Source organism: Methylobacterium sp. ARG-1 (assembly GCF_001262595.1).
GTDB classification, from domain to species: Bacteria; Pseudomonadota; Alphaproteobacteria; order Rhizobiales; family Beijerinckiaceae; genus Methylobacterium; species Methylobacterium brachiatum.
Genome location: NZ_LHCD01000018.1, coordinates 1 through 56712 on the forward strand (window position 1 = coordinate 1; position 56712 = coordinate 56712).

Annotated in this window: 51 protein-coding genes; 27 read left to right on the forward strand and 24 right to left on the reverse strand. The window is 68.8% G+C overall.

What is annotated here, in order from left to right; translation table 11 throughout:
- From AKJ13_RS17350 to ureG, 6 genes are all read left to right on the forward strand, one after another.
- Nucleotides 1-822, forward strand: an 822-nt coding sequence (locus AKJ13_RS17350; protein ID WP_050734475.1) for a LysR substrate-binding domain-containing protein, incomplete at its 5' end; no start/stop codon positions are given.
- A gap of 75 nt (nt 823-897) precedes the next feature.
- Nucleotides 898-1518 carry an urease subunit gamma gene (locus AKJ13_RS17355; protein ID WP_050734476.1) on the forward strand — a complete coding sequence of 207 codons (621 nt, stop codon included), beginning with the start codon at nt 898-900 and terminating at the stop codon, nt 1516-1518.
- 2 nt (nt 1519-1520) lie between these two features.
- Nucleotides 1521-3248, forward strand: coding sequence for an urease subunit alpha (ureC, locus tag AKJ13_RS17360; protein WP_050734477.1), 1728 nt, complete (start codon nt 1521-1523; stop codon nt 3246-3248).
- Between the two features lie 124 nt (nt 3249-3372).
- A complete protein-coding gene (locus tag AKJ13_RS17365; RefSeq protein WP_050734478.1) occupies nt 3373-3861 on the forward strand; it encodes an urease accessory protein UreE in 489 nt (162 codons plus the stop codon).
- Nucleotides 3815-4537: an urease accessory UreF family protein gene (locus AKJ13_RS17370; RefSeq protein WP_050734479.1), complete on the forward strand. Its 723-nt coding sequence runs from the start codon at nt 3815-3817 to the stop codon at nt 4535-4537. The genes AKJ13_RS17365 and AKJ13_RS17370 overlap by 47 nt, the downstream gene beginning before the upstream one ends.
- Nucleotides 4538-4543: 6 nt before the next feature.
- A complete protein-coding gene (gene ureG, locus AKJ13_RS17375) occupies nt 4544-5164 on the forward strand; it encodes an urease accessory protein UreG (RefSeq protein ID WP_200905658.1) in 621 nt (206 codons plus the stop codon).
- Nucleotides 5165-5196: 32 nt separating this feature from the next.
- On the opposite strand, the gene AKJ13_RS30540 is transcribed toward ureG, so the two are convergent.
- The 5 genes from AKJ13_RS30540 to AKJ13_RS17395 all read right to left on the reverse strand — a co-directional run bounded on the left by AKJ13_RS30540 (nt 5197) and on the right by AKJ13_RS17395 (nt 9032).
- Nucleotides 5197-5421 (reverse strand): hypothetical protein, encoded by a 225-nt coding sequence (locus AKJ13_RS30540; RefSeq protein WP_082317001.1) that lies wholly within the window; start codon nt 5419-5421, stop codon nt 5197-5199.
- 133 nt (nt 5422-5554) lie between these two features.
- Entirely contained in the window at nt 5555-6328 is a 774-nt protein-coding gene (locus AKJ13_RS17380) for an ABC transporter permease subunit (RefSeq protein ID WP_050734481.1), read from the reverse strand.
- Nucleotides 6325-7239 (reverse strand): ABC transporter permease subunit, encoded by a 915-nt coding sequence (locus AKJ13_RS17385; protein WP_050734482.1) that lies wholly within the window; start codon nt 7237-7239, stop codon nt 6325-6327. Before AKJ13_RS17385 ends, AKJ13_RS17380 begins: the two co-directional genes overlap by 4 nt.
- A 52-nt stretch (nt 7240-7291) precedes the next feature.
- Complete coding sequence (locus tag AKJ13_RS17390) at nt 7292-8341, reverse strand: ABC transporter ATP-binding protein (RefSeq protein WP_050734483.1); 1050 nt, start codon at nt 8339-8341, stop codon at nt 7292-7294.
- A gap of 4 nt (nt 8342-8345) precedes the next feature.
- Nucleotides 8346-9032 (reverse strand): Crp/Fnr family transcriptional regulator, encoded by a 687-nt coding sequence (locus tag AKJ13_RS17395; RefSeq protein ID WP_007562140.1) that lies wholly within the window; start codon nt 9030-9032, stop codon nt 8346-8348.
- 246 nt (nt 9033-9278) lie between these two features.
- On the opposite strand from AKJ13_RS17395, the gene AKJ13_RS17400 reads away from it, so the two are divergent.
- Nucleotides 9279-10190: a UDP-3-O-acyl-N-acetylglucosamine deacetylase gene (locus AKJ13_RS17400; protein ID WP_050734484.1), complete on the forward strand. Its 912-nt coding sequence runs from the start codon at nt 9279-9281 to the stop codon at nt 10188-10190.
- A 10-nt stretch (nt 10191-10200) separates the two neighbouring features.
- Here the strand turns inward: AKJ13_RS17400 and AKJ13_RS17405 are convergent, their stop codons facing one another.
- Entirely contained in the window at nt 10201-11268 is a 1068-nt protein-coding gene (locus tag AKJ13_RS17405) for an HD domain-containing phosphohydrolase (RefSeq protein ID WP_050734485.1), read from the reverse strand.
- 320 nt (nt 11269-11588) lie between these two features.
- On the opposite strand from AKJ13_RS17405, the gene AKJ13_RS17410 reads away from it, so the two are divergent.
- On the forward strand, nt 11589-13454 hold the full coding sequence (locus AKJ13_RS17410) for an ABC-F family ATP-binding cassette domain-containing protein (RefSeq protein ID WP_050734486.1): 1866 nt from the start codon (nt 11589-11591) through the stop codon (nt 13452-13454).
- 279 nt (nt 13455-13733) lie between these two features.
- On the opposite strand, the gene AKJ13_RS17415 is transcribed toward AKJ13_RS17410, so the two are convergent.
- Both AKJ13_RS17415 and AKJ13_RS17420 read right to left on the reverse strand, forming a co-directional pair.
- A complete protein-coding gene (locus AKJ13_RS17415) occupies nt 13734-14369 on the reverse strand; it encodes a hypothetical protein (RefSeq protein WP_050734487.1) in 636 nt (211 codons plus the stop codon).
- A 766-nt stretch (nt 14370-15135) separates the two neighbouring features.
- On the reverse strand, nt 15136-16467 hold the full coding sequence (locus tag AKJ13_RS17420; protein ID WP_082317002.1) for an MFS transporter: 1332 nt from the start codon (nt 16465-16467) through the stop codon (nt 15136-15138).
- Between the two features lie 195 nt (nt 16468-16662).
- Here AKJ13_RS17420 and AKJ13_RS17425 point away from each other — a divergent pair, with 195 nt between their 5' ends.
- Nucleotides 16663-17727 carry a WcbI family polysaccharide biosynthesis putative acetyltransferase gene (locus tag AKJ13_RS17425; protein WP_050734488.1) on the forward strand — a complete coding sequence of 355 codons (1065 nt, stop codon included), beginning with the start codon at nt 16663-16665 and terminating at the stop codon, nt 17725-17727.
- A 72-nt stretch (nt 17728-17799) separates the two neighbouring features.
- Nucleotides 17800-18834, forward strand: coding sequence for an alpha/beta hydrolase (locus AKJ13_RS17430; protein ID WP_050734489.1), 1035 nt, complete (start codon nt 17800-17802; stop codon nt 18832-18834).
- A 361-nt stretch (nt 18835-19195) separates the two neighbouring features.
- On the opposite strand, the gene AKJ13_RS17435 is transcribed toward AKJ13_RS17430, so the two are convergent.
- Complete coding sequence (locus tag AKJ13_RS17435) at nt 19196-20164, reverse strand: hypothetical protein (RefSeq protein ID WP_064774642.1); 969 nt, start codon at nt 20162-20164, stop codon at nt 19196-19198.
- Between the two features lie 142 nt (nt 20165-20306).
- Nucleotides 20307-21230, reverse strand: coding sequence for a hypothetical protein (locus tag AKJ13_RS17440; protein WP_144426286.1), 924 nt, complete (start codon nt 21228-21230; stop codon nt 20307-20309).
- A 417-nt stretch (nt 21231-21647) separates the two neighbouring features.
- On the opposite strand from AKJ13_RS17440, the gene AKJ13_RS17445 reads away from it, so the two are divergent.
- The 4 genes from AKJ13_RS17445 to AKJ13_RS17460 are packed head-to-tail and all read left to right on the forward strand — an operon-like array spanning nt 21648 to nt 25697.
- Nucleotides 21648-22085 carry a heme-binding protein gene (locus AKJ13_RS17445; RefSeq protein ID WP_050734492.1) on the forward strand — a complete coding sequence of 146 codons (438 nt, stop codon included), beginning with the start codon at nt 21648-21650 and terminating at the stop codon, nt 22083-22085.
- 2 nt (nt 22086-22087) lie between these two features.
- Nucleotides 22088-23677, forward strand: a complete 1590-nt coding sequence (locus AKJ13_RS17450; RefSeq protein WP_050734493.1) for a peptide ABC transporter substrate-binding protein — start codon at nt 22088-22090, stop codon at nt 23675-23677.
- Nucleotides 23674-24597, forward strand: coding sequence for an ABC transporter permease subunit (locus AKJ13_RS17455; protein ID WP_050734494.1), 924 nt, complete (start codon nt 23674-23676; stop codon nt 24595-24597). The genes AKJ13_RS17450 and AKJ13_RS17455 overlap by 4 nt, the downstream gene beginning before the upstream one ends.
- Entirely contained in the window at nt 24594-25697 is a 1104-nt protein-coding gene (locus AKJ13_RS17460) for an ABC transporter permease (protein ID WP_244471641.1), read from the forward strand. Before AKJ13_RS17455 ends, AKJ13_RS17460 begins: the two co-directional genes overlap by 4 nt.
- Nucleotides 25698-25699: 2 nt before the next feature.
- Here the strand turns inward: AKJ13_RS17460 and AKJ13_RS17465 are convergent, their stop codons facing one another.
- From AKJ13_RS17465 to ugpC, 6 genes are all read right to left on the reverse strand, one after another.
- Complete coding sequence (locus AKJ13_RS17465) at nt 25700-26647, reverse strand: D-2-hydroxyacid dehydrogenase family protein (protein WP_200905656.1); 948 nt, start codon at nt 26645-26647, stop codon at nt 25700-25702.
- Between the two features lie 145 nt (nt 26648-26792).
- Nucleotides 26793-28412, reverse strand: a complete 1620-nt coding sequence (locus tag AKJ13_RS17470) for a dihydroxyacetone kinase subunit DhaK (RefSeq protein ID WP_050734496.1) — start codon at nt 28410-28412, stop codon at nt 26793-26795.
- Nucleotides 28413-28538: 126 nt separating this feature from the next.
- Complete coding sequence (locus AKJ13_RS17475; protein WP_050734497.1) at nt 28539-29477, reverse strand: carbohydrate ABC transporter permease; 939 nt, start codon at nt 29475-29477, stop codon at nt 28539-28541.
- Entirely contained in the window at nt 29474-30430 is a 957-nt protein-coding gene (locus tag AKJ13_RS17480; protein ID WP_050734498.1) for a sugar ABC transporter permease, read from the reverse strand. Before AKJ13_RS17480 ends, AKJ13_RS17475 begins: the two co-directional genes overlap by 4 nt.
- A gap of 50 nt (nt 30431-30480) precedes the next feature.
- A complete protein-coding gene (locus AKJ13_RS17485; protein ID WP_007562102.1) occupies nt 30481-31791 on the reverse strand; it encodes an ABC transporter substrate-binding protein in 1311 nt (436 codons plus the stop codon).
- A gap of 76 nt (nt 31792-31867) precedes the next feature.
- Nucleotides 31868-32929, reverse strand: a complete 1062-nt coding sequence (gene ugpC, locus AKJ13_RS17490; RefSeq protein ID WP_050734499.1) for a sn-glycerol-3-phosphate ABC transporter ATP-binding protein UgpC — start codon at nt 32927-32929, stop codon at nt 31868-31870.
- Between the two features lie 305 nt (nt 32930-33234).
- On the opposite strand from ugpC, the gene AKJ13_RS17495 reads away from it, so the two are divergent.
- Genes AKJ13_RS17495 through AKJ13_RS17505 form a run of 3 tightly spaced genes read left to right on the forward strand, consistent with a single transcriptional unit; the run spans nt 33235 to nt 36156 of the window.
- Nucleotides 33235-34428: a fumarylacetoacetate hydrolase family protein gene (locus AKJ13_RS17495; RefSeq protein ID WP_050734500.1), complete on the forward strand. Its 1194-nt coding sequence runs from the start codon at nt 33235-33237 to the stop codon at nt 34426-34428.
- Nucleotides 34429-34486: 58 nt separating this feature from the next.
- Entirely contained in the window at nt 34487-35857 is a 1371-nt protein-coding gene (locus AKJ13_RS17500) for an FAD-binding oxidoreductase (protein ID WP_050734560.1), read from the forward strand.
- A gap of 11 nt (nt 35858-35868) precedes the next feature.
- The gene (locus AKJ13_RS17505; protein WP_050734501.1) at nt 35869-36156 is read left to right on the forward strand and encodes a DUF167 family protein; all 288 of its coding nucleotides are present in this window, start codon (nt 35869-35871) and stop codon (nt 36154-36156) included.
- 39 nt (nt 36157-36195) lie between these two features.
- Here the strand turns inward: AKJ13_RS17505 and AKJ13_RS17510 are convergent, their stop codons facing one another.
- Genes AKJ13_RS17510 through AKJ13_RS17530 form a run of 5 tightly spaced genes read right to left on the reverse strand, consistent with a single transcriptional unit; the run spans nt 36196 to nt 42763 of the window.
- Nucleotides 36196-37125, reverse strand: a complete 930-nt coding sequence (locus AKJ13_RS17510) for a 3-keto-5-aminohexanoate cleavage protein (RefSeq protein ID WP_050734502.1) — start codon at nt 37123-37125, stop codon at nt 36196-36198.
- A 2-nt stretch (nt 37126-37127) separates the two neighbouring features.
- Entirely contained in the window at nt 37128-38051 is a 924-nt protein-coding gene (locus AKJ13_RS17515; RefSeq protein WP_050734503.1) for a 3-hydroxyacyl-CoA dehydrogenase, read from the reverse strand.
- Nucleotides 38048-40606 (reverse strand): branched-chain amino acid ABC transporter ATP-binding protein/permease, encoded by a 2559-nt coding sequence (locus AKJ13_RS17520; RefSeq protein WP_050734504.1) that lies wholly within the window; start codon nt 40604-40606, stop codon nt 38048-38050. Before AKJ13_RS17520 ends, AKJ13_RS17515 begins: the two co-directional genes overlap by 4 nt.
- A 14-nt stretch (nt 40607-40620) precedes the next feature.
- A complete protein-coding gene (locus tag AKJ13_RS17525; RefSeq protein WP_050734505.1) occupies nt 40621-41496 on the reverse strand; it encodes a branched-chain amino acid ABC transporter permease in 876 nt (291 codons plus the stop codon).
- A 7-nt stretch (nt 41497-41503) separates the two neighbouring features.
- Nucleotides 41504-42763, reverse strand: coding sequence for an ABC transporter substrate-binding protein (locus AKJ13_RS17530; RefSeq protein ID WP_050734506.1), 1260 nt, complete (start codon nt 42761-42763; stop codon nt 41504-41506).
- Nucleotides 42764-42882: 119 nt separating this feature from the next.
- Here AKJ13_RS17530 and AKJ13_RS17535 point away from each other — a divergent pair, with 119 nt between their 5' ends.
- The 6 genes from AKJ13_RS17535 (at nt 42883) to AKJ13_RS17560 (ending at nt 51090) form a co-directional block, all read left to right on the forward strand.
- Nucleotides 42883-43584 carry a GntR family transcriptional regulator gene (locus AKJ13_RS17535; protein ID WP_050734507.1) on the forward strand — a complete coding sequence of 234 codons (702 nt, stop codon included), beginning with the start codon at nt 42883-42885 and terminating at the stop codon, nt 43582-43584.
- Between the two features lie 69 nt (nt 43585-43653).
- Nucleotides 43654-44421, forward strand: a complete 768-nt coding sequence (locus AKJ13_RS17540) for an SDR family oxidoreductase (protein ID WP_050734508.1) — start codon at nt 43654-43656, stop codon at nt 44419-44421.
- A gap of 90 nt (nt 44422-44511) precedes the next feature.
- Entirely contained in the window at nt 44512-45246 is a 735-nt protein-coding gene (locus tag AKJ13_RS17545; RefSeq protein WP_050734509.1) for an SDR family oxidoreductase, read from the forward strand.
- 11 nt (nt 45247-45257) lie between these two features.
- Entirely contained in the window at nt 45258-47063 is a 1806-nt protein-coding gene (locus AKJ13_RS17550; RefSeq protein ID WP_050734510.1) for an IlvD/Edd family dehydratase, read from the forward strand.
- A 322-nt stretch (nt 47064-47385) separates the two neighbouring features.
- Nucleotides 47386-50349 (forward strand): FAD-binding and (Fe-S)-binding domain-containing protein, encoded by a 2964-nt coding sequence (locus tag AKJ13_RS17555; protein WP_050734511.1) that lies wholly within the window; start codon nt 47386-47388, stop codon nt 50347-50349.
- A 60-nt stretch (nt 50350-50409) separates the two neighbouring features.
- Nucleotides 50410-51090 carry a GntR family transcriptional regulator gene (locus AKJ13_RS17560; protein WP_050734512.1) on the forward strand — a complete coding sequence of 227 codons (681 nt, stop codon included), beginning with the start codon at nt 50410-50412 and terminating at the stop codon, nt 51088-51090.
- Here the strand turns inward: AKJ13_RS17560 and AKJ13_RS17565 are convergent.
- Both AKJ13_RS17565 and AKJ13_RS17570 read right to left on the reverse strand, forming a co-directional pair.
- Entirely contained in the window at nt 51066-52007 is a 942-nt protein-coding gene (locus AKJ13_RS17565) for a class I SAM-dependent methyltransferase (protein WP_050734513.1), read from the reverse strand. The two genes, AKJ13_RS17560 and AKJ13_RS17565, sit on opposite strands and share 25 nt — an antisense overlap.
- 112 nt (nt 52008-52119) lie before the next feature.
- Nucleotides 52120-52773 carry a GntR family transcriptional regulator gene (locus AKJ13_RS17570; RefSeq protein ID WP_050734514.1) on the reverse strand — a complete coding sequence of 218 codons (654 nt, stop codon included), beginning with the start codon at nt 52771-52773 and terminating at the stop codon, nt 52120-52122.
- A gap of 196 nt (nt 52774-52969) precedes the next feature.
- Here AKJ13_RS17570 and dctP point away from each other — a divergent pair, with 196 nt between their 5' ends.
- The 4 genes from dctP to AKJ13_RS17590 all read left to right on the forward strand — a co-directional run bounded on the left by dctP (nt 52970) and on the right by AKJ13_RS17590 (nt 56365).
- A complete protein-coding gene (gene dctP / locus AKJ13_RS17575; protein ID WP_050734515.1) occupies nt 52970-53992 on the forward strand; it encodes a TRAP transporter substrate-binding protein DctP in 1023 nt (340 codons plus the stop codon).
- The gene (locus tag AKJ13_RS17580; RefSeq protein ID WP_050734516.1) at nt 53989-54678 is read left to right on the forward strand and encodes a TRAP transporter small permease; all 690 of its coding nucleotides are present in this window, start codon (nt 53989-53991) and stop codon (nt 54676-54678) included. The genes dctP and AKJ13_RS17580 overlap by 4 nt, the downstream gene beginning before the upstream one ends.
- The gene (locus tag AKJ13_RS17585; protein ID WP_050734517.1) at nt 54678-56030 is read left to right on the forward strand and encodes a TRAP transporter large permease; all 1353 of its coding nucleotides are present in this window, start codon (nt 54678-54680) and stop codon (nt 56028-56030) included. The genes AKJ13_RS17580 and AKJ13_RS17585 overlap by 1 nt, the downstream gene beginning before the upstream one ends.
- A gap of 95 nt (nt 56031-56125) precedes the next feature.
- Nucleotides 56126-56365, forward strand: a complete 240-nt coding sequence (locus AKJ13_RS17590) for a hypothetical protein (protein ID WP_244471642.1) — start codon at nt 56126-56128, stop codon at nt 56363-56365.
- Nucleotides 56366-56553: 188 nt separating this feature from the next.
- Here AKJ13_RS17590 and AKJ13_RS33115 read toward each other — a convergent pair whose 3' ends face one another.
- Entirely contained in the window at nt 56554-56685 is a 132-nt protein-coding gene (locus AKJ13_RS33115) for a hypothetical protein (protein WP_280137117.1), read from the reverse strand.
- Nucleotides 56686-56712 lie beyond the last annotated feature (27 nt).

A 56712-nucleotide genomic window follows, 5' to 3' on the forward strand; every position in this document is an offset into this window, starting at 1 on the left:
GGAATCCGCCTGACTGCGGAAGGCGAGAAGATCCTGTCGGCGACACGAACGATGGAGAGTGCGGCCTACTCGGTCCTGCGCGCGCGGGACGCGGCTTCGGCGACACCGGATGGCGAGGTGCGCATCGCGGTCACCGAAGGTCTCGGGACGTTCTGGCTGGCCCCGCGGCTCGTCGAGTTCCAGCGCTCGAATCCGCGCCTCGTCGTGGACTTACGCTGCACCATGGACCCGGCGGACGTCGCCCGCCTGGAAGCCGATGTGGCGGTCCAGCTGGTGCGGCCGGTCAATCCGGATCTCAAGTTGGTGAAGCTCGGGCGGCTGCATGTGATGGCCTTCGCAGCACGCAGCTACATCGACATCTACGGGATGCCTGGCGGCGTCGAAGACGCGATCCGTCATCGGCTGGTCCTCCAAGTCTCCAGTCAGACGGTCAGCATGGCCGAGTATGCCCGCCACACGCCCGGGCTCCCGCAATCCGGCTATGTGACGCTCAAGACCAACGTGAGCAGCGCCCATTACTGGGCGGTGGCCAACGGTGCCGGCATCGGCTGGCTCCCGACCTATGCGAGCGCGATCGGCGCCCGCGTCGTTCCGATCGACGGCCTCGTCCAAATCGGCCTCGACATCTGGCTGACCTATCATCCCGATGCCGAGCGGATCGAGCGGGTTCGACGGTCGATCGACTGGATCCGCGCCAGCTTCGATCCCGGACGATATCCCTGGTTTCGGGACGACTTCATCCATCCCCGCGACCTCCCAGCCAAGCTGAAGGGCTCGACGGTGCCGGAAATGTTCGCGGGGTTCGCCGGGATGGAGCGGTAGAGGGCACCACGGATCCGTCTTGACCCCACGCCGAGCATGATCCTTGCTCCCGTCGCCGCGACGACGAGGTATCCCGTGCTGCTGACGCCCCGCGAGAAGGACAAGCTGCTGATCGCCATGGCGGCGCAGGTGGCTCGCAACCGCCTGGCGCGCGGGGTCAAGCTCAACCATCCCGAGGCTGTGGCGCTGATCACCGATTTCGTGGTCGAGGGGGCTCGCGACGGGCGCAGCGTCGCCGAACTGATGCAGGCGGGGGCCAACGTGCTCACGGCCGACCAGGTGATGCCCGGCATCGCCGAGCTGATCCCCGATATTCAGGTGGAGGCGACGTTCCCGGATGGGACCAAGCTCGTGACCGTGCATCACCCAATCCGGGGAGCAGCGTCCGCGGACGTGCCAGGCACGGTCACCACTTTGCCGGGCGAGATCGTGTTCAATGCCGGTGCAGACCGGACTGTGATCGAGGTTGCCAATACGGGCGATCGTCCGATCCAGGTCGGTTCCCACTACCACTTCTTCGAGGTCAATCCCGGCCTCGTCTTCGAGCGCGAGAAGGCGCGCGGCCGGCGCCTCGACATCGCGCCCGGCACGGCGGTGCGGTTCGAGCCGGGCTCGACCCGGGAGGTCGTGCTCGTGCCGCTCTCGGGCGGACGCACGGTGTACGGGTTCCGGGGTGACGTGATGGGCAAGCTTTGACGATGGCCAACATGCCCAAGCCCGCCGCCCTCCCCCGCGCCGCCTATGCCGACATGTTCGGCCCGACCACCGGCGACCGAATCCGGCTCGCGGATACGTGCCTCGAGATCACGGTGGAGCGCGACTTCACCAGCTACGGCGAGGAGGTGAAGTTCGGCGGCGGCAAGGTCATCCGCGACGGGATGGGCCAGAGCCAGGTCACCAACGCGGCCGGCGCCGTCGACACGGTGATCACCAACGCGGTGGTGCTCGATCATTGGGGCATCGTGAAATGCGATGTCGGCATCGTGCGCGGGCGGATCTTCAGGCTCGGCAAAGCCGGCAACCCCGACGTGCAGCCCGGTGTCGACATCGTGGTCGGCCCCGGCACCGAGGTGATCGCCGGCGAGGGCAAGATCCTCACGGCCGGCGGGTTCGACAGCCACATCCACTTCATCTGCCCGCAGCAGATCGAGGAGGCCCTGTGCTCCGGCGTCACCACGATGCTGGGCGGCGGCACCGGGCCGGCGCACGGCACCTTCGCCACCACCTGCACGCCCGGCCCCTGGCACATCGCCCGGATGATCGAGGCGGCCGACAGCTTCCCGATGAACCTGGCATTCGCCGGCAAGGGCAACGCCTCGCGCCCGGACAGCCTCATCGAGATGGTCCGGGCGGGGGCCTGCGCCCTGAAGCTCCACGAGGATTGGGGCACGACGCCGGCGGCGATCGATACCTGCCTGTCGGTGGCGGATGACCACGACATCCAGGTCATGATCCACACCGACACGCTCAACGAGTCGGGCTTCGTCGAGGACACGATCGCGGCCTTCAAGGGTCGGACGATCCACGCCTTCCACACCGAGGGGGCAGGCGGCGGCCACGCGCCGGACATCATCAAGGTTGCCGGGCTGCCGAACGTGCTCCCGTCCTCGACGAACCCAACCCGCCCCTACACGAAGAACACGATCGACGAGCATCTCGACATGCTCATGGTCTGCCATCACCTCGACCCGTCGATTCCCGAGGATCTCGCCTTCGCGGAGAGCCGAATCCGGCGCGAGACGATCGCGGCCGAGGACATCCTGCACGATATCGGCGCGCTCTCGATGATGTCGTCGGACAGCCAGGCCATGGGCCGGGTCGGCGAGGTCGTGATCCGCACCTGGCAGACCGCCGACAAGATGAAGCGCCAGCGCGGCGCTCTGGCGGGCGACACCTCCGGAACCGACAACCTGCGCGCTAGGCGCTACGTCGCCAAATACACGATCAACCCGGCCATCGCGCACGGCGTGTCGAAGCACATCGGCTCGGTGGAGCCCGGCAAGCTCGCCGACCTCGTGCTCTGGACCCCGGCCTTCTTCGGGGTGAAGCCCGATCTCGTGCTGAAGGGCGGCAGCATCGCGGCCGCCCCGATGGGCGACCCGAACGCCTCGATCCCGACGCCGCAGCCGGTCCATTACCGCCCGATGTTCGGCGCGTACGGGCGCGTGCCCTACGCCACGGCCCTGACCTTCGTGTCCCGGGCAGCGGTGGAGGACGGGTTGCGGGAGCGGCTCGGCGTGCAGAAGCAGCTGGTGGCGGTGGAGAATGTCCGCGGCGGAATCTCGAAGAAGGACATGGTGCTCAACGACGCCACGCCGGTGATCGAGGTCGATCCCGAGACCTACGACGTCCGGGCCGACGGCGAACTCTTGGTCTGCGAGCCCGCCGAGGTGCTGCCGATGGCGCAGCGCTATTTCCTGTTCTGAGCGATCGTGGCGCGTATAAAGCCGATGTCGGTCTTTCCTTCGATCCGTCTCCTCGCAAGCGAATACGCGCCCGACGAAGCTTCACCGTCGGGAAGGCCCGGCCTGATCGAGCAGCGTTGAATTCATGATCCGCGCCACCCGCATCCTGCGCCGCGAGCACCTGTCCGGCGGCGAGATCGTCGACCGGGTCGTGCTGGAATCCGGCGAGCGCCATCGCCGCCGCATTGCCCTGCGCGGCGCCGGGGGCTTGGGCTTCCTGCTGGATCTGCCGGAGGCGGCCGTGCTGGACGACGGCGACGCCCTGGTGCTGGAGGATGGCCGGCTGATCTGGGTCGAGGCGGCGCCCGAGCGGCTGCTTGAGATTCGCGCCACGAGCGACCATGCCCTCAAGCGGCTGATCTGGCATATCGGCAACCGGCACATCCCGGCCGAGATCGGCGCGGAGGCGGTCTGGATCGCCGACGATCATGTGCTCGCCGACATGATCCGGGGGCTGGGCGGCAGCGCCGAGCCGGTGGAGCGCCCGTTCCGGCCGGAGGGCGGGGCCTATTCCGGCGGTCACGGTCATGATCACCCGCAAAGCGGGCACCATCACCATCACGCCGATGTGTGAGAGCCTTGAGGCGTTGCGGCTGATGGCATGGCTGTCGCCGGGCTATCCGGTGGGCGCCTACGCCTATTCCCACGGGCTGGAATGGGCGGCCGAGTCCGGGGACGTGCGCGACGAGGCGAGCCTCGCCGCCTGGCTCGCCGATGTCTGCGCGCATGGCGCCCTGCGCAACGACCTGATCCTGGCCGCCCACGCGCATCGAGCGGTGTCGTCCGGCGAACCGGCGCGGATCGCCGCGATCAACGACCTTGCGCTGGCCCTGGCGCCGTCGCGCGAACTGCATCTGGAGACTAGTCAGCAGGGGCGCAGCTTCCTCGACGCGACGCTCGGCGCTTGGCCCTGCGACGCCCTGACGGCTTTGGCCGTGCAGCTTTCAGGACCGGTCGCGTATCCCGTGGCGGTCGGTGCGGCAGCGGGCGCGCACGGGATGGCATTGCCGCCCCTGCTCGCCGCCTACGGCCTCGCCTTCGTCCAGAACCTCGTCTCGGCAGCGTTGCGGGCGGCTCCCGTGGGACAGGCCGCTGGGACGCGGGTGATCGCCGCCCTGATACCCCGGCTGACCCGGGTCGCCGAGGCGGCCGGCGCGGCCGATCTCGACGCGATCGGCTCGGCCACCGTCCGCCTTGATCTCGGATCCTTCCGGCACGAGACGCAATATTCCCGCATCTTCCGATCCTGAGGCTGCATCATGACCTCCTCGAACGGTCCGCTCCGCGTCGGCATCGGCGGCCCTGTCGGCTCCGGCAAGACGGCGCTCATGGAGCAGCTCTGCAAGCGCTTCCGTGAACGCTACGAGATCTGCGCGATCACCAACGACATCTACACGAAGGAGGACGCCCGGATCCTGACGGTGGCCGGTGCCCTGCCGGAGGAGCGCATCCTCGGCGTCGAGACCGGTGGCTGCCCGCACACGGCGATCCGCGAGGATGCCTCGATCAACCTCGCCGCGGTGGCCGAGATGAGTCGGCGCTTCCCGAAGCTCGACCTCGTGCTGATCGAATCCGGCGGGGACAATCTTGCGGCAACGTTCTCACCGGAACTCGCTGACATCACGCTGTACGTCATCGACGTGGCCGGCGGCGAGAAGATCCCCCGCAAGGGCGGCCCCGGCATCACGCGGTCGGACCTGCTGATCGTCAACAAGACCGATCTGGCACCATTGGTCGGCGCCGACCTGTCGGTCATGGAGGCCGATACGCAGCGGATGCGCGGAACGCGGCCCTACGTGTTCGCGTCCCTCCGGGGCGGCGACGGCGCCGATGCCGTCGCCCGCTTCATCGAGGAAGCCGGCGGCCTGGGCCGCTGACTTCCACCGTCCACTCGTCGATCAGAACCGGCCTAGCGCCCAGCTTCGGCCGAGCGCGACCGCGGGGATGCTTTCGGTGATAGGCCCATCAACGCATCGAGGCGGCTCATCCGGGCGTCGAAATCCCTCAGCACCGATTCGCGTGCCTTGATGCCGGGGTTGGGTTGCGGTTTGGCGTGGATTCGGGCCGAGCGGGCCTCCGCCGCAGACGCGCTGAGGAAAGCGGCCAGGGATAGCAATGTCAGAGCACGAATCATGACGAGACTCCCTCACGACGTCGCTGCGCTGGGCAGCGGGTTCCTCACGAGGGTATGATCACCCGGAGCGTGTCTGCGTGCGCGAGCGCACGTCGCGTGTGCAGGATCACGGTGCCGGCCGGATGAACGGCGCTCAGGCGCGGGAACGCCGGGCTGTGAGCCACGAGGCCAGCAGCACGAAGACGCTCACCAGCGCCACGAGCAGCGTCGAGGCGGCGTTGATCTCCGGATTCACCCCGAGCCGAACCTGACCGTAGAGCCGCATCGGCAGGGTGGTGGAGCCCGGCCCCGAGACGAAGCTCGCGATGACGAGGTCGTCCAGCGACAGCGTGAAGGCCAGGAGCGCCCCGGCCAGAACGGCGGGCGCCAGCAGCGGCAGCGTGATGGTCAGGAAGACCCGCATCGGCCCCGCGCCGAGATCGGCGGCCGCCTCTTCCAGGCCGCGGTCGAGCCCGCGCAGGCGCGCCGCCACGACCACGGCGACGAAGCCGGTGCAGAAGGTCGCGTGCGCGATCACGAGGGTGACGATGCCCCGGTCAACGCCGATGCCGATGAACATCAGGAGAAGCGACAGGCCGATCATCACCTCGGGCATCACCATCGGCCCGAAGACCAGACCGGTGAAGAGTGATCGTCCGCGGAAACGGCCGTGGCGCTCCAGGATGAGCGCCGCGAGCGTGCCGAGAATCGTGGCGATCAGGCTCGCGAGCAGCGCAACCTGCAGGGAGACCCAGGCCGCCGCCATCAACGGCGCGTCGGCCAGGAGGGCGCCGTACCATCTGGTGGAGAAGCCGCCCCAGACGGTGACGAGCGCCGAGGCGTTGAACGAGTAGGCGATCAGCACCAGGATCGGCGCGTAGAGGAAGCCGAGCCCGAGCATCAGGGCGGCACGGGTCACCCAGGTCACGGGCGGCCCTCCTCGCCGGCACGCAGGCTGTCGCGGAACAGCACGACCGGGCCGATGATGATGGCAAGGATCAGCACCGCCACCGCGGAAGCGAGCGGCCAGTCGCGGTTCGAGAAGAACTCGCTCCACAGCACGCGGCCGAGCATCAGGGTCTCGGAACCGCCGAGCAGGTCCGGGATGACGAACTCGCCGACCATCGGGATGAAGCAGAGGCCTGCGCCCGCCGCGATCCCGGGCAGGCTGAGCGGCAGCGTGACGGTCCAGAACACCCGGGTCGGCGAGGCGCCGAGATCCGCCGCGGCCTCGCGCAGCGCCGGGTCGAGGCGGTTCATCACCGCGTAGAGCGGCAGGACCATGAAGGGCAGGTAGGCGTAGACCAGCCCGACGATCACCGCCGCGTCGGTGTTCAGGAGGATCAGCGGCTTCACGATCACGCCCGACCGGAGCAGGATGAAGTTCAGCAGGCCCTCCGGTTTGAGGATCGCGATCCAGGCGTAGACCCGGATCAGGAAGCTCGTCCAGAACGGGACGACCACAAGGGCGACGAGGAGCGGCTGCCAGCGGGCCGGGGCCCGGGCCAGCGCGTAGGCGAGTGGCGTACCGAGGACCACCAAGATCAGACTGGCGGCCGCCGCGTAGGCGAGCGAGCCGAGGGCCGCATCGCGGTAGAGCGCGTCGGAGGCCAGTGTCGCGTAGTTATCGAAGTTCAGCGCCTCGAGAAAGGCCGACCAGCCCTCGAGGCCGCCCTGCCAATCGAGCACCGGCAGGTAGGGCGGGATCGCCGTGGCCGGTTCCGACAGGCTGATCTTCAAGGTGATCGCGAAGGGCAGCAGGAAGAAGGCCGCCAGCCAGAGCAGCGGCGGCAGGCGCACGAGCCGGTCGAACAGGCGCCCCGGCGCCCCTGCCCTCATGGCTGCCGCCCATCCGAGGCGGCCATGCCGCGATCCGTGCGTGCCGGCCGCGTCATGCCGGCAGGATCACGGCGTCGGCGGGGGCGAAGCCGAAGCGGATTTCCGAGCCCACGGGATCCTGCGCGTCACCCGGTCGTCCGCTCGACCGCAGCACGGTGCCGTCGGGCAGGCGCAGGGTCCGACGCAAACGGTCCCCGAGGAACACCGTATCGGCGATCGTGACCAAAAAGCCTTCGGTGCCGAGGACGATGTCGTCCGGGCGCACCGCGACGACGACCGCGGTGCCCTCCGGCAGCCCCGTCACGGAACCGCGGACGATCCCGTATGCCGTCTGCACCGCACGGGTGTCGCCGGCCTCAAGCGGCCCTAGGCGGCCTGCAATGAGGTTCACGTCGCCGAGCAGACCAGCCACGAACCGGCTGGCCGGGCGGCGGTACAGGTCGGCGGGCGTCCCGACCTGCGCGAGGCGGCCGCCCTCCATTACGCCGATGCGGTCGGCCAGCATCATCGCCTCTTCGGGGTCATGGGTCACGACCACGAAGGCGGTACCGAGGCGGCGCTGCACGGCGCGCAGCTCGGCCTGAGTCTCCTCGCGCAGGCCGCGGTCAAGGGCGCCGAGGGGCTCGTCCAGCAGGAGCAGCTTCGGCTCGCGGGCGAGCGCCCGGGCCAGTGCCACCCGCTGGCGCTGACCACCCGAAAGGGTGTCGGGCCGACGATCCCCGAAGCCCGCGAGCTGGACGAGGCGCAGAAGCTCGGTCACCCGGGCGGATGCGGCGGCTCGGCCCAGACCCTTCAGGCCGTAGCCGACATTCCCGGCCACGCTCATATGCGGGAACAAGGCGTAGGACTGGAACATCATGTTCACCGGCCGCCGATGGGGCGGCAGGGCGGTGAGGTCCAACTCACCGAGGCGGACATGGCCCGAGCTCGGCGTCTCGAAGCCGGCGATCATGCGCAGCAGCGTGCTCTTCCCGCAGCCGGACGGCCCGAGCAGGCAGAAGAACTCCCCGGGCTCCAGCGCGAGCGTCACCGCATCGACGGCGACATGGGTGCCGAAGCGTTTGGTGAGGTTGTCCAGGCGCAGCGCGGGTGCGTCCGGCAAGACGTCAGGAATCCTCGCGCAGTGCCTCGGCCACGCGGGCCTCGAGCAGGTCGGGCCGGCGCAGGACCAGGGCACCGCGGGTGCGGTCGACCAGCCCCTCGGCCGCCATGGCGGTGAATTCGCGGGTGACCTGCTCGCGGCGGCAGCCGATCCGGGCGGCCAAGACGTGGTGATAGGGCGGCGGCGACACGACCCGCTCGCCGGACGTGCCCGATCGCGGCACCGAGAGGCGCAGCAACTCGGCGTAAAGCCGATGCTTCAGGTCGAGGAGCGCATGCTCCATGAGCCGGGTGTTGAGTTCGCGCACGCGCTTGGCGAGCAGCCGGAACAGCCGGTCGGCGATCGCCTCGGAGGCGAACACCATCTGGCGGAACACCGCGGCCGGCACCACGCAGACCTCGCCGCGGGTCAGGGCCGTGACGTTGGCCGAACGGCCGATCCCGTCGATGGCGGCGAGCTCGCCGAAGAACGCCCCGCCGCGCATCTCGCCGAGGATCACCTCCTTGCCGGACTGGGTCCGGTTGAGGATGCGCACTTCGCCGGAAGCGATGAAGTAGACGTCCGTGGAGATGTCGTCGAAGTCGACCAGCACCTCGTTCTCGTCGAAGCGGCGCCAATGGCAGCGGGTCTCGAACGGACCGAGCTCAATGCCCGGATCCTTGAAGAAGGGTATCGTCCCCAACCGCGCCATCGATCCTGTCCCTTCGGCCCCGGCCTCCGTCCCTGCCCTGACGGGGGCCGACCAGCAACTCTGGGGACGGGAGTCACCCACATCTCAGAGCAGCGCACCGATCCGGCCGCGCTCGATCGATGAGGCGGATTTGATCGTGACGGCCACGCGCGGGCCGGTCAAGCCGCGCTTGGCTGAACAGGAGTTTATTAGCGTGGATCGGTGAAGAGGGATAATTTCCCGCGCTGCGGCGCCCGACGATTCCCGATGCACCAAGACTTCACCATCGCAGGTTTGAACTTCGGCACGGTCACGCCGATCGGCCGGTGCCAGGCGACATTGGCCGATGCGTTCGAGCGCTCAGGCCACAGCCTGCACTCGGGCCGCTATGCCACCGTTCGGGTCTGCCCGGCGCCGGCTGGCCATGGCATTGTCTTTCGCCGCCGCCTGAAGACTGGCCAAACGATCGACGTGCCGGCCCTCTGGCCCTATCGGGTCTCGCAGCCGCTCTCCGCCGCAATCCAGCGCGAGGGGGCGCTGGTCCGCACGATCGAGCACCTGATGGCGTCCCTGCACGCGCTGAAGGTCGACAACGTGCTCGCCGAGATCGACGCCGACGAGCTGCCGATCTTCGACGGCAGCGCGATCCCCTGGTGCGACGCGATCCGAGGGGTCGGCTGCGTCGAGCAACCCGCCCCCTGTCGGGTTCTGCGGATGCGCCGAACGGTGGCGGTCGAGGACGGGCGGCGCCGGCTCCAGATCGAACCGGGCACGGGCCTGCACGTCACCGGGCATATCTCACTCGCCCATTTCGGCTCGCTCGACTGGTCCGGTGCGATCACGCCCGAGAGCTTCGCGCGGGAGATCGCGCCCTCGCGCAGCTTCGGCCGGTATGTCCGCGCCATGGCCGGTCGCGCCTACGGCTGCGCCACGGGACGGGACTTCCTGCAAGGGGTCTCGCCGCGCTCGGCGGCGCTCCTCTGGCGCGGGCACGTCCTCGGCGGGATGCGCGTACCGGAAGAGCCCGTCCGTCACCGGATCCTCGACCTGGTCGGCGATCTGCTGCTGGCGGGGTATCCGGTCGAAGGCCGCGTGGCCGCTTTCCACACCGGGCACGAGCTGAATCACGCGCTGGTCGGGGCGCTGATGCGCGAGCGCAGCGCGTGGGAGCTGGTCTGACGGCGCCGGTTCAGGCCAGGACGCGAGAGTTCGGCTGCTCGCACGCGACGGCGACCTGCCGGAAGGCACGGACGAGATCGGCATCGAGCTTGGGGCCCATCTTCTCCAGGATCGCGTAGGCCTCGCGGATCGGCTTCGGCGCCTTGTAGGGGCGGGCCTCGATCAGCGCCGCGAAGATATCGCAGATCGTGATCAACCGGACGAGGTCCGGGATCTCGGCGCCCCGCAGCCCGTCAGGGTAGCCGGACCCATCGAGATATTCGTGGTGCGAGCGCACGACGGCGAGGGTTCCGGCCTCGTAGCCGCCGTCGAGCAGCATGGCGTGGCCGATCGCCGGATGTCGGTCCATCTCCACGCGCTCCGCGGGGGTGAGCGGCGCCGGCTTATTCAGGATCGCGAGCGGGATCCGCGCCTTGCCGATGTCGTGCAGGAGCGCGCCCTTGGTGAGGTGATGGGCGTCGGCGTCGTTGAGGCCGAGGCTCCGGGCGAAGGCCGCGGCCAAGCCGGCGACCGCCAAACAATGCCGATGCGTCACGTCGTCGAAGCCCGCAACGACATTCAGCCAGTCGCGGACCTTCGACTCGCGGATCGCCCGGTTGACGATGGTGGTGCCGGCATCGACGATCCCGGGCGGCGGCGGCGCGTCGGCACGAAAGATCGCCGCGAAGGCGGACCGGGCCTCGTCGGCGCAGCGTCGCAGGTCGACGGATTCGTCGGGTTCGCGGAGGGGCGTGCTCATTGCTGCGATCGCTTTGGCGAGCATCGCGGTCGCCGTCGCAGCCGGCATCACGCGCGTGGCCCCGAGGGCGGTTGCCTGGATCTCGCCGCGGCCCAGATTTCCGTGGATCAGCGCGAGGAACGGCGTCGCGCTCTTGCGCGTGACGGCCAGCGTCCGGCGCAGACGGAGCATGGCGTCGGAGGTCAGCGCGCCGACGTCGCTGATCACCAGTCCGACGTCCCCAGGCGGCTCGGCATCGCCGTAGAGATCGTGGAGGACGAGGCTCGGACCGCCCCCGAGATTGCGCACCAGGCGCTCGCCGCGGCCGAGATCGTCGGTCAGGATCACGGTCCGACCCAAAACGCCTCTCCCATCACACGTCCTCCGTGGGGCGTACCAACCAGCGAACCAGCCTTGGCGGCGATGCCCGGCAACTGCGAACGTCGAATTTTCCGGAGCCCGTCATCGCGCGGTTCGACCAGTGTCCGCCGCACAGGCATCAGAGATGAGTCGAACAATCGGCCCGGAGTGATGCGATTCCGTTAAAGCGACTGTCGGTGCATCGGCATTTTAGCGCGGTAATAAAGATACCGGCCCTGAGCCGGTTACCGAACGGGTGCCGGGATGACAGCCCTGACACGGCGCTTGCCTCCCCGCGCCTGGACCGCCAGAACGCCGCCATGCTGCGCGTCCATGACCTCACCTACCGCATCGGCGATCGCCTGATCCTCGATTCCGCGAATTTCTCAATTCCCGAGGGCGCGCGGGTGGGCCTCGTCGGGCGCAACGGGGCCGGCAAGACCACGTTGTTCAAGGCGATCCTCGGCGACCTGTCGGTCGACGCGAAATCCGTTTCCCTGCCCAAGGGCATGCGGATCGGCGCGGTCGCCCAGGAAGCGCCGGCCGGCCCGGAAACCCTGCATGCCGTGGTGCTCGCGGCCGATTCCGAGCGGTCCCGGCTGATGGCGGAGGCCGAGCACGCCGACGGCCTGCGGCGCGCCGAAATCGAGACCCGGCTCGTCGATATCGGCGCCCATTCGGCGCCGGCGCGCGCCGCCGCGATCCTGCACGGTCTGGGCTTCGACGCGGCGGCGCAGGCCCGGCCCTGCTCGGACTTCTCCGGCGGCTGGCGGATGCGCGTGGCGCTCGCCGCCGTGCTGTTCTCCGAGCCCGACCTGCTGCTCCTCGACGAGCCGACCAACTACCTCGACATCGAGGGGACGCTCTGGCTCTACGACTATCTCGAGCGCTACCCGCGCACCGCGATTATCATCAGCCACGACCGCGACCTGCTCGACACAAGCGTCGACCACATCCTACATCTCGACCGCGGCAAGCTCACGATCTACCGCGGTGGCTATACCAGCTTCGCCAAGCAGCTCTCTGAGAAGCGCATGCTGCTCGCCAAGGCCAAGGTGAAGCAGGATGCCGAGCGGGCGCATCTCCAGAGCTTCATCGACCGGTTCAAGGCGAAGGCGACCAAGGCCCGTCAGGCCCAGTCGCGCGTGAAGCGGCTGGCCAAGATGGAGCCGATCGCGGCGCTGATCGAGGACGACGTGCCGGTGATCCACCTGCCGAGCCCGGAAAAGCCGCTGTCGCCGCCGATCGTCTCGATGGAGCGGGTCAAGGCCGGCTACGGCGACCGGGTCGTGCTGACCGGGCTCGACCTTAGCTTGGCGCCCGACGACCGGGTGGCGCTGCTCGGCGCCAACGGCAACGGCAAGTCGACCTTCTGCAAGCTGATCGGCGGCCGCCTCGGTCCGATCGCCGGCGAGGTCCGGCGATCCTCCAAGATGGAGGTGGCGTATTTCGCGCAGCACCAGCTCGACGAATTGCGGCCTGCCGAGAGCGCCTACGCCCATGTCCGGACCCTGATGCCGGACGTGCCGGAGGCGAAGGTGCGCTCCGCCACCGCCAGGCTCGGGTTCGGCGCCAACAAGGCCGATACGCCGGTGGAGAAGCTCTCGGGCGGTGAGAAGGCGCGGCTGCTCATGGGACTCGCGGCCTTCCACGGCCCGCACCTGCTGATCCTCGACGAGCCGACCAACCACCTCGACATCGAGAGCCGCCAGGCCCTGGTGGAGGCGATCAACGATTACGAGGGCGCCGTCATCCTGGTGAGCCACGACCGCTTCCTAGTCGAGGCCTGCGCGGACCGGCTCTGGCTTGTGGCCGACGGCACCGTGAAGACCTTCGACGGCGACATGGACGATTACCGCCGGTTCGTCCTGTCCGGCCCCGAGCGCGAGGACGAGCGCGACGCCGAACCCGCAGGCGGCCAGAAGGCCGAGGCGCGCCGCGCCGGAGTCGAGCGCCGGGCGGCCCTCGCACCGCTGCGCAAGCGCCTGGACGCGATCGAGGCGCGGATGGCTAAGCTCACCGCGGCGATCCAGAAGATCGACGCAGCGCTGGAGGACGGCACGGCCTTCCGGGAGAACGCCGCCAAGGCCGGCGAGATCGCCAAGATGCGTGCGGACGCCGCCAGCGCACTGGCCGCCGCCGAGGAGGAATGGCTGAGTGTAAGCGCGGAGATCGAGGCGGCTTAACTTGGAGGCACGCTTCGCCAGCGCGTGCCAGCACGTCCGCTCCCTTCCGGATTTCAGGACCGTCAGTGGGACAGGGCGGCGCCATGCACGCGGGAACCGGCGCCCGCGTGCATGGCAAAGATCCGCGATCTAAACCGCGGCGGCGCGCGTCGCGGGCGCCGACGGGGGTTGGCGCCGGGCAACCCGGCCAGCCACCGCTCACGGATCGAGCTCCGCAGGTCATCGCCTCATCCCGCCGACGCCGCTCGCGACAGGCCGGACCCGTGTCGACAGCGGGTCTTACCGCGGCGCGAACCACTGATCCGTTATCTTGGGCCAAACCGAAACGATCTTTTTGTTGTCGACGCTAATCCAATGAATATCCATACTCGGATGCTCGGACTTGAAGTCTTGATAATGCGTGTCGTTGCACATCAGATAGAAGCTGATCGCGCTCATCAGGCTGCTGTCGGCATGGGCGATGCTGTAGAGATACGCATCCCACTTCGCCGCCTCTTCGACGCGGCGGATCGCCTTGGTCTCGAGAGCTGCGGCGCTAGAGTCCGACGGACCCGCAGCATTCGCGCGATCGCCCTGCCCCTGCGAACTCGCAGCGACCGCTTCGGTCTCACTGACAACCGTGCCTGAATCGCCGGCGAGCGTGGGCGGCACAGGAACTGGGCCGCTCCCGACCTGCGTGGGCTCCTCCCAGTGAATGAACGGCGCCACGAAATTCGGGGCGGGCGCACTCGTCTGGATGAGGGACAGGACGGCATCCGCCGTCTGCGCCGAGAGGGCGTGGGTCGACCGGGGATCCAGCGCAGCGGGCACGGGCAGCGAACCGGCCATCACCGCAGCGACCCGCTCCGGCGTCTCAACCTGTTGCGCCGTAACGACAGCCACAGTGGACGGCGCTACAGGACTCACAGCGAACATCTTACGCACTCCGTTCGATTGGCTCCACGCCATTCCACTTCAGTTCAAACCTCGACGAATTTCATCCGTCCATTCGGTATTCGGCACCTGCCACTTCTGGCAGTCATCTAAACAAAATTTCGAATCAACAGACTGACGGCGTGGCGTTATATTCCTTCCCGACTTCGAGCACGACTCATTCAGGGCTTTCGAAAGCCTTGCCACGCTGCCAGCCACATCGGCTGGCAGCGCTCCAGTTCGACATTCGAAATACTGCGCACACGTCAACACATGGAGCCATAGCGGCGAACATGCATCGGTATTTGCAATGCAGCAGACCTACAAAGCCGATTTTATAGATTTTGAAAATCTAGCGCCCACACAACGTGAGCCGTCTCTTCCGAGGGCGATCATGGCCGGGAAGAGCTTTAACCCGGTGCTTCATACATCGGGCCTCCCAATAAGGCCATTATGACATTGATCTGTCAACACGCCCGGTAGCTAGGAAAATCTTACGAAAACTTACTGACATGCGATGCGGATATTCTTCCAGGCGGCCCGAAGGAATGCTGACGGCTCTTCATCATTGGGCAGATCGGACGATATTGATCACATCGGGTAATTGGCTCGGCATCTCCACTGTGTCGTAAGGTGCCGCGATGCCACAAGAATTTCGCACTGTGGCGGGTCGCTGGCCTCGCGGAAGCCGCGAATCGCGGTCGGACGGAGCTTTTTCGGGGGTTGACGCCGACGCAGCGGCGGATCCGCAAGCGAATCGCCGACGGCCTCACGCGCGCGCCGGCGCAGCGGCCTGGGCGCGGCCCCGCTCAAGGCCGATAACCATTAGGCAGCCCAACCCCGAGAGGATCACGAGCGGCAACAGGCCCAGCGGGTAGCTGCCGGTGGCGTCCTTGATGACACCGAGCAGGTAGGTGCCAACGAATCCGCCGATGTTGCCGATGGCGTTGATCTGCGCGATCCCGGCGGCCGCCGCGCCGGCCGAGAGCCATTCGGTCGAGAGCGCCCAGAACGGGCCCTTCACCGTGTAGGTCGCGGCGACGGCGAGGCACAAGATCAGGATCGTCGGCAGCAGCTGCGCGGTGGCGATCGAGGCCGCAAGGCTTAGCGCCAGCAGGCCGAGGGGCAGCGCCGTGTGCCAGACCCGCTCGCGCTTCCTGTCCGAGGAGCGGCCCCAGAGGATCATCAGCACCGAGGCGATCCCGAACGGGACCGAGTTCAGCAACCCGGTCTCCAGGTTCGTCAGCCCGAAGGATTTGATGATCTGCGGCTGCCAGAGCGACAGGCACTGGCTAGCGCCCGAGGCACCCGCATAGATGAGCGAGGCGGCCAGCACGTAGCGGTTGCGCATCACCTGCCAGACCGAGAGGTGCCGGGCCGGCGCCGCCTGGCCGTCGACCACCGATGCGCGCTCGGCGGACAGCCTATCCTGAAGCCAGGCGCGCTGCTGCGGGGCGAGCCAGCGTGCCTGAGCCGGCCCGTCGGGTAGGATCGCGAACGCGATGACGCCGAGCAGCACGGCCGGGAACGCTTCGAGGATGAACAGCCACTGCCAGCCGCGGAAGCCGAGCATCCCGTCGGTGTTGAGGATCGCGGCCGAGATCGGCGAGCCGAGGAAGCTCGAGATCGGGATCGCCACCATGAACACGGCCACGATCCGTCCCCGATAGGCGCGGGGGAACCAGTAGGTCAGATAGAGGATCACCCCAGGAAAGAAGCCCGCCTCGGCGGCGCCGAGCAGCAGGCGCACCGCGTAGAACGAGAAGGGCCCGACCACGAAGGCCATGGCGGCCGAGACGAGGCCCCAGGTGATCATGATCCGGGCGATCCAGATCCGGGCGCCGAACCGCTCCATGGCGAGGTTGCTGGGCACTTCGCACAGCACGTAGGACACGTAGAACAGGCCGCCGCCCAGCCCGAACTGGGCAGCCGACAGGCCGATATCGTGGTTCATCTGCAGCGCGGCGAAGCCGGCATTCACCCGGTCCACGAACGCGATGAAATAAGCGAGCATCAAGAACGGCAGGATGCGCCAGGTGACCCTGCGCACCGTCGCCCGCTCGATCTCCGGCACCGCATCCGGCACGTTCGTGGGGGCCATCGTAATCCTCCGCGCTCGATCGATTCCGGCATGGAGGAGCGGCGGCTTAGCGATCAGTCCCGAAACACGACAACTTCGCTCGACTGTCATAGTCGATCATCGCACCGGGTCTGCGGCGGGCGATACGCGCCAATAGCGGCCTGATCCCTGCCGGTCCGGTTTGCCCGCGGACCGCGGACATGCGAGAGAAGCCGCATGTTGACGGTCGATAGCCTTTGGCGCGTGCGGCACCGGCTCGCGCAGATCGGGAAGAAGCGGACGGGCTCGCCCCGCATTCTGGTGGTCGGAGTCTGCCAGGCCGGCTCCATGGCCAAGGTGCTGCGATACCTTCTGCCGGACGCGCAGGTGGATTTCGTCTCGGCCTTCACGGCGAACCGCCGCTTCCCGAAGCTCGTCGACCTGATGGCGCATGCCGACGGCTACGATCACGTCTATTCCAGCATCTACCTGCCGCGGTTCAAGGACGGCGGCACGATTGACCGGTTCCGGACGCACCCGAAGGTCCGCCTGATCCCGACCATCGTGTTCGGCGCTTACCATCCCGACCTGATCCATGTCGGCGTGCAGGATGCCGTCTCGCTTAACGGGCTCATCTCGGGGCCGATGGGGCATTCCCACTCGGCGATCACGCTCTACGCCTATCTGGCGGGCTTCTCGCAGGCGCAGGCTCTGCGCCTGTTCGCGGAGCCGGTCTTCGAGCGCCTGGGCTATTTCGACCTCTGGAACGAGTCGGTCTCCTACCTGCGCGGGCTCGGCGCCCAAGCGCAGTACGATCTCGACACGCACCTGACGCGCTGGGCGCGGCGGGGCTGCTTCATGCACTCGATCAACCACACGAAGTTGTACGTGGTGGCCGATCTCGCCCGCGGGCTCCTGACCAAGTCCGGCGTGCCCTATCCCGAATGCGACCTCGACGCGTTCGTGCCCGACGATCTCGGCGGCCAGGGCAGCTGGCCGGTCTATCCCGAGATCGCCGCCCATTACGGCGTTCCCGGAAGCGCCCTGTTCTTCAAGGCCGAGACGCGCCGCTCGGGCCCCGCACGCACCATGAACCGGGCGGAATTCGTGGCCGCGGCCTATGCGAACTACGACCGGCGCCCGCGCGAGGCCCTGGTTTCGCAGCGGGTCCAGGGCTGGCGCAACGATCCGGCAACGGTGGAGTTCTTCCGCGAGGCGGCGGGTCGAGAGATCAGCCCGATCCGCCCGGCCGAACGGGTACCCGCCCTGACTTCGGGCAGCCTGGCCGGCCATACATCCTGATACGACGGCACATTCTCCCCTCTTCGGGCGCCCCGCGCTGTCCGGGCCGGGACCTACCGAGGTTTGGAGCCCATGAGCCGTCAACCTCGCGAGAAGGGTCGCGCCGGTTCCTACGGGATCGCGGCTTTCCTGACCTTCCTCGGATCGGCCGCCGGCTTGATCGGGTGGAGCCGGTTCGCCGTGAACCACCACATGGACCTGCCCCCCGCCCTGCCCGGCCAGCTCGAGACGCTCGCGACCGAGCGTGCCGGCGAAATCGCGCTCTACGGTTCGCGCGATCAGGCGGGCGTACCGCTGCTCCTGATCCACTCGATCAACGCGGCCGCGAACGCCTATGAGGTCCGCCCGCTCTACAAGCATTACCGAGCCTCGCGTCCGGCCTATGCCCTGGACCTGCCGGGCTTCGGCTTCTCCGAACGCTCGCGCCGGCGCTACACACCGCGCCTCATGGTCGAGGCGATCCATGCGGCTGTCGCAGAGATCCGCAGCCGGCATCGGGGCAGCGCGATCGACGCCTTGGCGCTGTCATTGTCGTGCTCCTACCTGGCTCGTGCCGCCGTAGAACGGCCGGACGATTACCGCAGCCTCGGCCTGATCAGCCCGACGGGTTTCGATGCGCGGCTGTCCGGCGAGGGGCCACCGGACGGTCACCGCGGCCGCGACGCCCTGCGCAGTCTGCTCGACCGGCCGCCGTTCGGCCGGCCCCTGTTCGACGCCCTGGCCTCGCGGCCGAGCATGCGCTTCTTCCTGCAGAAGACGTTCGGCTCGAAGGACATCGACGAAGGCCTGTTCGCCTACGACCATGCCTCGGCGCACCAGCCCGGCGCCGAGCATGCCCCCTATTGCTTCATCGCCGGCCACCTGTTCCCGACGGATTCGACGCGGCTCTACGAAGAGCTGCGCCTGCCAGTCTGGATGGTGCACGGACGCCGCGGCGACTTCGTCGATTACCGATTGGTGCCCCGGGTCGCCGGCCGGCCGAACTGGCGCGTCTTCAGCCTGCCGACGGGCGCGTTTCCGCATTTCGAGCGGCTGGACGACGTAACCGCGGATTACGACGCGTTCCTAGAGACCCTTAGTCCCGTCCCGCCGCGACCACAGGCGTGAGCCGGTAGCGTAGGCACACGACACCACCCGGCAAGGGCTCGCAGGTCGTCAGAGCGAGCTTGCACCGGCCGCCCATGGAACGGCTCCGGCAGCGGAGGGGCGCTGTCGGCGTAGCCCTGCATGGTGACCTGTCCGCACATCCAGGCGTCGCCCCTCAGCGCGTCGTGGACGCGTTCGTAGTGGCTGTCGGCGTCGAGGGTCTTCCAGCGGCGGGCCTTGCTCCCGTCGTCAACCGAGGTGGTCATGTGGCAGATGACGTAGGGCGCTTTGCGTCGGCCGTGATGCGCTCCGGACGGTGGGGCCGGCCGAAACGATAGGGGCGAGACGCCGTCCGGCACCGCGTGAGCGTGGATTCGGAATGTCAGCGCAGCCGCAGGCGGGCGCGCAGCCGGTCGATGAGGGTGGGGTTCAGTTCCCGCCGCACCCGACGCTCGGCGAAAGCGTCGACGGAGAATCGGTCAGTCGGTACGCGCCGCAGGAAGCGCTCGGCGATCTCGTAGACGACGAGGTCGGGCTTCACGGCGGCGACGTAGGCCCAGTCGATCTCCGCAGACCAGATCGCGTGCACCTCCCGGAAACTTTCGGCCAGCATCGCGGTGAGGCGCGGCCCCTGGTCGAACACGTAGGAATCGCCGAACAGGACCACGCGCCTTGAATCCGCAGCCTCGGGGTTGCGCATCACGGCGCGCGACCCGACGAAGAAGCCGCCCCGGCCGGCGACGCGGCCGGTCTCGCGCAGCTGGACCAGCGCGTTGGCCTCGCTGCGGTGTGCGCTGCGTTGAAAGGCGTGGGCGACATAGGCTTCGTCCACCGGCGGCTTGAGCTTGCCGCCGAGGTCGAACACGAAGCGCGCGGTCTCGCCGGTTGCCTCGAGAACATGCGCGGCCGGGGTGACGCCGAGCGCGGCACACAGCGCCCGATAGGCGGCGATGTAGCCCCGATGGTTCCAGTGCGTGTCGGTCTGTAGGTAGACCGGTCCCTCGGCGCGCGCCGCCTGCAGGGGCCCGTAGAGATCGACCAGTCGGGCTTCCGTACCGGATGCGAGGAGCCGGCCGAGCCGCAGGCCGGGCGGATCGGCCAGGTTCGGGAACGGCCGGTCCAGCGTGTCCGCATGGATCGCGATCTTCTCCGGCACGATGGCGTGGACGTAGGTCGCGCCGAGCGCGCGCGTCCGACGGACGCGGGTTTCGACCAGCCTAACCCAGCGGCGGAGCAGACGGCGAGAGGCCGGAGAATCCGCATACAGATCGACCAGCTCGTTGGTCCGGCCGACCCAGAAGAGCCATCCGTCCCGCCCAACCGCGATACCGCGCGCGCCTGTCTGAGACAAAGGTCCGCCATCTCCCGTGAACGCCTTGCGGCGGCGTCGAGACATGCCGTCCGCCGGAGCCGGAGACAAGCCGGAAACACGGCGCTGCGGCAGCTTGGCGGTTTCCCTTCGATCGGGCGGCGGGACCGGGACCCAAGGCTCCCTAGACGAGGTGGAGAAGGACGCCCCAGCACAAGACGGTGATCGTCGAGATGGCCGTCGAGAGCGCGACGATCAGGGATGCCGCCGCCACGTCGCTGCGCAATTGGGCCGCGAAGACCACGACATTGCCTGCGATCGGCAGAAGCCCGAGGAGGCGCACGGTGTTGAGGTTGTCCGGCGCGACGGGGGCTCCCAGAGCGGCGAACAGGTCGATGACGGCGATGATCGCGAAGACCGATGCAATGTGCCGCCAGATCACCAGCTGCAGCGTCCCGCGGATCGCGGCGGCGGTGAAGCGGACCTGACTGGCCCCCAGCCCGACCACCATCATGCCGCAACCCGACATCATCAGGGTCACCACACGGAACGGTGCATCGGCGTCGGGCGGCAGCAGGTCGCGCAATCCGAGCGCCTGACCGGCAAGCCCGGCACCGAACGCATATAGGGCCGGAGTCGTCGCGACCTTCCAGAGGCTCATCCGGACCGAGAACCGGTCGCGCGCCACGAAATAGAAGCCCACCGTGTTGCCGAAGATCAGCCCGCCGACATAGGCCATCACCAGGATCGGCAGGCTCTTGGGGCCGAACAGGACCAGCCCGGTCGGGATCCCGAACCAGCCGATATTGGTGTAGCTGAACGCGCAGAACGCCAGGCGCCGGGGAACGTCGGTCTTGCAGCGCGGTACGATCAGAGCCGCGCACAGCACCATGAGGGTGCTGAAGGTCATCGACAGGGCGACATTGCCGATGGCCGCACCGACGTTCAGCGCCAGGGCGTTCTTGAACACAACCAGCGGGATCAGGACGTACATCAGCAGGCTGGACAGGTGCCGGATCCAGTCGCAACTCGACAAACGTCCGACACAGAACCCGGCGGCGATGGCGCCGTAGGCCGGAAGCATTCGGTAGATAAGATCAACCGCCAAATGTGCTGCTGCGTACATCTTCTATCGCTGTGATTTCTTACTATTTTAAGTCTTTCCTAAGCTACGATCGCGTATCGTCGGCAATTCCTAGTCATTGAAAGCAATGTGCGCGGTTTGGCATCGTCGCTCAATGCGAATCGCCTGCAACAAGATCAGAGACCTGTGCCTCACGTCGAGGCCTGGCCGCGTGACACACCGTGTCACGTCTTTGCGCCTCCGCGGGATCCCGGCCTTCCGTCTGCTCGGCGCTCCAAAGATCGGCGATTAGCGCCTGGACTAGGCCCTTTCACGCGACGGCCGCAGGTCCGCGACGGCAATCCGCTCGAAGCCGGGAGCCGTCCGCATGGTGGACCCGCCCCATCCCGATCCTCTAAACGTGAGCGTGCCGCCCGGAGCGGCGACAGACCGTGGAATCCGATGATCGACCTGACGCTCGAGGCCGCCCGCAGCATCGTGGACACCGCCCTGCGTGAAGCCCGGACCCGCGGATTGAAGCCGATGGCGGTGGTCGTGTACGACGCCCGCGGCGCGCTCAAATCCGTCGCGGCCGAGGACGGCACGTCTCTGCGCCGGGCCGAGATCGCCAGCGGCAAGGCCAACGGCGCCCTGGCACTGGGCCTCGGCTCCCGGGCGATCCATGCCCGGGCCGAAGCGCAGCCCTATTTCGTCGCCGCGGTGAGCCACGTCGCCGGCCCGGCCGCGCTCGTGCCGGTCCCGGGCGGCGTGCTGATCCGCTCCCGCGAAGGGCGGCTGCTCGGCGCGGTCGGCATTTCCGGCGACACCTCCGACAACGACGAGATCTGCGCGGTGGCGGGGATCGAGGCGGCCGGCCTGATGCCCGAGACCGGCGCCTGAGGATGGCGATCCGCCGGCGCGAGTGGCTGGCCGGCGCCACCGCCCTCGCGGCCGTGCGGCCCGCTTATGCCGGCGAATCCGGGCTCTACCGGCGCGGCAACGATGCCGATCCTGAGACCCTCGACCCGCACCGCTCGTCCACGGTGGCGGAGGCGCATATCCTCCGGGATCTGTTCGACGGCCTGGTCACGTACGACAATCACGGGACGATCATCCCGGGCGCCGCGCGGTCCTGGACCGTCTCCGAGGATGGCCTGACCTTCCGGTTCGACCTGCGCCCCGACGGCCGCTGGTCGACGGGCGAACCTGTGACCGCCGACGACTTCGTCTACGCGTTCCGCCGCATCCTCGCCCCGGCCACGGGGGCCAAATACGCCGAGATCCTGTTCCCGATCCGCGGGGCTGCGGGGGTCAATCGCGGGCAGACCGGAGACGACGCTCTCGGGGTCATCGCGGAGGGGCCGCTCCGGCTTACAATCACCCTCGAGCAGCCGACGCCCTACTTTCTCGAGCTTCTGACCCACCAGACCGCCGTGCCGGTGCACCGGGCCTCGGTCGAACGCTACGGCGACTCCTCCACCCGGCCAGGCAACTTCGTGACCAACGGCCCCTATCGGCTGGTCGACCGGGTGCCGGGCGGCGGCATCACCCTGGAGGTCAATCCGCACCATCCCGAGGCGGGCGCGATCGCAATCCGGCTTGTCGCCTTCCTGCCCATGTCGGACTTGGCAAGCGCCGTCCGGCGCTTCGCCGCCGGGGAGCTCGACTCACTGTCCGATGTGCCGGTCGACCAGATCGCCGACCTGCGCCGCCGCTTCGGTACCCAGGTGGTTCTCGGCCCGTCGCTCGGCCTCGAAGCCCTGGTCGTCAACACCCACAAGGCCCCCTTCTCGGACCGAAGGGTCCGCCGGGCCCTGTCGTTGCTCATCGACCGTGAATACCTGGCCGACGGGCTCTACGGCGGCACCATGAGCCCGGCCTACTCCATCTGCCCGCCGGGAATCGACAATTACCGCGCGCCCCCCGAGACGGAAGGTCGGCAGGGCCTGCCGATCGAACATGAGGCCGAGGCGCGCCGCCTGCTGGCGGAGGCGGGCTTCGGCCCCGGACGGCCGCTGAGTGTGGAGTACCGGTTCAACGTCAGCGACAACAACCGCAACACCGCGGTGGCAATCGCCGAGATTTGGCGCGACCTTGGGATCGAGACCCGGTTCGTCTACACCGATGCCAAGACCCATTTCGCGTATCTGCGCGATGGCGGCGCCTTCGATGTTGCCCGCTACGCCTGGATCGCCGACTATTCGGACCCGCAGAATTTCCTGTTCCTGCTCCAGACGGGCAATGACGGGCTGAATGCCGGCCGCTGGTCGAACACGGCCTATGACGCGCTGCTGGCCAGGGCCGGGTCGGAACGCGATCTCGGGCGCCGCGCCGACCTGATGTACGAAGCCGAGACGATCGCGCTGCGCGAACTCCCCTGGATCCCGCTGATGCATTACCGGTCGAAGGCGCTGATCGCGCCGCGGCTGCACGGCTACACACCGAACGTCCGCAACGCCGCGCCGACCCGTTTCCTGAGGCTCGACGCGTGATCCGCTTCATCCTGCGGCGGCTCGCGCAATCGGTACCGACGCTGTTCGTGGTCGTGGCTGTCAGCTTCTTCCTGATGCGGCTCGCGCCCGGCGGCCCATTCGATCTGGAACGTCCCCTTGCGCCGGCCGCCATGGAGAACCTGCGTCGGGTCTACGGCCTGGACCAGCCGCTGCTCGTGCAGTTCGCCCGCTACCTAGCGGCCCTGGCGCGGGGCGATTTCGGGCCGTCCTTCTCGTTCCGCGACATGAGCGTCCTCGACCTGATCGCCCGGGGCCTGCCGGTCTCGGCCACCCTGGGGGCGCTGGCGCTCGCGTTGGCCGCCTGTTTAGGCGTCGGGCTCGGGACCGTCGCGGCGCTCCGGCGGGGCGGTGCCCTCGACCGGTTGCTCGGCCTCGGGGCGGCGCTGACCCTGTCGCTGCCGAACTTCGTCGTGGCGCCGCTGCTGCAGATCGTGTTCGGGCTGAGCCTGCGCTGGTTGCCGCTCAGCGGATGGGATGGCGGTGCGCCGAGCCACTTGGTCCTGCCGGTGGTAACCCTGGCGCTGCCGCAGGTCGGCGCGCTGGCCCGGCTGACGCGGGCCTCGCTCGGGGAAGTCCTGCGCACCCAGCCGGTGCGGACCATGCGCAGCCTCGGCCTGCCGCCGGCGCGCATCACCCGGCACGCCCTGCGCGGCGCGCTCCTGCCGGTGGTGGCCTACCTGGCGCCCCTGGCGGCGGCGCTGCTCACCGGATCCGTGGTCGTCGAGACGATTTTCGGCCTGCCCGGGATCGGGCGCTACTTCGTCGAGGGCGCGCTCAACCGCGACTACACGCTGGTGATGGGCACCGTCCTGCTGGTGGCGGCCCTGGTGATCGCCCTCAACCTGATCGCCGACCTCGCCTGCGCCTGGCTCGATCCGCGCCTGCGGCGTGCCGCATGAGGGCTGGCCGTCTCATGGCCGGGCCGGCTGCCCGGACGCTGTCGCGCCTCGCCCGCCAGCGCGTCGCGATGGCCTCCCTGGCCGTGCTGACCCTGATTGCCCTGGCCTGCCTGTTCGGTCCGGCGCTGACCGGACATGATCCGACGCGCGCCTACCCGGATCTGCGCCAGCTCCCGGCCGGCCTGGCAGCGCAGCCCAATCCGGACCATCTGCGCCCCGCCCTCGAACGCCTCGCCTTCCGGATGCGCGCCCGCCTCGACGACGTAGCCCGCGACGGCGAGGCGCTGCGGCTCACGCTGAGTGCCGAGGCGGGGGTGGACCGGCGCAGCCTCGTCTACCTGCCGCGCTCCGACCTGTTCGGGGAGCCGCGGGTGATCGCCGACCCGGAGGGCGGCCACCGTCTCGTCGTGGCGGTGCCGGTGCGGCGCCTGTATTTCCCGCTCGGCACCGACGTGCATGGCCGCGACCTGCTCACCCGCTGCCTCGTGGCCGGACGGGTCTCGCTGCTCATCGGGCTCACCGCCACCCTGGTCGCGCTGCTCATCGGCGTCGGCTACGGCGCCACCGCCGGCTTCATCGGCGGCGCCGTGGATGCCGTGATGATGCGGCTGGTCGACGTGCTCTACGCCCTGCCCTTTGTGTTCTTCGTCATTTTGTTGCTGGTCTTCTTCCGGGCGAGCCTCACGCTGATGCTGGTGGTGATCGGCGCCGTTGAATGGCTCGATATGGCCCGCATCGTCCGGGCACAGACCCTGTCGCTGCGCGAGCGCGACTTCGTCCGCGCCGCCCGCGCTCTCGGGCTCGGGACGCCCCGCATCATCCTGCGCCACATCGTGCCGAACACCTTCGGGCCAGTGGCGGTGGCCGCGACCCTGCTGGTGCCGCAGGTGATCCTGCTGGAGAGCTTTCTCTCCTTCCTCGGGCTCGGCGTTCAGGAGCCGCAAACGAGCTGGGGCGTCCTCATCGCCGAGGGCGCCCGGTCGATCGAGTCGGCCCCGCACATGCTGGCTGGCCCGGCCGCCTTCCTGATCGCCACCCTGGTCGCCCTGACGCTGCTCGGCGACGGCTTGGCCGATGCTCTCGACCCGCGGTCCAGCTAGAATCAGCCCAGCAACCGGATCGGGGAACCGGCGAGATACGCCTCGATATCCTCGACAGCCTGGGTGAAGAACGTCCGGTAATTGTCGCGCGTGACGTAGCCGACATGCGGCAGCGCCAGGACGTTCGGCAGGCGCCGGAACGGGCTGTCGGCCGGCAGCGGCTCCGTCTCGAACACGTCGAGCCCCGCCCCCGCGATCCGGCCCTCCTCCAGGGCCCCGACCAGGGCGGCCTGATCGACGATCGGCGCGCGTGACGTGTTCACCAGGATGGCGCTCGGGCGCATCCGGCGCAGCTCCGCATCGCCGAGAAGCCCGCGCGTCCGGTCGCCGAGCACCAGATGGATGGAGACGACGTCGCTCGCTTCCAGCAGGTCCTCCTTGGTTTCGGCACGCTCGACTCCGGCGGCTGCGGCCCGGGTGTCGTCCAGATTCGGGCTCCAGGCGATTACCCGCATGCCAAAAGCCCGGCCGATTGCAGCGACCCGCGTGCCGATCTTGCCCAACCCGAGGAGGCCCAGGGTCGCCCCGGCGAGATCGGTCCCGACCGTGCTCTGCCACGGTCCTCCGTCCCGCAGGTTCCTGTTCTCGAGCGGCAGGTGGCGGGCGAGACCGAGGATCAGCGCCCAGGTCAGCTCCGTCGGCGGCGTCGGGCTCGATTCCGTGCCGCAGACCGTGACGCCCTGTGCCCGCGCCGCTGCCACATCGATTGCGAGGTTGCGCATGCCGCTGGTGACCAGCAGCTTCAGCCGCGGCAGCAGAGCCGCCGGGAAGGGCGTGCGCTCGCGCATGATCACCAGGATCTCGGCCTGATCGATCCGGGCGACGAGAGCGTCCTGATCGGCGACGTGATCGGTGATGGACGAGACCGCGACCCGATCGGACAGGCGCGCCCAATCGGCGAGGCCGAGCGCGGCCTCCTGGTAGTCGTCGAGGATCAGGCAGGTTTGCACGATGGTCTCGCTTGAGGGCTACGGCTCGCATCGCTCTCGATGAGCGCCGTGTTCGTTGAGGTTCGGCCGCAGGTCCGAAAAGCACAAAACGCGCTGGGTCGGTCGCCTCCCGGTACGGACGAAGCTTCGTGCGTGAGGTGAAACGTCACCCCGCTTCCGCCAGCGCCTCGAACGCCACCGCGACCCCGGCCGCTCCCGGATCCTCAATCCCGGCAAGATCTCCAGCCGCGAGGTAGCTCGACCGGCCGGTCGCGGCGCGGTCCATATCGGCGGTGGCGGCGGCACCCGCGCGGGCAGCTGCGGCAGCGGCGTCGAGCCCGCCGGATTTCAGGGCGCCGAGCGCGGGGATCAATGCGTCGAGCATCGTGCGGTCGCCGGGGCCGGCGCCGCCGTAATCCCGTACCCGGGCTAAACCCTGGGCCAGAGCATCGGGCCAGGCGGCCCCGTCCGAGAGCGATGCCGCGGTGGCGGCGAGAAAGATCGAGGCGAGCACGCCGCTCGAACCGCCGACCGCGCGGCCGATCCGTTCGGCGAGCGCGCGGCACAGGGCGGGCGAATCAGCCTGCGGCAGCCGATCGAGATCGGCCTCGACCGCCCGGGCCGCGCCCGCGAAGGTCGTGCCGGTGTCGCCGTCGCCGACCTTCGCGTCGAGGGCGTTGAGCGCGCCCTCGGCGGCGATGAGCGCCCGCGCCACAGCCGCGATCCGGGCGCCCGCCACGACATCGCGCGACGGCGCGAAGGTCTCGCCAGCCAGCCCTTCGGGAAGCGGGCGCAGGACCGGCGGCGCGATGCGCGTTGCGCCGGGCCAGGCCGGCATGGGTACCGGGGCGAGCAACGCCGCTTCGAGCGCGTCGTCGAGCGGCAGGATCGACAAAGATGCGCCGTGCATGTCGAGGGCGGTCATCAGCGGCGCCGGGCCGAGGAGGAGGCGCACACGGCGTCCGAGCTCCGTGGCCAGGACGGCCCGGGTCAGGACCTGCATCTCCAGGGCCGTGGCCGAGCCGAGATTGTTGACCAGCAAGGCCAGCGGCCCGGCGCCCGTGAGACGCTCGGTCATCAGCCGTGCCAGATCGGCCGCCTTGGGCAGCGCGATCCGCTCGACCCCCGGTTCGCCATGGATGCCGAGGCCGAGCTCGGCCTGACCCTCGGCGAGGCGCTCGCTGCGCGGCGAGCCCGGGATCGTGGCGGTCGAGACCGCGATGCCGAGCGACTGGGCCGAGGCCGCGACCCGCCGGGCCAGGGCCGCCACCGTCTCCATCGGCGCGCCCGCCTCCGCGGCATGGCCCGCGATCTTGTGGACGAACAGGGTGCCGGCCACGCCCCGGGGCTGCTTTGCCGTCGGCAGGGCGATGTCGTCGGCCACGATCACGGTCTCGACCTTCTTTCCGAGCGCCCGGGCGCGCTCGGCGGCGAGGCCGAAATTCAGCCGATCGCCCGCGTAGTTCTTGATGATCAGCAGGCACCCGGCCGGCCCGGTCACCGCCAGGATGCCGGCCAGCACCGCATCGACGCTCGGCGAGGCGAAGACATCTCCGCACACCGCCGCGCTGAGCATGCCCGGCCCGACGAAGCCGGCATGGGCCGGCTCGTGGCCGGAGCCGCCGCCCGAGATTACCGCGACCTTGCCGGGATCCAGCTCGGACCGCAGCACGACGCGGATTCCCGGATCGCCGTCGAGCCGCGCGAGGCGACCGCCGCCGGCGGCCAGAAGCCCCGCGATGGCGTCGGTGACCAGGCTGGCGCGGGTCTCGATGAAATGGGCCATGGCGCGACCTTCTGCGATCTCCGTCCGCAGCTCTCGCTGCACGGTCTGACAGCGGATTGTCTGGGCAATCGCGGCCGGCGGCGCAACGGCCGCCGCCGGGTTTCCCACGCCCCGAAGCCGCGCGGGCTATTCCTTTACGGCGCCGGTGAGCGCGGAGACGTAATACTCGACGAAGAACGAGTAGAGGATCACCAGCGGCAGGGAGCCGAGCAGGGCGCCGGCCATCAGCGAGCCCCACTTATAGACGTCGCCGTCCACGAACTCGCTGACCACCGCGATCGGCACGGTCTTGTTCTGGGTCGAGGACAGGAAGGTCAGCGCGTAGATGAACTCGTTCCAGCACAGCGTCAGCGAGAAGATCCCGGCCGAGATCAGGCCCGGGAAGGCGAGCGGCAGGATGATCTTGGTCAGGATCTGCCACCGGCTCGCGCCGTCCATCAGCGCGCATTCCTCCAGCTCGTACGGAATGGTCTTGAAGTAGCCCATCAGGAGCCAGGTCGAGAACGGGATCAGGATGGTCGGGTAGGCCAGGATCAGGGCGATCGGCGAGTCGAACAGGCCGTAGGCCTGGACGATCGTGGCGAGCGGGATGAACAGGATCGAGGGGGGCACAAGGTAGGCCAGGAAGATTGCGGCGCCGACCCAGCCCGCTCCGTTAAAGCGGATGCGCACGCAGGCATAGGCGGCCAGCACGCTGGCAAACAGCGACAGCACGGTGGCGGCCACCGACACGTACATCGTGTTCCAGAGCCAGCGCGGATACTGCGTCTCGAACAGCAGCTTGTTGATGTGCTTGAACGTCGGCTCGACCACCCAGAACGGGTTGAACCGCTCCATGTCGATCAGCTGCTCGTCCGGTTTGATCGCCGTCAGCGCCATCCAGTAGAACGGGAACAGCAGCACCACGAGGATGATCAGGAGCGGCAGGTAGGTGGTCACGAGCCGCCGGGGCAGACGCTCGAGATAGGCCATCCCCTCGCTGTCGTCGGTGAGCCCGGCCGGGCGCGCGGCGATGACGGGCGCGAGGCGCGGGTCGGCATGGGCGGGCGGAGCGGGCGCGCTCATCGGTCGGTTCCCCCGGATTGCCAGGCCCGGCGCTGCAGGCCGAACCACGAGATGCCGATCGCGGCGAGCAGGAACGGCACCATCGCGGTGGCGATCGCGGCGCCCTCGCCGAGCGTCCCCGAGAGGATGCCGCGCTGATACGACAGGGTCGCCATCAGGTGCGTGGCATTGACCGGGCCGCCCCGGGTCATGGCCCAGATCAGCTGGAAGTCGGTGAAGGTGAACAGCACCGAGAAGGTCATCACCACGGCGATGATCGGCGTCAGCAGCGGCAGGGTAATGCGTGAGAAGATCTGCCAGTTCGAGGCGCCGTCCAGTGTCGCGGCCTCGTAGAGCGAGGGCGAGACCGTCTGCAGCCCGGCCAGCAGCGTGATCGCGATGAACGGCACGCCGCGCCAGATATTCGCGAAGATTACGCAAGCCCGCGCCATGCTGGGCTCGCCGAGGAAGTCGATGTTGCCGTCGATGATCCCGAGATGGCGCAGCGACCAGGAAATGATCGAGAACTGGCTGTCAAAAATCCACCAGAACGCGATCGCCGACAGGACGGTGGGCACGACGAACGGGATCAGCACAATCGATCGGATGATCGATTTGAACGGCATGTTCTTGTTCAGCAGCAGCGCGAGATAGAGGCCGACGCCGAACTTCACCACCGAGGCCACCACCGTGTACAGGCAGGTGTTGAACACCGAGAGCCAGAAGACGTCGTCGTCCCAGAGCCAGGTGTAGTTCTCCAGGCCGATGAAGACGCCCTCCCGGCCGATCCGGGTATTGGTGAAGGACAGCCAGATACCCTTCAGCAGCGGATAGGCGAGGAACAGGCCGAGGATCAGCGCGGTCGGCAGCATGAACCAGAAGCCCGCCCAGCCGCGGCTGGCGCGCAGGCGCTGCCAGGCCGAGCGGGTCGGCATCGCCAGCGGGGCGGGCTGTGTCAGGGCCGTATGCGCCATGGATTCGCCTCGGGGTCATGGCCGCGGGCAAGCCCCGCGTCCCACCGCGTTCAGGTGTTGCGGAAGATGCGCTGGGCGGCGCGCTCGGCGTTGCGGATCGCGGTCTTCACGTCCTCGCGGCCGGTGCAGTGGCTGGCGAACATGTCGACCACGACGAAGTCGGCCAGGACCGCGGCGACGCGCTCGCTGACGGGCGCCAGGCCGCCGGCCGCCCGCGAACGCCGTCCCGCTTCGGCGAACACCGCATTCTTCGGATCGCTCGTCCAGATCGGGTTCTTCGGGTAGTTCGACAGCGGCTCGCACAGGTAGCCCTGTGCGGCTTCCAGCCAGGGATTGTAGTTCGACGCCTCCATCATGAAACTGATGAACGCCTTACAGGCATTGGGCGCCTTCGAGTATTTGAACGCCAGGATCGGGAAGGCGAGCTGGAACTCGGTGGGCTTGCCGGCCGGGCCGATCGGCCAGACCGCGTGGTCCATATCCTCGGCGAGCTTCGGGTTGTCCTTCTTGGCGGCGGCGTAGATCGAGATGCCGTTATGCGTCAGGTAAAGGTCGCCCGCCAGGAACGCCTTGTTGTTGGAGGAATCGTTCCAGGACACGGTCCCTGGCACGAAGGTCTCGTACATCGCCTTGACGTATTCCAGCGCCTTGGCGGTCTCCGGCGAGTTGATGACGATCTTCTCGTTGGCGTCGACCAGGTTGGCGCCATGGGACCAGAGCGCCCAGTGGCACCAGGTGTTGGCGTCGCCTGTGGCGTGCCCGAGGGCGAAACCTGCCGGCGTGTTGTTCTTCTTGAGGGCCCGGCACAGTTCGAGGAAGCCGGCGGTATCCTCGGGGAACTTGCTGAACCCGGCCTTCTGCATCGCCGAGATGCGGTAGTTCGGATAGCCGCCGTTGAAGCCGACCGGGATCGCGATCCACTTGCCCTTGACCTTGCCGTAGGCCTCCGCCGACGGGAACCAGGGGCCGTATTTCTTGGCCAGCGACTCCGCCACATCCTCCAGCGGCAGGCACTTGTCGGGGAACAGGGCCGGGAACGAGAACAGGCCCCAAACCATGTCCGGCCCCTGCCCGGTATTGGCGGCGACGGAGGCCTTGGGCTGGATGTCGTCGAAGGATTCGTTGGTCACCGACACCTTGACGCCGGTCGCCTTGGTGAAGGCGTCGACCATGCGCAGGAACGCCTCGTCCTCGCTGGGGATGAAGCGCTTCCAGCGCAGGATCGACAGGCTGGCGCCGGGCTCCGGCTTCCACTCGGCGGTCTGGGCCCAGGCCCGGGCGAAGCCGAGGAGGTCGGCGCCGGCGGCGAGGCCGGTCGCGGCGGCCCCCGTCAGGAGGGAACGGCGGTCGAGTTTGGGCATCGTGGCGTCACTCCCTGGATGGATCGGCCCGCCGGGAACGAAGCAAGCCCGGCTCGGCGACGGGGATCGGGTGCGGTCAGGTCGGCAGGCGCCGGCCCGTCTCGGCATCGAAGAAGTGCACGCGGTTCGGCCGCAGGTGGACGGTCTCGCCCGGCCCCTCGCTCACGCGCTCGCGCAGCACGCAGGTGAAGTCCTGGCCCTGGGCCCGCACCGCCAGCATCGTCTCGGAGCCCGTCGGCTCGACCACGACGACCTCGGCGGCGATCCCATCGGGCGCCAGGTCGAAATGCTCCGGCCGCAATCCGAGGACCAGCTTGCGGCCCTCGGCGCCCACCGGCGCCTCGGTCAAGGGGATGATCAGGCCGGTCTCGGCGGCGAAGACCAAGCGGCCGTTCCGGCGCACCGTCCCGGGCACGAAATTCATCGCCGGGGAGCCGATGAAGCCGGCCACGAACAGGTTGTCGGGCCGGTCGTAGAGTTCCAGCGGCGGGCCGATCTGCTCGACTACGCCGTCATGCATCACCACGATCCGGTCGGCCATGGTCATGGCCTCGATCTGGTCGTGGGTGACGTAGATGGTCGTGGTCTTCAGGCGCTGGTGCAGCTCCTTGATCTCGGTGCGCATCGCCACGCGCAGCTTCGCGTCGAGATTCGAGAGCGGTTCGTCGAACAGGAAGACCTGCGGGTCGCGCACGATCGCCCGGCCCATGGCCACGCGCTGGCGTTGCCCGCCGGAGAGCTGCCGCGGATAGCGGTCGAGGAGATGGGTCAGCCCGAGGATCTGCGCCGCCTTGCTGACGCGCTCGTCGATCTCGGCGGCCCGCGCCTTCCGGATCCGCATGGAGAACGCCATGTTCTCGCGCACCGTGAGGTGCGGATAGAGGGCGTAGTTCTGAAACACCATGGCGATGTCCCGCTCTTTGGGCGGGACATCATTGACGACACGCTCGCCGATACGGATCTCGCCGCCGGAGATATTTTCCAAGCCGGCAATCATCCGGAGCAAGGTCGATTTTCCGCAGCCCGAAGGCCCGACCAGGATCACGAACTCCCCGTCCCGGATGTCCACAGACACGCCGTGCAGGACGTTCGTCGACCCGAAAGCCTTGCGGACCTCGCGGATTCCCACCGAGGCCATGCTTCCTCCCAATCAGGGTCGCTCTAACGCCGACTCCTGTCCGAACAGTACAATAGAGCCGATGCCGGAAAGCAAGTCGGCAGAACCTGAATTTTGAATCATATCGCGCTTCTGTCAGCCGCTTTCCCGTGTGAAGCTGAAGGCGGGGACGACGGTGACGACACCGCCGGCATGAAACATCCTGCCGGGACCCGAATCGACAGCGGGTGCTAAAGCGGGCCCGTATCGGCCCCGCTGAGCCGGGCCTTCCGGCAGGGACCGGTCGGGATGTGGCGCAGCGATAGGCCCTGACGCATGAGGACAGCATGGCATTATCCGGTCTGACCGCCCGCGAGATCCTGCCCGACGATGCCGGTCGCGGGGCGCTGGTCGGGCGGGTGTGGCGCCCGGATGTCGGGGGTCCGAGCGTGGTGGCGATCCGCGCGGATTCAGACGGCGATCTGCGGGCGATCGACATCACCGCCCGGTTCGCGACGGTCAGCGACCTGTGCGAGACACCCGACTCGGCCGTCGCGCTGCGGGCCGCCGACGGCGCGGATCTCGGAAGCCTCGACGCGATCGTGGCCAACACCCCGCCGGACAGCCGCGATCCCGGGCAGCCCTGGCTGCTCGCCCCGGTGGATCTCCAGGCGCTGAAGGCCGCCGGCGTCACCTTCGCGACCTCCATGCTGGAGCGCGTCATCGAGGAGCGGGCCCGGGGGGATCTCGCGGCCGCTGCGGCGATCCGCGCCGAGGTCGAGCGCCTGGTCGGCCGCGACCTGCGCCGGCTGAAACCCGGCTCGGCCGAGGCGATGGCGCTGAAGGACGTACTGGTCGCCCAGGGTGCCTGGAGCCAGTATCTCGAGGTCGGGATCGGGCCGGACGCAGAGATCTTCACCAAGGCCCAGCCGCTCTCGGCGGTGGGCTGCGGCGCCGATGCCGGGCTTCATCCGGATTCGCACTGGAACAACCCCGAGCCGGAAGTGGCCCTGGCGGTGTCGTCCAAGCAAGCCATCGTCGGGGCGACCCTCGCCAACGACGTGAACCTGCGCGATTTTGAGGGCCGGTCGGCGCTGCTCCTCGGCAAGGCGAAGGACAACAACGCCTCCTGCGCGCTGGGCCCGTTCCTGCGGCTGTTCGACAAGACCTTCAGCCTGGACGATATCCGGCGCACCACCGTGACCCTCGAAGTGACCGGCACCGACGGGTTCCGGATGGAGGGCACCTCGCCGCTCGCCGAGATCAGCCGCGACCCGGAGGAGCTGGTCGGCGCTCTGATGGGGCGCACGCACGATTATCCGGACGGGGCGATCCTGCTGCTCGGCACAATGTTCGCGCCGATCCAGGACCGGCACGGGCCGGGGCTCGGCTTCACCCATGTCGAGAACGACCGCGTCGTCGTGGCGAGCCCGGAACTCGGCCGGCTCGTCAACCGGATGCGCCCCTGCGACGCCTGCGAGCCCTGGACGTTCGGCGCACGCGCTTTGATGCGCAACCTCGCGGCGCGCGGGATTTTATGACAGAGGCTCGCGCCGAAGCCGCCCGCCCGACATGGCGCCCGCCGCAGAGATCAAGCCGATGACAGCCGCCGATTCCCTCCTCGCGCGTCTTACCGCCATCGTCGGGCCATCCGGCTTGGTCACCGGCGAGGAGCTGCGCGGCCGGTCCGCGAACTGGACCCGACCGACCGAGCCCTGCGCGGCGCGCGCCCTCGTCCGGCCGCGCAATACCGCGGAGACCAGCGCTGTGATGGCCGCCTGCCACGCGGCGGGGATCGCCGTCGTCCCGCGCGGCGGCGCCACCGGGCTCGTGGACGGGACCCTGTGCTCTCCGGACGAGATCACGCTCTCCACCGAGCGGATGACCGCGATCGAGCCGGTCGATCCGCTGGGCATGACCGTCGTGGTCGGCACCGGCGCCACCATCGAGAGCGTGCAGAATGCCGCCACGGAGAGCGGTCTGTTCTTCCCCCTGGATCTCGGCGCCCGCGGCTCGGCGACGATCGGCGGCGCGATCTCGACCAATGCCGGCGGGCTGCGGGTGCTGCGCTACGGCATGATGCGCGAGATGGTTCTCGGGCTGGAAGCGGTGCTGGCCGACGGCACGGTGGTCTCGTCCATGCGGCCGCTGATCAAGAACAACACCGGGCTCGATCTGAAGCAGATCTTCATCGGCACCGAGGGGACGCTCGGGATCGTCACGCGCGCGGTCCTGCGCCTGCGCCCCGAGCCGGCCGGCTACGCCACCGCGCTGATCGCCTGCCCGGGGGTCAATGACGGCGCCCGGGTCCTGCGCGCCGCCCAGAGCGCGTTCCAGGGGCGGGTCTCGTCCTTCGAGGGCCTGTGGCCGGACTTCTATCGGTTGATGACCGCCCCCGGCCGGGCGACGCCGCCGCTGGGATACGATTACCCGTTCTACGCGATCATCGAGGTCGAGTGCGTGCCCGAGGAATCCGACCGGTTCCTCGGCCTGCTCGAAGGCCTCATGGGCGAGGGCGTGATCCTCGACGCGGCTGTGGCCTCGTCAGAGGAGCAGCGCCGGGGGATGTGGCGCATCCGCGACCGGGTCGAGCACCTGAACGCCGACGGGATCGAGCGCGCCTTCGACATCAGCGTACCGCTGACCAAGATGGACGGCTATGTCCGGGGCGCCCTGGACCGCCTGGCGGCGATCCCGGGCTGCCGCGCGGTGGTGTACGGCCATATCGGCGACAACAACCTGCACTGGAACACGACCCGCCTCGACGCCGCCGGCAACGCTGCCATCGACGCCGCGATCTACGCGCCGCTCGCCGAGCTGAACGGCTCGGTCTCGGCCGAGCACGGCATCGGCCTGGAGAAGCGCGGCAAGCTGCCCCTGTCGCGCTCCCCGGAGGAGATCGGCGCCATGCGTCTGGTCAAGCGCGCGCTCGACCCGGACAACCGGCTGAACCCGGGCAAGATCTTCTGAAAGCCAGTTCGATGGCGGCGACTCGGCTGGCGGTCCGCCTCACGCCGCGCGGCGGACGCGATGCGGCGGATGGCTGGGCGCGAGACGAGAAAGGCCAGCCCTACCTCAAGGCGCGGGTTTCCGCGCCGCCGGTCGATGGCGCCGCCAATGCGGCGCTGGAAACGTTGATCGCCAAAGCGCTCAAGATCGGCCGCAGTTCGGTTCGGATCGTTGCTGGCGACCAGAGCCGCTTCAAGATCTTGGAAATCGACGGCATTACCCAGAGCGATCTCGACCGTATCTTCGGTGCGCCGGACTGAGCGCCGGGCCGGAATCCCTTTATCCCGGCCCGTACGCCCTTAGAACGCGACCTTGTCCCCGCCCTTCAGCGCCAGCATCTCCCGCGCCTCGTCGGGCGACGCGATGGCGAGGCCGAGGCCCTCGATGATCGAGCGGACGCGGCGGACCTGCGCGGCGTTGGTCTCGGCGAGCTTGCCGGGGCCGTCCCACAGGCTGTCCTCCAGGCCGACGCGGACATTGCCGCCCATCGCGGCCGCCATGGCGGCGATGTTCATCTGATTGCGGCCGGCGCCCAGCACCGACCAACGGTACTGATCGCCGAATAGCCGGTCGGCGGTGCGCTTCATGTGCATCACGTCGTCCGGATGAGCGCCGATGCCGCCCTGCAGGCCGAACACGGTCTGGATGAACAGAGGCGCCTTCACCAGCCCGCGGTCAAAAAAGTACTTGAGATTGTAGAGATGGGCGGTGTCGTAGCACTCGAACTCAAACTTCGTCCCGTTCGGCCCGCAGGTGGTCAGGATGTGCTCGATCTGGCCGAACGAGTTGCGGAAGATGATGTCCTTGTTGCCGAGATAGTCCCGCTCCCACTGGTGCTTCAGGTCCTTGAAGCGGTCGAGCATGCCGAACAGGCCGAAATTCATCGAGCCGAGATTAAGCGAGGCGACCTCGGGCTGGAAGGTCGCGGCCGGGCGCACCCGCTCCTCGATCGACATGGTCGGCGCGCCGCCGGTGGTGAGGTTCACCACACAGCCAGAGCGCTGCTTGATCACCGGCAGGAACTTGGCGAAGGCCTCGGGCGACTGGTCGGGCTGCCCGGTCTCGGGATCGCGGGCGTGCAGATGGATGATCGCCGCCCCGGCCTCGGCGGCGCCGATGGCGGCGTCGGCGATCTCCTCCGGCGTCACCGGGAGATGGGGCGACATGCTGGGCGTGTGGATCGCGCCGGTGACGGCGCAGGTGATGATGACTTTCCGCTGTGAGGCCATGCTCAGTCCTTCTGTAAAAGCTTGTGGGCCCGCAGGGCCGCGAGACGGTCATCCCGGCGGCGCATACGGGCAGGCAGATCCGCGGGCGCCCGCCACTGCGCGAGGATCGCCTCGGTAGCCGGTGTTTCGTAGACCGTGGGCGGGGCCGGATCGGCGGCGAGGCTCTTGTAGAAGCCGGTGTAGCGCGCGCAGTAATCGGCGATGCCACCGGGGGCGTTGAGCTCGATCGTCTCGAACGGGCCCATAAAGCTCCAGCGCAGGCCGAGCCCGTCCGCGACAGTCTTGTCGAGATCCTGCGGCGTCACGTAGCCCTCCGAGGCGAGGCGGAACGCCTCCGCCAGCAGCGCGCCCTGGAGCCGGTTGAGGATGAAACCCTCGATCTCCTTCAGCACCGTGATCGGCACCTGCCCGATCGCTTCGTAGGTCGCTCGGGCGCGCTCCAGGGTTGCCGTATCCGTCCACGGCGCGCCGGAGATCTCCACCAGCGGGATCAGGTGCGGCGGGTTCACCGGATGCCCGATCAGGCAACGCCCGCGGCCGGGCAGATCTTTCGTGAAGAGAGAGCAGCGGATCGCCGAGGAGGACGAGGCGATGATCGCGTCCGGCGGCGCCAGCGCGTCGAGCTCTGCGAACAGGGCCTGCTTCACGTCGAGCCGTTCCGGCCCGTTCTCCTGCACGAAGCCGACACCGTCGAGGCAGGCGGCAAGGCCTTCCGGAGCACGGATGCGCCCCGCCGCCGCTTCCGGGTCCGGGCAGAGCCCGTGCGCGGCCAGCACCCGCAGCCCCTCGGCGCAGAGCGGGACCGCGGCCTCGGCGATTCCGTCGGCGGCATCGAACAGGCGCACGTCCCAGCCGGCGCGGGCGAAGATCATCGCCCAGGCCCGGCCGATCAGGCCGGAGCCGATGATCGCGACGCTGTCGGTCATAGCCACAAAACCTTTCGCCGCAGATCCTGATCCTCGCGCAGCAGGCGCGATTCGCCGGTCCATTGGACGCTGCCGCGCTCGAGCGCGACGGTGCGGTCCGAGAGCGCCAGCGCGAGGTCGAGATGGTGGTCGACCAGGATGATCGCGATCTCTCGGCGCAGACGGTCGAACGCCTCGAACAGTTCCTCCGTGACGGCCGGCGACAGGCCCTCGAACGGCTCGTCGAGGAGCAGGAGGCGGGTGTCGCCGGACAGGGCCCGGGCCACCGCCACCATCTGCTGCTCGCCCCCCGACAGGCGCGCGGCGTCGATGGTCCAGCGCTGCTTGAGCCGCGGGAAGAACTCCAAAACCTTGTCCTCGTCCCAGTGGATGCCGGCGCCGGTGAGCCGTCGCAGCCGGCCGAGGCCGAGATTCTCGGCTACGCTCATCCCGGAGAACAGCGCCCGGCCCTGCGGCACGTAGCCGATGCCGAGCCGGGCGATCCGGTCGGGCGTCAGCCCGGCAATGTCCTGGCCGGCCAGCACGATGCGCCCGGCGGCCGGGGGCGCGGTGCCGATCAGCGTCTTCAGCAGGGTCGACTTGCCGGCGCCGTTGCGGCCGAGCAAGGCCACGACCTCGCCTTTGTGCACGGTGAGGTCGACACCGTTGAGGATGTGCGACTTGCCGTAGAAGGTATCGACGCCGGCCATGGAGAGCAGCGTCTCGGGCGCCGCCGCGCTCGCCCGGGGCTTGGCGGCGATCGCCTCCGTGCCCGAGCCGAGATAGACCGCCTGGACCCGTTCGTCGTCCCGGGCATCGGCCACGGAGCCGTCGACCAGCACGGCGCCGTCCGCCATGACGGTGACCCGGTCGGCGAGGCGGAAGACCCGATCGATGTCGTGCTCAACCAGCAGCACCGGGATGTCGGCTGAGAGCGCCTTGATCAGGTCGCCGACGCGCTCGCGCTCGGCGGCGGCGAGGCCGGCCAGCGGCTCGTCGAGCAGCAGCACCCGGGGCCGGGTCGCGAGCGCCAGCCCCATATCGAGCAGCCGCTGGCCCCCATAGGACAGGCTGCCCGCCTCCGCCTTCTCGATCCCGGCGAGCCCGGTCCAGCGCAGCAGCTCGGCGGTGTCGTCGGCGATCTCCCGGACGCCGAGGGCGTCGCGCCAGGGGCTCATATGGGCCGGATGGCGCGCCTGGACCGCGAGGCGGACGTTCTCCTCGACGGACAGGCCCGGGAACAGGTTGGTGATCTGGAACGAGCGGCCGAGCCCGGCCCGGGTGATCGCGTGCGGCTCGAGCCCGGCGATCTCGCGCCCGTCGAGGAGGATCCGGCCGGCATTCGGCCGGAACATGCCGGAGAGCAGGTTGAACGCCGTGGTCTTGCCGGCGCCGTTCGGCCCGATCAGCGCGTGCAGGGTCCGGTCGGCCACTGCGAAGGACACGCCGCGCACCGCCGCCACCGGCCCGAAGCTCTTCCGGATGTCCTCGGCGACCAGGACCGGGCCGTCGGCGCGGCCCTCTGCGATGAACCGGGCCGGCACGCGGCCCGAAGCGCCGGCCCGGCGCGCAGACATGGCGGCGCCCTCGCTCGGCCCGCGGCGGAACGGCCGCATCAACCGCGCCGCGATGCCCACGAGCCCGTCCGGCGAGAACACGATGAAGGCGACGAACAGCAGCCCGAAATACAGCAGCCAGTTGGCGGTGTAGATCGACAGGAATTCTCGGAACAGGATATAGAACAGGGCGCCGAGCGCCGGTCCGAGGAACGAGCGCATCCCGCCGATCACCACCATGGCGAGCAACTCGCCCGAGAACGCGATGGAGATCGGGTCGGCCGAGGTGAAGCGGTGGCTGTAGGCGGAGAGCGCCCCGGCAAGCCCGGTGATCGAGGCCGAGATCACGAAGGCGGCGAGCTTGTAGCGGTTGGTCGCGTAGCCGAGGAAGCCGGCGCGCTGCTCGTTCTCCCGGATCGCGACCAGCACCGTCCCCATGGGCGAGCGGCGGAACCGCCAGAGCCCGACGAGGACGAGGAACGCGATGGCGGAGACGGCCGCGTAATAGGCGCCGGGCTGCTGCAGCGCCTCCCAGCGGTGCAGGTTGCCGATGCCGTTCTCGCCGCCGGTGAGGTCGGTCCAGCGGAACGCGATGGCGTAGAGCATCGCGGTGAATGCCAGGGTCAGCAGCGAGAAGTAGACGCCGCGCCGCCGCAGGATCAGTGCGCCGCCGGCCAAGGCGGCGAGGCCGGTGATCGCCAGCGCGCCGACGAGCGGCAGGGCCATGTCGCCCGGCGCCAGGCGGGTCTGCAGGATCGCCACCGCGTAGGCGCCGATCCCGAACCACGCCCCGTGGCCGAAGGAGACGAGGCCGGTCCAGCCGACCAGGATGTTGAGGCCGAGGACGGCGAGCGCGAAGATCACCACGTCGGTGGCGGTGATGAGCGTCAGGCCGATCGCGTCCAGCGCGAAGGGCAGGACGATCAGGGCGGCGAGCGCGGCCCAGAGCTGACGGCTCTCGCGCAGGATCAGGCCGCGCTGGGGCATGGCGAGCGGCAGCGGTTCGGCGGTTCCGGACATGGGGCTGCTCCCGCTCACTCGAATCGGGCGATCTGCTCGCCGAACAGGCCGCGCGGGCGCAGCAGCAGGACGAGCACCATGAGGCCGTAGACCGCGGCCTCCGTGGCCGGCGGGTAGGCGTAGGCGGTCAGCCCCCGGACGACGCCGACGATCAGCGCCGCGAGGACGACGCCCCAGAACGAGCCGAGCCCGCCGATCACCACCACCACGAAGGCGAAGGTCAGAATCTCGGCGCCCATGGCGGGATGCACCCCGGTCACCGGCGCCATCATGGTGCCGGCGAGGGCGGCGAGACCCACGGCGATCGTCACCACCGCGGTCATGTAGGGCCGCAGCGAGATGCCCAGCGCCGCGACCATGTCGGGGTTCTGGACGCCGGCCCGGACCACACGGCCGAAGCTCGTGCGGGTCAGGAGCAGCCACAGGCCGCCGACGCAGGCCAACGCTACCATCAGGATGGACAGCCGGTAGCGCGAATAGATCAGGTCGCCGATGAACACCTGGCCGCGCAGCCAGCTCGGGATCCCGTACGGCAGGGGTGCCGCCCCGAAGGCCATGCGCAGGGCCTGCTCGGCGACCATGGCGAGGCCGAAGGTCAGGAGCAGGCCGAGCGTCGGATCGCCCCGGTAGAACCGCCGGAGCAGGAACCGCTCGATCACGAGGCCGAGCGCCGCGACGAGCAGCGGCGAGGCGACGAGCGCACCGCCGAAGCCGATCGTCGGGGTCAGCATCACCGTGAGGTAGGCGCCGATAGCGTAGAACGCGCCGTGGGCGAGATTCACGATCCCGCCGAGGCTGAAGATCAGCGACAGGCCCAGCGCGATCAGCAGGTACTGGACGCCGATCAGCAGGCCGTTGAGCACCTGCTCCAGGATGAAGACGAGCTGCATGGCCGCCTCACGCCGGGAAGGTGCAGGCGTTCTCGTCGCGGGTGGTCGCGAGGACCTCGAGATTTTCGCCGGCCCCGGGCAGCGGCCCGGTCGCCGTGAAGATGTCGTAGGGATTCTTGACCTGATCCGACGGCAGGGCGGTGATCGCGTACATCTCCTGCATCAGCTCGTGGTCCCAGGGCCGGAAATAGCCCTCCCGGGTCTTGGCGATGTCGAAGGTCGCGCCCTTCTCGAGATGCTCCACGATCTTGGTGGAATCGGTCGATTTCAGCGCGTTCATGGATTGGGCGACGATCTTCATCGCCGTGTAGTCGCCCCAGCCCTGGTTCTCCGGTGGCTTCTTGTACTTGGCCCGGAACGCCGCCACGAACGCCTTGGCCGAGGGCGAGTCGATCTGATGGTGCCAGATCACCGGCCAGGTGCCGAGAAAATTGCCGGGTCCGGCGCCCCAGGCGAGCGCCGTATCGAACCCGAAGCCCGCGACCGGGAACGGCAGCCCGAACTCGCTGTACTGCTTCAGGAAGTTGGTGATCTGGGCGCCCGCGAGATTGCAGATCACCAGGTCCGGCCGACCCTGGCGCAGCTTGAGCAGGAAGGGCGAGAAGTCGGTCAGCTCGGTGGGGATCAGGTCCTCGCCCGCGATGGTCGCCTCGTTCGCGATGAAGAACTTCTTGGCCTGCTTCAGCAGGTCGTGGCCGAAGGCGTAGTCGGCGGTGAGCGCGTAGACCTTCTTGCCCTTGATCAGACCCTTCTCGACAAGCGCGCGGCCGGCCGCGCGGACCATCATCGTGTTCTGCGCCTCGACATGGAACAGGTAGCGCTTGCAATCGGCACCGCGCAGCGCGTCCGAGTTCGCACCGGTGTTGATGAACAGCACCTTCTCCCGCTGCGCCACCTGGCTGATCGCAAGCGCCGAGGCCGAGTTGATCTCGCCGACCAAGCAGGCGACGCGGTCGCGCTGCACCATGCGCTCGGCCTTCGCCGAGGCGGTCTGCGGATTGACGCTGTCCTCCGACAGGAGCTCGACCTTCCGGCCGGCGATGCCGCCGCTCGCATTGATCTCTTCCACGGCGAGCTGGGCGGCCTGCACGGCGAACTCGCCGAGCGGCCCGAGGAACCCGGTGCGCGGAGTCAGGTGGCCGATCCGGATCACGTCGGACTGTCCCTGGGACAGGGCTGGGCTCCCGAGCGCCGGGGCGATGAGAGCCGCGCCGCCGGCCCGCAGCAGGCTGCGGCGTGAGAGAGAATCCCCGAACCGATCCGTCATCGTTCCGCTCCCGTGCGTTTCCTCCAGTCGGGCTTTTTTGACGGGCTCTGGCGGCCCTCACCCAAACTGTGATCACAGATCACTAGCGCGATAGTGCCACATTCGTCTAGTGTCGGCACATGAGTTCCATGTCGGCCCTGGCCGAATTGCCCCAGCTCGAACGGCGCACCCTCGCCGACACCGCCTACGAGGCCCTGGCCGACCTGCTCGCCTCCGGGCGGCTGGCGCCCGGCGACCGGCTGTCCCTGCGCCAGAGCGCGGCGGCGCTGGGCGTCTCCGTGATGCCGGTGCGGGAGGCCGTGAGTCGCCTCGTGGCCGACGGCGTCCTCGAAGTCGCGGCGACCCGGGCGATCCGGGTGCCGATCATGACGGCGCAGGATTTCCGAGCGCTCGCCGAGACCCGCATGGCGATCGAAGGCATGGCCGCCGCACGCACCGCCGAGCGCCGGAGCGAGGCGGATCTCGCCGGGATCCGCCGGGCCGAGGCGGCGTTCCGCGCCGAGGCCGAATCGGCACGGCCCGACAGCGCCCAAGCGGTCCAGCTCAACCGCGATCTGCATTTCGCGATCTACGCGGCGTGCGGGCTGACGCCCCTGCACGAGATCATCGCCCGGCTGTGGCTGAAGGCGGGGCCGGTCATCAACCTCGACCTGCGGGCCCATCCGGAGCGGCTGCTCCAGGGCTTCGCGCTGCGGCGGCACGCCGAGGCGCTGGCGGCGATCGAAGCCGGCGACGGGCCGGCGGCAGCCGCCGCGCTGGCGGCCGATATCCGCGAGGCAGCCGAGTTCATCATGTCCCGCGGCGGCCTGCGGGACACGTAGCTTTGGGTCCGCACCGTCCCGAAACCCGGCAACCGCCGTTCGGGACGATGCCGAGATGGGAGGGACGATATGGATCTCGGAATTGCCGGCCTGCGCGTGCTCGTGACGGCGGGCGCGGCCGGCATCGGTCGCGGCATCGTCGATGCATTTCTCGAGGAAGGCGCGCGGGTCTTCGCCTGCGACATCGACGAGGCGGCGCTCGCGACACTACCCGCGGAGGTCGGCCGCATTCGCACCGATGTCGCCGACCGGGAGCAGGTCGCCGTCATGATGGATCGGGCGGTCGATCATCTTGGCGGCCTCGACGTCTTGGTCAACAATGCTGGCATCGCCGGGCCGACCGGGCGGGTCGAGGAGATCGCCCCCGAGGAATGGGACCGCTGCCTGACGGTCTGCCTCACCAGCCAGTTCAACTGCGCCCGGCTCGCGGTGCCGCATCTGCGCGCGAGCGGCAACGGCTCGATCGTCAACCTGTCCTCGGCGGCCGGCAAGTTCGGCTTCGGTCTGCGCAGCCCCTACGCGGCGGCGAAATGGGGCGTGATCGGCTTCACCAAGTCCCTGGCGATCGAGCTCGGCGAGGCCGGCATCCGGGTGAACGCGATCCTGCCCGGCTTGGTCGCCGGCGACCGGCAGCGCCGGGTCCTGGAGGCAAAGGCGCAGCAGCAGGGCGCGAGCTTTGCCGAGATGGAGGCCCGCGCCTTCTCGTTCGTCTCGGTCAAGGATTACGTCACCGCCCGCCAGCTCGCCGACCTGATCTTGTTGCTGTGCTCACCCCGGGGCCGCACCATCTCGGGGCAGGCGATCTCCATCGACGGCGATACCCGGATGCTGTCCTGATCGGCCGCGCGACACGTGACGCCGCGGCACGGATCGCGGCAAATTGAGACCGGAGCGGCATCACGACCGCGAGACTGGGAGGATCGGGAGATGCGTCTTTCGGGCAAGACTGCCTTGGTCACGGCCGCCGCCCAGGGCATCGGCCGGGCGAGCGTCCTGGCGATGGCGCGCGAGGGCGCGCGGGTGCTGGCCACCGACGTCCGGGCGGACGCGCTGCGGACCTTCGACGGCGTGGAGAACGTCACGACCGCGCCCCTCGACGTGCTCGACCGGGCGCAGATCGAGGCGGTGGCCGGCACGATCGACCGGATCGACGTGCTGTTCAATTGCGCCGGCTACGTCCATGCCGGCACGGTGCTCGACGCCAGCGATGCCGATTTCGACTTCGCGGTAAACCTCAACGTCCGGTCGCAGTTCTGGACGATCCGCGCAGTCCTGCCACGGATGCTGGCGGCGGGCGCCGGGAGTATCGTCAACATGGCGAGCGTCGCCGGCTCGCTGCGCGGCCTGCCGAACCGCTTCGTCTACGGGCTGACCAAGGCCGCGGTGATCGGCCTGACCAAGTCGGTGGCGGCGGATTACGTGGGCCGCGGGATCCGCTGCAACTGCGTCTGCCCGGGCACGGTCGACACGCCTTCGCTCGCCGACCGGATCAACGCGTTCGACGACCCCGTGGAGGCCCGAAAGGCCTTCATCGCCCGGCAGCCCATGGGCCGGCTGGCCAAGGCCGAGGAGATCGCCCCGCTGGTGGTGTTCCTGGCGAGCGACGAGGCCGCCTTCGTGACCGGCCAGAGCTATTCCATCGACGGTGGCATGACGATCTGAGGATTTCGACCATGAGCGAGAAGCGCCGCGTGACCCCCGCCGACCTGCGCTCGAAGGCGTGGTTCGACAATCCCCACAACCCCGGCATGACCGCGCTCTACCTCGAGCGCTACCTGAACTTCGGGCTCACACCCGCCGAGCTGCGGTCCGGCAAGCCGCTGATCGGCATTGCCCAGACCGGCTCCGACCTTTCCCCGTGCAACCGGCACCACCTGGAGCTGGCCAAGCGCGTCCGCGACGGTATCACGGCGGCCGGCGGCGTCGCCTTCGAGTTCCCGTGCCATCCGATTCAGGAGACCGGCAAGCGGCCGACTGCCTCCCTGGACCGCAACCTCGCCTACCTGTCTCTGGTCGAGGTCCTGTACGGCTATCCCCTCGACGGGGTCGTGCTGCTCACCGGCTGCGACAAGACCATGCCGGCCTGCCTGATGGCGGCCGCCACCGTGAACATCCCGGCAATTTCACTCAATGTCGGGCCGATGCTCAACGGCTACTTTCAGAAGGAGCTGACCGGCTCCGGCACGATCGTCTGGAAGACCCGCGAGCGTCATGCGGCCGGCGATATCGACTTCCAGCAATTCATGGACATCGTCGGTTCCTCGGCGCCGTCGACCGGCCATTGCAACACGATGGGCACGGCCTCGACCATGAATGCGCTCGCCGAAGCGCTCGGCTTGGCGCTTCCCGGCTCCTCGGCGATCCCCGCGCCGTACCGCGAGCGCGGTCAGGCGGCCTACGCCACCGGCCTGCGCATCGTCGACATGGTGTGGGAGGACCTGAAGCCCTCCGACATCCTGACCCGGGAGGCGTTCGAGAACGCCATCGTGGCCAATGCTGCCATTGGCGGCTCGACCAACGCGCCGATCCATATCAATGCCATCGCCAAGCATATCGGCGTGCCGCTGACCTGCGACGACTGGGAGCGGGTCGGCTTCGAGATCCCGCTGCTTGTCGACATGCAGCCCGCCGGACGCTGGCTTGGCGAGGAGTATTTCCGCGCGGGCGGCCTGCCGGCCGTCTTCGCCGAACTGATCGAGGCCGGGAAGGTCCATACCGAGGCGCCAACCTGCAACGGGCTGACCGTCGGCGAGAACTATCGCGGCCGGCACAGCTGGAACCGCGAGGTGATCCGGGCCTACGGGACGCCGTTGATGGAGCGGGCGGGCTTCCTCAACCTGAAGGGCAGCCTGTTCGATTCGGCAATCATGAAGACCTGCGTGATCTCGGAGGAATTCGCCGCGCGCTACCTGCGCAACCCCGAGGACCCGATGGCCTTCGAGGGCCGCGTGGTCGTGTTCGACGGGCCGGAGGATTACCACCATCGCATCGATGATCCGGCGCTCGGGATCGACGAGAACACCGTGCTGATCATGCGCGGCGCCGGCCCGGTCGGCTATCCCGGCGCGGCCGAGGTGGTGAACATGCAGCCGCCGGGCGAGCTGATCCGCCGCGGGGTGACCTCTCTCCCCTGCATCGGCGACGGTCGCCAATCCGGCACCTCGGGCACGCCCGCGATCCTCAACGCCTCGCCGGAGGCGGCGGTGGGCGGCGGCCTGGCGCTGCTCCAATCGGGAGATTGGGTCCGCATCGACCTCAACACCCGCCGCGCCGACATCCTGCTCCCGCCCGAGGAGCTGGAGCGCCGCCGGTCCGATCTGGCGAGCCGGGGCGGCTTCCCCTACCCAGCGACCCAGACGCCCTGGCAGGAGATCTACCGGGATCAGGTGGCGCAGCTCAACGAGGGCATGGTGCTGAAGGGCGCGGTGAAGTTCCAGAAGGTGGCGCAGAGGTCGGGCGTGCCACGGGACAATCACTGAGGCGGGTTTGCCCCGCAATCGATCGATGATGGATTGATACGCAAGGAAGGACGGCGGAACGCGGGACGCAGCTTCGAAGAAGCGCTCGATTTGTTTAGACACGTCCCGCTTCGCCGAAACCAATATCCGCACCGTCATTCCCGGGCGCCGCTCCGCGGCCCCGGGACGCCTCGGTCGATGCCGAGCTTCCCGGCATACCGCAGGCGGCGACAGCGACAGGGTGTGCCCAAAGGTCTCTCCCTCAACCACCCGTTCCATCCTCGGTGAATTTTGAATACAATCCTCCCGATGGGCGGGGACGCGCCCTCGGGAGGGATCGGCCGTGACGCAAGCCAAGGCTCGAAGTGCGGCCTCGCCGCGCGCGGCGGCGCGTCTGGACGGGGGCTTGGCCCGCAAGCTCGCGGAACAGTTGCAGGGGGAGGCGCGGTTCGACGCGTTCACCCGCGGCCGCTACAGCACCGATGCCTCAATCTACCAGATCATACCAGCCGGGGTGGTGCTGCCGCGCTCGGCCGCCGACATCGCCGCGACCCTGCGGATTGCCGCCGATCACGGCTCGCCGGTGATCCTGCGCGGCGGCGGCACCTCGCAGAACGGCCAGCCGATCGGCTCCGGCCTCGTGGTCGATTGCTCGCGCCACTTCAACGGCATCCGCGCCTACGACCCGGAGGCCGGCACCATCACGGTCGAGCCCGGCATGGTGCTGGAGCGGCTGAACAGCCGCGTGAAGGCCGATGGCTGGTTCTTCCCGGTGGAACCCTCGACCGCCACCCGCTGCACTATCGGCGGCATGGCCGGCAACAATTCCTGCGGCGCCCGCTCGCTGCGCTACGGGAAGATGAGCGACAACGTCCTGGCGATGGACGCGCTGCTGCCAGGCGGTGAGGCCTTCGGCTTTGGCCTGACGGGCAATGCGAGTTCGGGGGTGACCGGCTCGGCGCATGCGGAATCCTTGGCCGAGCGCATGCGCGCCCTCGCCGTCCTCCACCGCGACGAGATCGAGGCCCGCTACCCGAAGGTGCAGCGGCGCGTGGGTGGCTACAATCTCGACGCCCTGGTCGAGCCGCGCCCGAATCTCGCGCATCTGCTGGTCGGTTCGGAGGGGACGCTCGCCGCCACAACCTCGGTGACCCTCAAGCTGTCGCGCCTGCCGGCGCACCGGGTCATGGGCGTCTGCCATTTCCCGTCGTTCCGGGCCGCCATGGAGACGACGCAGCATATCGTCGCCCTCGACCCCGTGGCGGTGGAGCTGGTCGACAACAACGTGCTGGTGCTGGGCGCCGACATCCCTCTGTTCCGGACCACGCTGGCCGACATCACCCGCGGCAAGCCGAACTGCCTGCTACTGGCGGAATTCGCCGGGGACGACCTTGCCGTTCTGAAACGCGACCTGAAGCGCCTCGATGCCTGCATGGCCGATCACGGCTTCCCGGACGCCGTCGTCGAGATCTTGGAGCCCGCGCGCCAGCGCTCCGTCTGGGAGGTGCGCGAGGCCTGCCTCAACATCATGATGTCGATGAAGGGCGACGCGAAGCCGGTCTCGTTCATCGAGGATTGCGCGGTGCCGCTGGAACACCTCGCCGACTACACGGATGCGGTGACGGACGTGTTCACCAAGCACGGCACCCGCGGCACCTGGTACGCCCACGCCTCCGTGGGCTGCCTCCATGTCCGCCCGATCCTCGACATGAAGGACGGAGGCGACGTGAAGCGGATGCGCGCCATCGCGGAGGAGACCTCCGAACTGGTGCGCCGCTACAAGGGCTCCTATTCCGGCGAGCACGGCGACGGGATCTCGCGTTCGGAATACATCGCGCCGCTCTTCGGCCCGGTCCTGACCAACGCCTTCGAGACGGTGAAGGACGCGTTCGATCCGGAGAACCGGCTCAATCCCGGCAAGATCGTCCGGCCCCTGACCATGGATGACCGGAGCCTGTTCCGGTTCAAGCCCGACTACGCCGTGACCCAGCCGCTCGAGCCCGCCCTCGACTGGTCCGATTGGGGCGGCTTCGGCTCGGCGGTCGAGATGTGCAACAACAACGGCACCTGCCGGAAGCTCGCCGGCGGCGCGATGTGCCCATCCTACCGGGCGACCCGGGAGGAGGAGCACCTCACCCGCGGCCGCGCCAATTCCCTGCGCCTCGCGATCTCGGGACAGCTCGGGCCGGACGCCTTCACCAGCAAGGCGATGAAGCGCACCCTCGATCTCTGCGTGTCGTGCAAGGCCTGCCGCCGGGAATGCCCGACGGGCGTCGACATGGCCAAGATGAAGGTCGAGTTCCTGCACCACTACCACGCCCGCCACGGCCTGCCTCTGCGCGACCGGCTCATCGGGCTGATGCCGCATTACGCCGGCATCGCCGCCAAGCTCGCCCCGCTCCTCAACTTGCGCGACCGGCACCCGGCGCTGGCCGCCCTGTCGGAGCGGATGGTCGGGCTCTCGGCCAAGCGCTCGCTGCCGCGGTGGCGGCGCCCTTGGAGCGAGCAAGGCGAGGCGGCCCATCCCGGCGACGTCACCGGGGATTTCCGCGACGTCATCCTGTTCGGCGACACATTCAACCGCGCCTTCGAGCGGGAGAATCTCGAGGCGGCCGAGCGGGTTCTCCGGGCTGCGGGCTACCGCATCCACCGGGCCTACCCGACGCGCGGGCGGCGGCCGCTCTGCTGCGGCCGGACGTGGCTGGCCTCGGGCCAGACCGACCGGGCGCGCGCCGAGGCGCGCCGGACCCTCGACACGCTGCTGCCGTTCGTCCGCGCCGGCGCCCGGGTGGTCGGCCTGGAGCCGTCCTGCCTGCTGACCTTCCGGGACGAGTTTTCCGCCTTGCTGCCGGGCGAGGACACGGCGCTGCTGGCCAGGCAATCGCTGCTGTTCGAGGAATTGCTGGCCGGCGACCTCGCGGCCGGCCGGATCGCGCTTCCGCTGGCGGACCAGGGCGGCCGGGTCGCGCACCTGCACGGGCATTGTCACCAGAAATCGTTCGGCGTGATGGGCTCGGTGGAGACCGTGCTGCGGTCGGTGCCGGGCCTCGACGTGCGGGTCATCGAGTCGAGCTGCTGCGGCATGGCCGGCGCCTTCGGCTACGGAGCCGAGACGATCGAGACCTCCTTCGCCATGGCGGAGCTGTCGCTCTTCCCGGCGCTGCGCGCGGCCGGGCCGGACGACCTTGTCGTGGCCGACGGGACCAGCTGTCGCCACCAGATCCACGACGGCTTGGGGCTGGAGGCCCAACACGTGGCGCGCGTTCTCGATGACGCGCTCGTGCACGCCTCCCTGCCTCGACACTGAATTGTCGGGCACCTACACATGCTGGACGGGTTGCTTTGACCTTGCGTGCACCGTCGGCTCATGAACAAAATCGACACCGGCATCGGAATCAGCCGCCGCTATCTCCATGACGAGGTGGCGGACCGGATGCGGGAACTGATCCGCTCCGGGGAGATGGAGCCCAAGGCGCGCATCAACGAAGGCGAGCTGACCGAGCGCTTCGGCATCTCGCGCACGCCCCTGCGGGAGGCGATCAAGATTCTGGCGACCGAGGGGCTGCTCGAGCTGCTGCCGAACCGCGGGGCGCGGGTCGCCATCATCTCCGAGACGGAGCTCGAGGAGATGATGGAGGTGATCGCCGGACTTGAGGCCACCGCCGGCGACCTCGCCTGCCGGACGATCTCGGAGGCCGAGATCGACGCGATCGAGGTGGATCACAACGCGATGGTGGCGGCCTGGAAGAGCGGCGACGAGGCCGGGTATTTCAACCTCAACCGGCGGATCCACGAAGCCATCATGGCGGCGAGCCGCAACGGCGTGCTGGCCAACATCTACGAGAGCCTGTCGGGCCGGATCCAGCGATCGCGCTACTCCGCCCGGCAGACGCCGGACCAATGGGCCCGGGCCGTGTCGGAGCACGAGCGCATGATCGCGTTGCTGCGCGCCCGGGACGGGGCCGCCCTGGCGGTGCTGATGCGCGAGCACATCCGCGGGAAGAAGTCCGTGATCGCCGCCAATTACGGGGTCGCGGAGGTCGGCTGAGCGGTCATCTCGAACCAGAACGAGGCGCCCGGCGTGCGGGAATCGTTCGGGTAGAGGAACGGGATGTCGGGGCCGGCCCCGCGGGCGGCGAAGACCGCCTTCACCCGGGCGCTCATCGCCGGATCCTGACAGAGATACATCACCGGGGCGGTCACCCGGAACGGCGGGGCGCCGCATAACAACATGGCGGCCAGCAGGTACTGCTCGTTGTAGAGGCGGCAGTTCCACGCGGCCGGGTAGTCGTCCGGGATGAAGATGTCGTGGATCTGGACGATCACGCCCGGCGCGAGACGCGGCATCACTTCGAAGAAGAACACCGTCACGTCGGAATTTGCGAAGGAGCGGTGCGATCCGTCGAAGAAGACGATGTCTCCGGCCCGCAGCTCTTCAAAGAGTGTGAGGTCGCAGCCTTCGAGGGGCGTGCGAAGAGTCCGGTCGCAGATCGCGTCGATCTCCCGCCTGGGCATCGGGTCGATCGAGGTGATCGTGGTCGGCAGGTTCAGCGCGTCGATCGTGTGGCGGGCAAAGCAGGTCGAGACGCCGGAGCCGATCTCGAGGTAGCGGGCAGGCCGTTTCCAGGCCAGCATCGTCATCAAGGCGGCCGCGTCGAGCGCGGTGAACCAGGTGTTCTTCCAGTGCGGCGTCACCGAGGCGGCGAGGCGGGATTCGTGCGGGACGCTGTGGAGCAGGTCGGCCTGGCCCTCCAGCGCGTCGAGGAAGGCTTCGTAGGCCGTGCTCTCCCGGGCGAGGACCGACCGGAGCTGGCCGTGCGGCGGGCTGCCGGGCGTCCAGCGGGAGGACGGCACCACCGGGTGGTAATCGTGGACCGTGTGGCTCCAGCGGAACGGCTCCGTGCTCGCCCGAAAGATGTCGACGCCGGCGCGGCGCCCCGCGCTTCTCACGATGTCCTTCAGCATGTCCGTCCTCGCTCTCAGGGGGCGACATTGCTCAAGCTGCAACTTCTAGTCGAGTCGGAACGCGGGGCTACGCAATCGTCCCGGTGCGCACGATAGGCGCGTATTCGCCAGCTCAGGCGGCGTTCGGCGCCCAGAGGCCGGCGACCAGATCGGTGAAGCGGTCGCCCTGGACGATGACGTGGCTACGCAGGGCGTCGGCCGCGCGGATCTCGTCGCCGGCGACGATCGCAGCGACGATCGCCTCGTGCTCGGCGAGCGATTGCGGGAGTCGCTGGCGGACCCGCAGCTGCAACCTGCGGTAGGGCGCCAGGCGGCGATGCAGTGACAGGGCCTGCTCGGCCAGGAAGGCGTTGCGGCTCGCCCGGTAGACCACCGTGTGGAACACGTAATTCTCGGCGTAGTAGCTCTCGGTATCCTCCTGGGCCATCGCCGCCTTGCAGCCGGCGAGCGCGGCCTGCAGGGCCTCCGAATCCTCCGGAACCAGGCGGCGGGCAGCGAGCCGGCCGCAGGCGGCTTCCATTTCCGCCATGGCCTCGAACATGGCGAGCAGCAGGTGTGGTTCCGGCGCGCTTACGATGGCCCCGCGCCGCGGCTTGGCCTGGACGAGGCCGGTGGCCGCGAGCTGGAGCAGCGCCTCCCGAATCGGGGTGCGTGAGACGCCGAAGCGCGCCGCGAGCTGGTTCTCATCGAGCCGCGACCCGAGAGCGAGCTCGCCCGAGACGATCTCGTCCTCGATCCGCTGCCTCAGTCGCTGGGCGTGGCTCATCCCTCCGGTCCCTCCGCACCGACAGGCCGGCGCCGCATCTGCCCGATTCCTGGCTCACCGCCGGGCTTGATGCCACTCACATATGCTCCGCCGTTGACAAAATATACAAGACGGTTTTCTTTGCATACAAGCACTGCAAGACAATATTGCGGCGCACAAGATCAATGCCGCAGTGAGTGCGGTGCGGGAGAGAGTAATGACGCCGACACGTCGCACGCTGGTCGCGGCCGCCCTGACGGCGCCCGCCATCCTGAGATTCGGCCTCGGCGCCGCCCAGGCCGCCACGACCCTGAAGCTGTCGCACCAGTTCCCGGGCGGGACGATCGACGAGGGCGATTTCCGCGACCGCATGTGCCGGAAATTCGCCAAGGCGATCGGAGAGCGCTCGCAGGGCGCCCTGGAGGTCCAGGTCTATCCCGGCTCGTCGCTGATGAAGACGAACGCCCAGTTCGGCGCCATGCGCAAGGGCGCCCTCGACATGTCGCTCTACCCCAGCCCCTACGCAGGCGGCGAGGTGGCGGAGCTGAATATCGGCCTGATGCCGGCGCTGGTGACCTCCTACGCGCAGGCGGTGGCGTGGAAGTCGGCGCCCGTGGGCAGGAAGCTGACCGAGCTGCTGGAATCGAAGGGCATCGTCCTGGTCTCGTGGGTCTGGCAGGCGGGCGGCGTCGCCAGCCGCGAGCGGCCGCTGGTCGCGCCGTCCGACGCCAAGGGCATGAAGGTCCGCGGCGGCTCCCGCGAGATGGACCTGATGATGAAGCAGGCCGGCGCCGCGACGCTGTCGATCCCGTCGAACGAATCCTACGCGGCCATGCAGACCGGCGCCTGCGACGCGGTGATCACCTCGTCCACCAGCCTGATCTCGTTCCGGCTGGAGGAGCTCTCGAAGGCGCTGACCTCGGGCCGGGAGCGCTCCTACTGGTTCATGCTCGAGCCGATCATGATGTCCAAGACCGTGTTCTCCGGCCTGCCGAAGGACCAGCAGGACCTGATCATGGCGGTGGGCGCGGAGCTCGAACCCTTCGGCCAGACCGGGGCCAAGGAGGACGACACCCGGGTCGAGCAGATCTTCTCGAAGGCCGGCGCCAAGGTCTCGCAGCTCGATGAGCAGGTGCTCGGCCAGTGGCGCGAGCTCGCGCGCGAGACCGCCTGGAAGGACTATGCCGGCCGCAACGCGAGCTGCGCGGAACTGCTGAAGCTCGCGGAGCAGGTCGCGTGAGCCACGGCTTCGACGCGGCCACCGCGATCCCGGATGCGAAAGGCGCGGAGGAGCCCCGGCTCCCCGGCCTGCTCGGCTTGTTCGACCGGACGCTGCGCGGCATCAACCGCGTGATCCTCGGCCTGGGCGGGCTCTGCCTCGTCGCGGCCTGCCTGGTGCTGAGCCACAGCGTCGTCGTCCGCTACCTGTTGAAGGAGCCGACCGACTGGCAGGACGAGATGGCGGTCTTCCTGATCGTCGGGGCGACCTTCTTCTCGGCCGCCGGGGTCCAGGCCAAGCGCGGCCACGTCGCGATCGAGGCGCTGACCGGCTTGCTGCCGCCGGCGGTCAACCGGATGCGGCTGCTCTTCGTCGACGTGGTCAGCCTCGCCTTCTGTGCGTTCTTCGCCTGGAAGAGCTGGACGCTGGACCACGAGGCCTGGATCGATGGCCAGACCTCGCAATCGACCTGGGGGCCGCCGCTCTGGATCCCCTACACGCTGATGGCCGCCGGCATGAGCCTGCTGTGCCTCCAGTTCATCCTGCAGATCGCCGAGGCGCTGCTCTACGGGCCGCGGGCGGCCGGCTGGGCCAAGCCGAAGATCGGCATCGGCGCCGACGTCAACAAGGACATGCACGACGCGTCCGGGGTCACGCCCCGGGGGCCCGATCCGATGGGCCAGACGATCGACGCGAGGGTGAAGTGATGAGCACGGCGGCGATCGGCTTCCTCTACGCGGGGGCCACACTCGGGGCGATGCTGTCGGGCATCCCCATCGCGTTTGCGCTCGGCGCCGTGGCCCTGGCCTTCATGGTCGTGTTCATGCCGGCGGCCTCCCTCGATACGGTGGCCCAGAACGTCTACGAGGAAATGGCCTCGATCACCCTGCTGTCGATCCCGCTATTCATCCTGAAGGGCGCGGCGATCGGGCGGTCCCGGGCGGGCCAGGACCTCTACACGGCGATGCATGCCTGGATGCACCGCATTCCGGGCGGCCTCGGCATTGCCAACGTCTTCGCCTGCGCGCTGTTCGCCGCCATGGCGGGTTCCAGCCCGGCCACCTGCTCGGCGATCGGCTCGGCCGGTATTCCGGAGATGCGCAAGCGCGGCTACTCGCCGGGCTTCGCAGCCGGGATCATCGCGGCCGGCGGCACGCTGGGCATCCTGCTGCCGCCGTCGATCACCATGATCCTGTACGCGGTCGCCTCCGAGCAGTCGCTCGGGCGCCTGTTCCTGGCCGGAATCGGGCCGGGGCTGCTGCTGGTCGCGTTGTTCGCCGCTTGGGCGATGTACCGGTTCCGCTCGGAATTCTCGGCCGCCCAGGCGGTGCTGGAGCGCGGCGGCCCGGCCTCGCCGATCCTGGCAGACGAGCAGTACAGCATGGCGCAGCGCTTCTCGACGCTGCCGCGCGTGCTGCCCTTCGTGGTGCTGCTCACCGGCGTGATGGTGGCGCTCTACGGCGGCTACGCGACGCCGTCCGAGACGGCCGGCCTCGGCGGCCTGCTGGCGCTGGGCCTGATCGCGGCGATCTACGGCGTGTGGCGGTTCCGAGACGTCAGCCCGATCCTGGTCGCGACCCTGCGGGAATCGACCATGCTGATGCTGATCATCGGCATGTCGCTGCTCTACGCCTACGTGATGAGCTACCTGCACCTGTCGCAATCGGCCGCGGCCGCGATCGTGGCGATGCAGCTCTCCCCCTGGGTGCTCTTGGTGACGATCCTCGCCCTGGTGATCGTGCTCGGCTTCTTCCTGCCGCCGGTCTCGATCATCCTGATGACGGCGCCGATCATCCTGCCGCCGCTCAAGGCTGCGGGCTTCGATCTGGTGTGGTTCGGCGTGGTGATGACCATCACCATGGAGATGGGCCTGATCCACCCGCCGGTGGGCCTGAATATCTTCGTCATCAAGAACATCGCCCCCGACATCCCGCTCTCGGACATCATCTGGGGCACCCTGCCCTTCGTAATGCTGATGGCGGTGGCGATCCTGATCCTGTGCCTGGTCCCAGGCATTGCCATGTGGCTGCCGGATCTGCTGCTGGCGACGACGCGGTAGGAAAGGCTTCCCCGCGAACGGCGGCGCCGGTAACCTTGGCTGCGTGACCGGCGCCGCCCTATCTATCGACGATGACCGACCTTCAGACCATTCAGATGCTGCACACGGCGAACGTAATCGCCGAGGACGAGATCGACGCCAGCGTCGAGGCGTTCCTGAGCGGGGCGGTCTCCGAACCCTACCGCTTCCGCAGCGGCCACCGCCTCAACCTGGTCAAGGCGGTGCGCAGCCATCCCGGGGCGCAGGAATTCGTCGGCCGGGCGAATGTCGGCACCCTTCTAAAGCGGCCGTTCGTGCGGGCGGCGATTTTGCAAGCGCGGCCGATGAAGGGGTGAGCGCGCTTCTCCCGCGCACGATCTCATCCTAAGATGCGCCTGCAAAGCAGGCGCCACCTCAGGATGTGGGGAGCATCTTGGATCTCGCTCGCCTCGACAGAGCCAATCCCGTCATTGCGAGCACAGCCAAGCAACCCGGAGCCGCGGGTGTTCCTGGAACGCAACGGCGCCCCGGGCTGCGATCCGGCTCAGCGCCCCTCGGACCGCTTCACAACCGACGCGACGGTGTTCTTCTGGGACGGGGCTGCGGCGTTCGTCTTCGGCACCGGCTTCTTCGGCTTCTTCGTCTCGCGGTTGCCGCGTTGCTTCTCGATACTCATGGGGCCGTTCTCCGGAGCGTGACGGCG

Excerpts from the sequence above, each read along its gene's own strand:
- ureC (WP_050734477.1), top strand. The coding sequence starts at position 1,521 with ATGGCCAACATGCCCAAGCCCGCCGCCCTCCCCCGCGCCGCCTATGCC.
- AKJ13_RS17365 (WP_050734478.1), top strand. The coding sequence starts at position 3,373 with ATGATCCGCGCCACCCGCATCCTGCGCCGCGAGCACCTGTCCGGCGGC.
- AKJ13_RS17370 (WP_050734479.1), top strand. The coding sequence starts at position 3,815 with ATGATCACCCGCAAAGCGGGCACCATCACCATCACGCCGATGTGTGAG.
- AKJ13_RS30540 (WP_082317001.1), bottom strand. The coding sequence starts at position 5,421 with ATGATTCGTGCTCTGACATTGCTATCCCTGGCCGCTTTCCTCAGCGCG.
- AKJ13_RS17385 (WP_050734482.1), bottom strand. The coding sequence starts at position 7,239 with ATGAGGGCAGGGGCGCCGGGGCGCCTGTTCGACCGGCTCGTGCGCCTG.
- AKJ13_RS17395 (WP_007562140.1), bottom strand. The coding sequence starts at position 9,032 with ATGGCGCGGTTGGGGACGATACCCTTCTTCAAGGATCCGGGCATTGAG.
- AKJ13_RS17400 (WP_050734484.1), top strand. The coding sequence starts at position 9,279 with ATGCACCAAGACTTCACCATCGCAGGTTTGAACTTCGGCACGGTCACG.
- AKJ13_RS17410 (WP_050734486.1), top strand. The coding sequence starts at position 11,589 with ATGCTGCGCGTCCATGACCTCACCTACCGCATCGGCGATCGCCTGATC.
- AKJ13_RS17415 (WP_050734487.1), bottom strand. The coding sequence starts at position 14,369 with ATGTTCGCTGTGAGTCCTGTAGCGCCGTCCACTGTGGCTGTCGTTACG.
- AKJ13_RS17420 (WP_082317002.1), bottom strand. The coding sequence starts at position 16,467 with ATGGCCCCCACGAACGTGCCGGATGCGGTGCCGGAGATCGAGCGGGCG.
- AKJ13_RS17425 (WP_050734488.1), top strand. The coding sequence starts at position 16,663 with ATGTTGACGGTCGATAGCCTTTGGCGCGTGCGGCACCGGCTCGCGCAG.
- AKJ13_RS17430 (WP_050734489.1), top strand. The coding sequence starts at position 17,800 with ATGAGCCGTCAACCTCGCGAGAAGGGTCGCGCCGGTTCCTACGGGATC.
- AKJ13_RS17445 (WP_050734492.1), top strand. The coding sequence starts at position 21,648 with ATGATCGACCTGACGCTCGAGGCCGCCCGCAGCATCGTGGACACCGCC.
- AKJ13_RS17450 (WP_050734493.1), top strand. The coding sequence starts at position 22,088 with ATGGCGATCCGCCGGCGCGAGTGGCTGGCCGGCGCCACCGCCCTCGCG.
- AKJ13_RS17460 (WP_244471641.1), top strand. The coding sequence starts at position 24,594 with ATGAGGGCTGGCCGTCTCATGGCCGGGCCGGCTGCCCGGACGCTGTCG.
- AKJ13_RS17470 (WP_050734496.1), bottom strand. The coding sequence starts at position 28,412 with ATGGCCCATTTCATCGAGACCCGCGCCAGCCTGGTCACCGACGCCATC.
- AKJ13_RS17475 (WP_050734497.1), bottom strand. The coding sequence starts at position 29,477 with ATGAGCGCGCCCGCTCCGCCCGCCCATGCCGACCCGCGCCTCGCGCCC.
- AKJ13_RS17480 (WP_050734498.1), bottom strand. The coding sequence starts at position 30,430 with ATGGCGCATACGGCCCTGACACAGCCCGCCCCGCTGGCGATGCCGACC.
- AKJ13_RS17485 (WP_007562102.1), bottom strand. The coding sequence starts at position 31,791 with ATGCCCAAACTCGACCGCCGTTCCCTCCTGACGGGGGCCGCCGCGACC.
- ugpC (WP_050734499.1), bottom strand. The coding sequence starts at position 32,929 with ATGGCCTCGGTGGGAATCCGCGAGGTCCGCAAGGCTTTCGGGTCGACG.
- AKJ13_RS17495 (WP_050734500.1), top strand. The coding sequence starts at position 33,235 with ATGGCATTATCCGGTCTGACCGCCCGCGAGATCCTGCCCGACGATGCC.
- AKJ13_RS17500 (WP_050734560.1), top strand. The coding sequence starts at position 34,487 with ATGACAGCCGCCGATTCCCTCCTCGCGCGTCTTACCGCCATCGTCGGG.
- AKJ13_RS17505 (WP_050734501.1), top strand. The coding sequence starts at position 35,869 with ATGGCGGCGACTCGGCTGGCGGTCCGCCTCACGCCGCGCGGCGGACGC.
- AKJ13_RS17510 (WP_050734502.1), bottom strand. The coding sequence starts at position 37,125 with ATGGCCTCACAGCGGAAAGTCATCATCACCTGCGCCGTCACCGGCGCG.
- AKJ13_RS17515 (WP_050734503.1), bottom strand. The coding sequence starts at position 38,051 with ATGACCGACAGCGTCGCGATCATCGGCTCCGGCCTGATCGGCCGGGCC.
- AKJ13_RS17520 (WP_050734504.1), bottom strand. The coding sequence starts at position 40,606 with ATGTCCGGAACCGCCGAACCGCTGCCGCTCGCCATGCCCCAGCGCGGC.
- AKJ13_RS17525 (WP_050734505.1), bottom strand. The coding sequence starts at position 41,496 with ATGCAGCTCGTCTTCATCCTGGAGCAGGTGCTCAACGGCCTGCTGATC.
- AKJ13_RS17530 (WP_050734506.1), bottom strand. The coding sequence starts at position 42,763 with ATGACGGATCGGTTCGGGGATTCTCTCTCACGCCGCAGCCTGCTGCGG.
- AKJ13_RS17535 (WP_050734507.1), top strand. The coding sequence starts at position 42,883 with ATGAGTTCCATGTCGGCCCTGGCCGAATTGCCCCAGCTCGAACGGCGC.
- AKJ13_RS17540 (WP_050734508.1), top strand. The coding sequence starts at position 43,654 with ATGGATCTCGGAATTGCCGGCCTGCGCGTGCTCGTGACGGCGGGCGCG.
- AKJ13_RS17545 (WP_050734509.1), top strand. The coding sequence starts at position 44,512 with ATGCGTCTTTCGGGCAAGACTGCCTTGGTCACGGCCGCCGCCCAGGGC.
- AKJ13_RS17550 (WP_050734510.1), top strand. The coding sequence starts at position 45,258 with ATGAGCGAGAAGCGCCGCGTGACCCCCGCCGACCTGCGCTCGAAGGCG.
- AKJ13_RS17560 (WP_050734512.1), top strand. The coding sequence starts at position 50,410 with ATGAACAAAATCGACACCGGCATCGGAATCAGCCGCCGCTATCTCCAT.
- AKJ13_RS17565 (WP_050734513.1), bottom strand. The coding sequence starts at position 52,007 with ATGCTGAAGGACATCGTGAGAAGCGCGGGGCGCCGCGCCGGCGTCGAC.
- AKJ13_RS17570 (WP_050734514.1), bottom strand. The coding sequence starts at position 52,773 with ATGAGCCACGCCCAGCGACTGAGGCAGCGGATCGAGGACGAGATCGTC.
- dctP (WP_050734515.1), top strand. The coding sequence starts at position 52,970 with ATGACGCCGACACGTCGCACGCTGGTCGCGGCCGCCCTGACGGCGCCC.
- AKJ13_RS17585 (WP_050734517.1), top strand. The coding sequence starts at position 54,678 with ATGAGCACGGCGGCGATCGGCTTCCTCTACGCGGGGGCCACACTCGGG.
- AKJ13_RS17590 (WP_244471642.1), top strand. The coding sequence starts at position 56,126 with ATGCTGCACACGGCGAACGTAATCGCCGAGGACGAGATCGACGCCAGC.
- AKJ13_RS33115 (WP_280137117.1), bottom strand. The coding sequence starts at position 56,685 with ATGAGTATCGAGAAGCAACGCGGCAACCGCGAGACGAAGAAGCCGAAG.